50 protein-coding genes and 3 pseudogenes (2 of these 53 only partly in view) are annotated in these 57,022 nt (G+C 72.3%); 17 read left to right on the plus strand and 36 right to left on the minus strand.

The window, feature by feature from the left end; all coding sequences use genetic code 11:
- The 3 genes from pepN to ABD374_RS26335 all read right to left on the minus strand — a co-directional run.
- Nucleotides 1-782, minus strand: the 5' portion of a protein-coding gene (gene pepN, locus ABD374_RS26325; RefSeq protein ID WP_344498122.1) for an aminopeptidase N. The gene continues 1,771 nt to the left of window position 1, outside the view; the window shows 782 of its 2,553 coding nt (coding positions 1-782); it begins with the start codon at nucleotides 780-782; its stop codon lies beyond the left edge, outside the window.
- Between the two features lie 171 nt (nucleotides 783-953).
- On the minus strand, nucleotides 954-1,259 hold the full coding sequence (locus ABD374_RS26330) for a chorismate mutase (protein ID WP_344498124.1): 306 nt from the start codon (nucleotides 1,257-1,259) through the stop codon (nucleotides 954-956).
- Between the two features lie 11 nt (nucleotides 1,260-1,270).
- Nucleotides 1,271-2,158, minus strand: a complete 888-nt coding sequence (locus ABD374_RS26335; protein WP_344498126.1) for a helix-turn-helix domain-containing protein — start codon at nucleotides 2,156-2,158, stop codon at nucleotides 1,271-1,273.
- A gap of 145 nt (nucleotides 2,159-2,303) precedes the next feature.
- Between ABD374_RS26335 and ABD374_RS26340 the strand changes: the two genes are divergently transcribed.
- The gene (locus tag ABD374_RS26340; RefSeq protein ID WP_344498128.1) at nucleotides 2,304-4,070 is read left to right on the plus strand and encodes a glycoside hydrolase family 35 protein; all 1,767 of its coding nucleotides are present in this window, start codon (nucleotides 2,304-2,306) and stop codon (nucleotides 4,068-4,070) included.
- Between the two features lie 185 nt (nucleotides 4,071-4,255).
- Here the strand turns inward: ABD374_RS26340 and ABD374_RS26345 are convergent.
- Nucleotides 4,256-4,915: pseudogene (locus ABD374_RS26345) on the minus strand (hypothetical protein); the annotation flags it as partial.
- Nucleotides 4,916-5,004: 89 nt separating this feature from the next.
- Between ABD374_RS26345 and ABD374_RS26350 the strand changes: the two are divergent.
- Nucleotides 5,005-5,898: a hypothetical protein gene (locus tag ABD374_RS26350; RefSeq protein ID WP_344498432.1), complete on the plus strand. Its 894-nt coding sequence runs from the start codon at nucleotides 5,005-5,007 to the stop codon at nucleotides 5,896-5,898.
- Nucleotides 5,899-6,522: 624 nt separating this feature from the next.
- Here the strand turns inward: ABD374_RS26350 and ABD374_RS26355 are convergent.
- Both ABD374_RS26355 and ABD374_RS26360 read right to left on the minus strand, forming a co-directional pair.
- Entirely contained in the window at nucleotides 6,523-8,289 is a 1,767-nt protein-coding gene (locus ABD374_RS26355; RefSeq protein ID WP_425577354.1) for a DEAD/DEAH box helicase, read from the minus strand.
- Nucleotides 8,290-8,378: 89 nt separating this feature from the next.
- Nucleotides 8,379-8,582 (minus strand): cold-shock protein, encoded by a 204-nt coding sequence (locus ABD374_RS26360; protein ID WP_015607926.1) that lies wholly within the window; start codon nucleotides 8,580-8,582, stop codon nucleotides 8,379-8,381.
- A 65-nt stretch (nucleotides 8,583-8,647) separates the two neighbouring features.
- On the opposite strand from ABD374_RS26360, the gene ABD374_RS34735 reads away from it, so the two are divergent.
- Entirely contained in the window at nucleotides 8,648-9,319 is a 672-nt protein-coding gene (locus ABD374_RS34735; protein WP_425577355.1) for an aromatic-ring hydroxylase C-terminal domain-containing protein, read from the plus strand.
- On the opposite strand, the gene ABD374_RS26370 is transcribed toward ABD374_RS34735, so the two are convergent.
- Both ABD374_RS26370 and ABD374_RS26375 read right to left on the minus strand, forming a co-directional pair.
- A complete protein-coding gene (locus tag ABD374_RS26370; protein ID WP_344498130.1) occupies nucleotides 9,300-9,851 on the minus strand; it encodes a HutD/Ves family protein in 552 nt (183 codons plus the stop codon). The two genes, ABD374_RS34735 and ABD374_RS26370, sit on opposite strands and share 20 nt — an antisense overlap.
- Nucleotides 9,848-10,564 (minus strand): VWA domain-containing protein, encoded by a 717-nt coding sequence (locus ABD374_RS26375; RefSeq protein WP_344498132.1) that lies wholly within the window; start codon nucleotides 10,562-10,564, stop codon nucleotides 9,848-9,850. The genes ABD374_RS26370 and ABD374_RS26375 overlap by 4 nt, the downstream gene beginning before the upstream one ends.
- Nucleotides 10,565-10,728: 164 nt before the next feature.
- Here ABD374_RS26375 and ABD374_RS26380 point away from each other — a divergent pair, with 164 nt between their 5' ends.
- Nucleotides 10,729-11,646, plus strand: coding sequence for a rhomboid family intramembrane serine protease (locus ABD374_RS26380; RefSeq protein ID WP_344498134.1), 918 nt, complete (start codon nucleotides 10,729-10,731; stop codon nucleotides 11,644-11,646).
- Nucleotides 11,647-12,183: 537 nt separating this feature from the next.
- Here ABD374_RS26380 and ABD374_RS26385 read toward each other — a convergent pair.
- From ABD374_RS26385 to ABD374_RS26395, 3 genes are all read right to left on the minus strand, one after another.
- Nucleotides 12,184-13,644, minus strand: coding sequence for a glutamate synthase subunit beta (locus ABD374_RS26385; RefSeq protein ID WP_344498136.1), 1,461 nt, complete (start codon nucleotides 13,642-13,644; stop codon nucleotides 12,184-12,186).
- Nucleotides 13,637-18,196 carry a glutamate synthase large subunit gene (gene gltB / locus ABD374_RS26390; protein ID WP_344498138.1) on the minus strand — a complete coding sequence of 1,520 codons (4,560 nt, stop codon included), beginning with the start codon at nucleotides 18,194-18,196 and terminating at the stop codon, nucleotides 13,637-13,639. The genes ABD374_RS26385 and gltB overlap by 8 nt, the downstream gene beginning before the upstream one ends.
- 291 nt (nucleotides 18,197-18,487) lie before the next feature.
- Nucleotides 18,488-19,219, minus strand: coding sequence for a VIT1/CCC1 transporter family protein (locus ABD374_RS26395; RefSeq protein WP_344498140.1), 732 nt, complete (start codon nucleotides 19,217-19,219; stop codon nucleotides 18,488-18,490).
- A gap of 219 nt (nucleotides 19,220-19,438) precedes the next feature.
- Here ABD374_RS26395 and ABD374_RS26400 point away from each other — a divergent pair, with 219 nt between their 5' ends.
- The 6 genes and pseudogenes from ABD374_RS26400 (at nucleotide 19,439) to ABD374_RS26425 (ending at nucleotide 26,363) form a co-directional block, all read left to right on the plus strand.
- Nucleotides 19,439-20,467: an ADP-ribosylglycohydrolase family protein gene (locus ABD374_RS26400; RefSeq protein ID WP_344498141.1), complete on the plus strand. Its 1,029-nt coding sequence runs from the start codon at nucleotides 19,439-19,441 to the stop codon at nucleotides 20,465-20,467.
- Nucleotides 20,464-21,615: an ADP-ribosylglycohydrolase family protein gene (locus ABD374_RS26405; RefSeq protein ID WP_344498143.1), complete on the plus strand. Its 1,152-nt coding sequence runs from the start codon at nucleotides 20,464-20,466 to the stop codon at nucleotides 21,613-21,615. Before ABD374_RS26400 ends, ABD374_RS26405 begins: the two co-directional genes overlap by 4 nt.
- Entirely contained in the window at nucleotides 21,612-22,760 is a 1,149-nt protein-coding gene (locus ABD374_RS26410; RefSeq protein ID WP_344498145.1) for an ADP-ribosylglycohydrolase family protein, read from the plus strand. Before ABD374_RS26405 ends, ABD374_RS26410 begins: the two co-directional genes overlap by 4 nt.
- Nucleotides 22,757-24,237 (plus strand): annotated as a pseudogene (locus ABD374_RS26415) (ADP-ribosylglycohydrolase family protein). Before ABD374_RS26410 ends, ABD374_RS26415 begins: the two are co-directional and overlap by 4 nt.
- A 33-nt stretch (nucleotides 24,238-24,270) precedes the next feature.
- A complete protein-coding gene (locus ABD374_RS26420) occupies nucleotides 24,271-25,530 on the plus strand; it encodes a CaiB/BaiF CoA transferase family protein (protein WP_344498147.1) in 1,260 nt (419 codons plus the stop codon).
- Nucleotides 25,527-26,363: an HpcH/HpaI aldolase/citrate lyase family protein gene (locus tag ABD374_RS26425; RefSeq protein ID WP_344498149.1), complete on the plus strand. Its 837-nt coding sequence runs from the start codon at nucleotides 25,527-25,529 to the stop codon at nucleotides 26,361-26,363. Before ABD374_RS26420 ends, ABD374_RS26425 begins: the two co-directional genes overlap by 4 nt.
- A 26-nt stretch (nucleotides 26,364-26,389) precedes the next feature.
- On the opposite strand, the gene lgt is transcribed toward ABD374_RS26425, so the two are convergent.
- The 11 genes from lgt to hisI all read right to left on the minus strand — a co-directional run bounded on the left by lgt (nucleotide 26,390) and on the right by hisI (nucleotide 35,215).
- A complete protein-coding gene (lgt, locus tag ABD374_RS26430) occupies nucleotides 26,390-27,313 on the minus strand; it encodes a prolipoprotein diacylglyceryl transferase (protein ID WP_344498151.1) in 924 nt (307 codons plus the stop codon).
- 81 nt (nucleotides 27,314-27,394) lie between these two features.
- Complete coding sequence (locus ABD374_RS26435) at nucleotides 27,395-28,225, minus strand: DsbA family protein (protein ID WP_344498153.1); 831 nt, start codon at nucleotides 28,223-28,225, stop codon at nucleotides 27,395-27,397.
- An 85-nt stretch (nucleotides 28,226-28,310) separates the two neighbouring features.
- Entirely contained in the window at nucleotides 28,311-29,132 is an 822-nt protein-coding gene (gene trpA / locus ABD374_RS26440; RefSeq protein ID WP_344498155.1) for a tryptophan synthase subunit alpha, read from the minus strand.
- Entirely contained in the window at nucleotides 29,129-30,421 is a 1,293-nt protein-coding gene (gene trpB / locus ABD374_RS26445; RefSeq protein WP_344498157.1) for a tryptophan synthase subunit beta, read from the minus strand. Before trpB ends, trpA begins: the two co-directional genes overlap by 4 nt.
- A 95-nt stretch (nucleotides 30,422-30,516) precedes the next feature.
- Nucleotides 30,517-30,768: a tryptophan biosynthesis modulator TrpM gene (trpM, locus tag ABD374_RS26450; RefSeq protein WP_344498159.1), complete on the minus strand. Its 252-nt coding sequence runs from the start codon at nucleotides 30,766-30,768 to the stop codon at nucleotides 30,517-30,519.
- A gap of 12 nt (nucleotides 30,769-30,780) precedes the next feature.
- Nucleotides 30,781-31,590, minus strand: a complete 810-nt coding sequence (gene trpC / locus ABD374_RS26455; protein WP_344498161.1) for an indole-3-glycerol phosphate synthase TrpC — start codon at nucleotides 31,588-31,590, stop codon at nucleotides 30,781-30,783.
- A 122-nt stretch (nucleotides 31,591-31,712) separates the two neighbouring features.
- On the minus strand, nucleotides 31,713-32,168 hold the full coding sequence (locus ABD374_RS26460; RefSeq protein WP_344498436.1) for a DUF2752 domain-containing protein: 456 nt from the start codon (nucleotides 32,166-32,168) through the stop codon (nucleotides 31,713-31,715).
- Between the two features lie 101 nt (nucleotides 32,169-32,269).
- A complete protein-coding gene (locus ABD374_RS26465; protein WP_344498438.1) occupies nucleotides 32,270-32,536 on the minus strand; it encodes an HGxxPAAW family protein in 267 nt (88 codons plus the stop codon).
- Between the two features lie 96 nt (nucleotides 32,537-32,632).
- Entirely contained in the window at nucleotides 32,633-33,292 is a 660-nt protein-coding gene (locus tag ABD374_RS26470) for a TIGR02234 family membrane protein (RefSeq protein ID WP_344498162.1), read from the minus strand.
- 35 nt (nucleotides 33,293-33,327) lie between these two features.
- Nucleotides 33,328-34,806: an anthranilate synthase component I gene (locus ABD374_RS26475; protein ID WP_425577357.1), complete on the minus strand. Its 1,479-nt coding sequence runs from the start codon at nucleotides 34,804-34,806 to the stop codon at nucleotides 33,328-33,330.
- Between the two features lie 13 nt (nucleotides 34,807-34,819).
- Nucleotides 34,820-35,215: a phosphoribosyl-AMP cyclohydrolase gene (gene hisI, locus ABD374_RS26480; protein ID WP_344498164.1), complete on the minus strand. Its 396-nt coding sequence runs from the start codon at nucleotides 35,213-35,215 to the stop codon at nucleotides 34,820-34,822.
- Between the two features lie 105 nt (nucleotides 35,216-35,320).
- Between hisI and ABD374_RS26485 the strand changes: the two genes are divergently transcribed.
- Nucleotides 35,321-35,959, plus strand: coding sequence for a TIGR03085 family metal-binding protein (locus ABD374_RS26485; RefSeq protein WP_344498166.1), 639 nt, complete (start codon nucleotides 35,321-35,323; stop codon nucleotides 35,957-35,959).
- 34 nt (nucleotides 35,960-35,993) lie between these two features.
- Here ABD374_RS26485 and ABD374_RS26490 read toward each other — a convergent pair.
- From ABD374_RS26490 to hisD, 9 genes and pseudogenes are all read right to left on the minus strand, one after another.
- Nucleotides 35,994-36,770, minus strand: a pseudogene (locus ABD374_RS26490) (MFS transporter); the annotation flags it as partial.
- Nucleotides 36,771-36,981: 211 nt separating this feature from the next.
- Nucleotides 36,982-37,737, minus strand: a complete 756-nt coding sequence (gene hisF, locus ABD374_RS26495; protein ID WP_344498168.1) for an imidazole glycerol phosphate synthase subunit HisF — start codon at nucleotides 37,735-37,737, stop codon at nucleotides 36,982-36,984.
- Nucleotides 37,734-38,168 (minus strand): RidA family protein, encoded by a 435-nt coding sequence (locus tag ABD374_RS26500; RefSeq protein WP_344498170.1) that lies wholly within the window; start codon nucleotides 38,166-38,168, stop codon nucleotides 37,734-37,736. The genes hisF and ABD374_RS26500 overlap by 4 nt, the downstream gene beginning before the upstream one ends.
- On the minus strand, nucleotides 38,165-38,893 hold the full coding sequence (priA, locus tag ABD374_RS26505; RefSeq protein ID WP_344498171.1) for a bifunctional 1-(5-phosphoribosyl)-5-((5-phosphoribosylamino)methylideneamino)imidazole-4-carboxamide isomerase/phosphoribosylanthranilate isomerase PriA: 729 nt from the start codon (nucleotides 38,891-38,893) through the stop codon (nucleotides 38,165-38,167). Before priA ends, ABD374_RS26500 begins: the two co-directional genes overlap by 4 nt.
- Complete coding sequence (hisH, locus tag ABD374_RS26510) at nucleotides 38,893-39,537, minus strand: imidazole glycerol phosphate synthase subunit HisH (protein ID WP_425577358.1); 645 nt, start codon at nucleotides 39,535-39,537, stop codon at nucleotides 38,893-38,895. Before hisH ends, priA begins: the two co-directional genes overlap by 1 nt.
- Complete coding sequence (locus tag ABD374_RS26515) at nucleotides 39,534-39,701, minus strand: hypothetical protein (protein WP_176710115.1); 168 nt, start codon at nucleotides 39,699-39,701, stop codon at nucleotides 39,534-39,536. Before ABD374_RS26515 ends, hisH begins: the two co-directional genes overlap by 4 nt.
- Nucleotides 39,698-40,300: an imidazoleglycerol-phosphate dehydratase HisB gene (gene hisB / locus ABD374_RS26520; RefSeq protein WP_344498173.1), complete on the minus strand. Its 603-nt coding sequence runs from the start codon at nucleotides 40,298-40,300 to the stop codon at nucleotides 39,698-39,700. The genes ABD374_RS26515 and hisB overlap by 4 nt, the downstream gene beginning before the upstream one ends.
- A complete protein-coding gene (locus tag ABD374_RS26525) occupies nucleotides 40,297-41,430 on the minus strand; it encodes a histidinol-phosphate transaminase (protein ID WP_344498175.1) in 1,134 nt (377 codons plus the stop codon). The genes hisB and ABD374_RS26525 overlap by 4 nt, the downstream gene beginning before the upstream one ends.
- Complete coding sequence (gene hisD / locus ABD374_RS26530) at nucleotides 41,427-42,749, minus strand: histidinol dehydrogenase (protein WP_344498177.1); 1,323 nt, start codon at nucleotides 42,747-42,749, stop codon at nucleotides 41,427-41,429. The genes ABD374_RS26525 and hisD overlap by 4 nt, the downstream gene beginning before the upstream one ends.
- A 145-nt stretch (nucleotides 42,750-42,894) precedes the next feature.
- Here hisD and ABD374_RS26535 point away from each other — a divergent pair, with 145 nt between their 5' ends.
- The 4 genes from ABD374_RS26535 to ybaK all read left to right on the plus strand — a co-directional run bounded on the left by ABD374_RS26535 (nucleotide 42,895) and on the right by ybaK (nucleotide 47,157).
- Nucleotides 42,895-44,502 (plus strand): oxidoreductase, encoded by a 1,608-nt coding sequence (locus tag ABD374_RS26535; protein WP_344498179.1) that lies wholly within the window; start codon nucleotides 42,895-42,897, stop codon nucleotides 44,500-44,502.
- Nucleotides 44,503-44,758: 256 nt separating this feature from the next.
- Entirely contained in the window at nucleotides 44,759-45,811 is a 1,053-nt protein-coding gene (locus tag ABD374_RS26540) for a hypothetical protein (protein ID WP_344498181.1), read from the plus strand.
- A 5-nt stretch (nucleotides 45,812-45,816) separates the two neighbouring features.
- Nucleotides 45,817-46,644 carry an LON peptidase substrate-binding domain-containing protein gene (locus tag ABD374_RS26545; RefSeq protein ID WP_344498183.1) on the plus strand — a complete coding sequence of 276 codons (828 nt, stop codon included), beginning with the start codon at nucleotides 45,817-45,819 and terminating at the stop codon, nucleotides 46,642-46,644.
- Between the two features lie 18 nt (nucleotides 46,645-46,662).
- Nucleotides 46,663-47,157, plus strand: a complete 495-nt coding sequence (ybaK, locus tag ABD374_RS26550; protein ID WP_344498185.1) for a Cys-tRNA(Pro) deacylase — start codon at nucleotides 46,663-46,665, stop codon at nucleotides 47,155-47,157.
- Between the two features lie 89 nt (nucleotides 47,158-47,246).
- Here the strand turns inward: ybaK and ABD374_RS26555 are convergent, their stop codons facing one another.
- From ABD374_RS26555 to ABD374_RS26570, 4 genes are all read right to left on the minus strand, one after another.
- Nucleotides 47,247-48,041 carry an ABC transporter permease gene (locus ABD374_RS26555; RefSeq protein ID WP_344498187.1) on the minus strand — a complete coding sequence of 265 codons (795 nt, stop codon included), beginning with the start codon at nucleotides 48,039-48,041 and terminating at the stop codon, nucleotides 47,247-47,249.
- Between the two features lie 56 nt (nucleotides 48,042-48,097).
- Nucleotides 48,098-48,868: an ABC transporter permease gene (locus ABD374_RS26560; protein ID WP_344498189.1), complete on the minus strand. Its 771-nt coding sequence runs from the start codon at nucleotides 48,866-48,868 to the stop codon at nucleotides 48,098-48,100.
- A gap of 104 nt (nucleotides 48,869-48,972) precedes the next feature.
- Nucleotides 48,973-49,944: an ABC transporter ATP-binding protein gene (locus ABD374_RS26565; protein ID WP_344498442.1), complete on the minus strand. Its 972-nt coding sequence runs from the start codon at nucleotides 49,942-49,944 to the stop codon at nucleotides 48,973-48,975.
- A 182-nt stretch (nucleotides 49,945-50,126) separates the two neighbouring features.
- Nucleotides 50,127-51,494 (minus strand): NYN domain-containing protein, encoded by a 1,368-nt coding sequence (locus ABD374_RS26570; protein WP_344498191.1) that lies wholly within the window; start codon nucleotides 51,492-51,494, stop codon nucleotides 50,127-50,129.
- A 236-nt stretch (nucleotides 51,495-51,730) separates the two neighbouring features.
- Between ABD374_RS26570 and ABD374_RS26575 the strand changes: the two genes are divergently transcribed.
- Nucleotides 51,731-51,910: a hypothetical protein gene (locus ABD374_RS26575; RefSeq protein WP_344498193.1), complete on the plus strand. Its 180-nt coding sequence runs from the start codon at nucleotides 51,731-51,733 to the stop codon at nucleotides 51,908-51,910.
- A 138-nt stretch (nucleotides 51,911-52,048) separates the two neighbouring features.
- On the opposite strand, the gene dnaE is transcribed toward ABD374_RS26575, so the two are convergent.
- Entirely contained in the window at nucleotides 52,049-55,588 is a 3,540-nt protein-coding gene (gene dnaE / locus ABD374_RS26580; RefSeq protein ID WP_344498195.1) for a DNA polymerase III subunit alpha, read from the minus strand.
- A 168-nt stretch (nucleotides 55,589-55,756) separates the two neighbouring features.
- Between dnaE and ABD374_RS26585 the strand changes: the two genes are divergently transcribed.
- Nucleotides 55,757-57,022: the 5' portion of a DUF2252 domain-containing protein gene (locus ABD374_RS26585; protein ID WP_344498197.1), read on the plus strand. The gene runs 60 nt beyond the window's last position; 1,266 of the gene's 1,326 nt are visible here — the first part of the coding sequence; its start codon is at nucleotides 55,757-55,759; the stop codon falls past the right edge of the window.

Raw genomic sequence — 57,022 nt, forward strand, 5'->3', positions numbered from 1 at the left:
GGGTTCTCCATGGCGCCGGCGTTGAATTCGGGGACGAACGCCTGGTCGTAGGAGTCGAAGGGGTAGGGCTCTTCGAACTTCTCGTGGTAGCGGTCGTAGCAGGCGCGGGTGATGTCGAGGATCTCCTCGGCGTCGGCGCTCAGGTACGGCGCGAGGGAGCGGCGGCAGTGGAGGCCGAAGGGCAGGCCGGCGTGGTGGGTGCGCACGGAGTGCCAGGGGCCCGCGGCGACGGCGACCAGGTAGGTGGAGATGGGCGGGGTGGGGGCGACGGTCCAGCGGCCCGCGCCCTGGTGTTCGGCGATGCCGTTGCCGAGGACGGTCCAGTTGCCGGGGGCTGTGACGGTGAGGGCGAAGACGGCTTTGAGGTCGGGCTGGTCGAAGGCGGCGAAGACGCGCTGGACGTCGTCCATGAAGAGCTGGGTGTAGACGTACGTCTCGCCGTCGGTGGGGTCGGTGAAGCGGTGCATGCCTTCGCCGGTGCGGGAGTAGCGCATGGCGGCGTCGACGCGCAGTTCGTGGTCTCCGGGGGTGAGGCCGGTGAGGGGGACGCGGTTTCCGTCGAGCGTTCCGGGGGCGAGGGGCTGTCCGTCGAGGGTGACGGTGCGCAGGGTGGCGGGCTTGATCTCGACGAAGGTGTCCCCGGCGGTGTGCGCGGTGAAGTGGATCACGGTGCGGGAGTCGAAGGTCTCTTCGCCGCGGGTCAGATCGAGGTCGATCGTGTACCGGTGGACGTCGATGAGCTGGGCTCGGGTCTGCGCTTCGTCGCGCGTCAGTACGGACATGGGGACATGCTGCCCGATGGCGCGGGGGCGGCACAGCGGGCAGTGCTGCGCCGGGCCCTGCTCCGGTCCTGCTCCGGCGGTGCGGTGCCGGACGCGGACCACGGGGTGTGTCCGTGCCGCGTGCTCGTGTCTGGCACCTCGCCCCTTGCGCCCTGTGCCCTGTGCTCGCGGTCAGGACTTCGCGATTGTTTCGTGGTGGCGGATGACCTCCGCGATGATGAAGTTCAGCAGCTTCTCGGCGAAGGCCGGGTCCAGTTTGGCTTTCTCCGCGAGTTCGCGCAGGCGGGCAATCTGGCGGGCCTCGCGGGCCGGGTCGGCGGGCGGGAGCTGGTGCTGTGCCTTGAGGTGGCCGACCTGCTGGGTGCATTTGAAGCGCTCGGCGAGCATGTGGACGACGGCGGCGTCGATGTTGTCGATGCTGTCGCGCAGGCGGCTCAGTTCGGCGACGACGGACTCGTCGATTTCGCTGGAGGTCATGGTCAGGGAGCTTACGTCGGCCGGGTCGCGATGGTCGGCGGGTGTTCGGGATCTGGGATCTGGTGGCTCCAGCCGCCGTGGACGGCGCCTCCCTGCTGGGCGCGGAAGCGCACGGGGGCCATGCCGACGCGGCGGGAGAAGAGGCGGGAGAAGTAGGCGGGGTCGTCGTAGCCGACGCGGCGGGCGACGGCGGCCACGGGGAGTTCGGTGGCGGCGAGGAGTTCCTTGGCGCGGCCGAGGCGGATGCCGAGGAGGTAGTCCTTGGGGCTGCATCCGGCGCCGCGGCGTACGGCGGTGCGCAGTTCGGCGGGGGTCATGCCGTGGCGGGAGGCGTGTTCGGCGACGGTCAGGGGCTGGAAGGCGTCGCGGGCGAGGGACCGGAGCACGGGGTCTCCGTCGGTTCCGACGTCGGCGCGGGCGCGGCGCAGGGCGACGAGGAGTTCGTGGACGGCGGCGCCGGTCTCGACTTCCAGGAGGGGGTTTCCGCGGCGTGCGGCGCGCGTGATGCGGCCGACGGCGGCGCGGGCGGCCGCGGTGTCGGCGAGGGGGACGACGGGGCGGTCGGGCTCGATGTAACCGAGTTCGGTGTACGTCGTGGTGGCGGGCCCGGTGAAGTCGACGAAGCTTTCGTCCCAGCCGGTGGCCGGGTCGGGCCCGTAGTGGTGCGGAATGCCGGGCATGAGCCAGATCAGGGCGGGGGCGATGACGGTGACGCGCCGTCCGTCGGGGCCGCGGTACCAGCCTCTGCCCGCGCTGACGACGACGGCGACGTGGTGGTCGAGGGTGCGGGGGCCGACGGTGGGCAGGGTGCCGTGTTGCAGGCCGACTCCGAGGCAGACCAGTCCGAGTTTGTGGTGGGTGGGGCTGGGGGTGAAGTAGCGCATCCAGGTGTGGTACATCCGCTCCGCTTCCTCCCGCCTGCTCAGGTGGCGTTCCGTCGTGTCCGGTCAACTGTGTCCAATCAGCGCTGATCTTTGTCCATGGACCGTTCCGCCGCCAGGGGGTGAGGCTGGGGCGCGGGCAGTGGAGCGAGAGGCGGGGACCGTGGCTGACTTCACGGTGGGTGAGACGGATTTCGAGCTGGACGGGGAGCCGGTGCGGCTGCTGTCGGGGGCTCTGCACTACTTCCGGGTGCACGAAGGGCAGTGGGGGCACCGGCTGGCGATGCTGCGCGCCATGGGGCTCAACTGTGTCGAGACGTACGTTCCGTGGAACCTGCACGAGCCGGAGCCCGGGCGGCTGCGGGACGCGGGGGCGCTGGGCCGGTTCCTGGACGCGGCGCGGGGGGCGGGGCTGTGGGCGGTCGTGCGTCCGGGGCCGTACATCTGCGCCGAGTGGGAGAACGGCGGGCTGCCGCACTGGCTGACGGGTGCGCTGGGGGCGCGGGTGCGCACGCGCGACGCGGAGTACCTGGGGCACGTGGAGCGGTGGTTCGGGCAGCTGCTGCCGCAGGTGGTGGAGCGGCAGGCCGACCGGGGCGGCCCGGTGGTCATGGTGCAGGTCGAGAACGAGTACGGCAGTTACGGCTCGGACCAGGTGTACCTGCGGCATCTGGCGGAGTTCCTGCGGGGACGCGGTGTGACGGTGCCGCTGTTCACTTCGGACGGGCCCGAGGACCACATGCTGACGGGCGGCTCCGTGCCCGGGGTGCTGGCGACGGCGAACTTCGGGTCGGGGGCGCGCGAGGGTTTCGAGGTCCTGCGGCGGTACCAGCCCTCGGGGCCCTTGATGTGCATGGAGTTCTGGTGCGGCTGGTTCGACCACTGGGGTGCGGAGCGTGTCGTACGGGATCCCGCCGACGCGGCGGCGGCGCTGAAGGAGATCCTGGAGTGCGGCGCCTCGGTCAATGTCTACATGGCGCACGGGGGCACGAACTTCGCGGGCTGGTCGGGGGCGAACCGTTCCGGGCGGTTGCACGACGGGGAGCTCCAGCCGACGGTGACGTCGTACGACTACGACGCCCCCATTGACGAGTACGGCCGCCCGACGGAGAAGTTCTGGCTGTTCCGGGACGTCCTGGCGCCGTACCGGGGCGGCGGGGCGCCCGTGCCGGACGTGCCGGACGCGCCTGCCGCGCTGGGTGCGCCGGTCCGGGCGGAGCTCACGGGGTGGGCGCCGCTCGGCGACGTACTGGAGGTGCTCGGGGGCGCGGAGACGGAGCGCGCGATGCCGCCGACGTTCGAGGAGCTTGGGGTGGACCGGGGGCTGGTCCGCTACCGGGTGGACGTGCCGGGGCCCCGGCGGGCGTATCCGCTGGGCGTGACGGGGCTGCGGGACCGGGCCGTGGTGTACGTCGACGGGGTGCGGGCCGGTGTGCTGAGCGGCGGGGCGGGCGGTTACGCGGTGCTGGACGGGCCCGTGGCCGGGCCGGCCGCCGTGGAGCTGTGGGTGGAGTCGCTGGGGCGGATCAACTACGGGCCGCGTGTCGCCGAGCCGAAGGGCATCACGGGCGGCGTGCTGCACGAACGGCAGTATCTGCACGGTGTACGGGCGCGGGGGCTTTCCCTGGACGCGTTCGAGGACGCGGACGCGCTCGGGAAGGTCCCGTACCGTTCCCCGGAAGCGGGGGCAGGCGCTTCGGGGCTGTTCCGGGGAACGTTCGAAGTCCGGGGTGCGGGTGACGCGTCGCTGCGGCTGCCGGGCTGGGAGCGGGGCTTCGTGTGGGTGAACGGCTTCTGTCTGGGCCGGTACTGGGCGGTGGGGCCCCAGGACGCGCTGTACGTTCCCGGACCCGTGCTGCGGGAGGGCGCGAACGAGGTGTGGGTGCTGGAGCTGGAGAGCGCCGGCGAGCACGCTCCGGAGTTCGCCTGATACGGGCGGAACGCCCTGGAGGGCCGGTCTCCCGGTAAGGACCGGCCCTCAGGGCGCTGCCCCTTTTGCACCGCCCGCACCTCGCGCGCTTCGAAGGCGTCAAGGACGAACTCCGCCGTCCCGTCGTCGCCGGTCTTGCGCAGGCCGACCCATGTCTCGCCCCTGGCGGGCGCCGTGAGCTCGTAGCTCAGCGCGGTCGGTCCGGTGGCGACGGGCAGCGCCTTGCGGTCGAGTTCGCGGGCGGCCGGCTCGTCGACACCGGTGATCCACGCGTACTGGCCGGCCCTCTCGTCCTCGTAGCGGAAGGAGACCCGGTAGCGCCTGCCCGCCTCGAAGCGGACGGTGTCCTGCACGGTCCGGTAGACCAGACCGGTGTTCTCGCCGCGCGACTTGAGGGATTCCGAGCCGTCGACGACGTCGTCGATCGCCTTGCCGTTCCAGCCGCGCTGCGTGAAGGGGGCGTGCCGCTGCGCGATGTGGGTGCGCGGGTCGGTGGAGCCGCCCGCGTCGCCCTTGACGAAGACACCCCGCCCCTGCGGCACGTTCTGGAAGTCCTCGAAGGCGAGCGTTCCGGGCTGGGTGCTGCGCTTCGCGGGAACGATCCGTACGTTGTCGAAGCGCACCCGTGCGTCGCCCGCGTCGGCCCGCAGGGCGAGGTCGAGGTCCGCCCGGCCCCCGCGAAGTTGCCGGTGCGCGGGATGCCGAGGAGCGTCGGCCACTTGTCGGCGAAGACGTCCTTCTGGTGGTTGCCGCGGATGCGCCGGCGGGCCGGCTGCCGGCCGCGGCGAGGACCACTGCGTCTGCGGCGGCACCTCCCCCGAGGGCACGAGGCGATCCAGGCGCATCCCGCCGGAGCCCGCCGGGCCCGCCGAATCGGCTTACAGTGGAGACCTGTTCACCGTCGTGCCGCAGGCCTGTGGGGGTGAGTGCCGACGTGACCAGCGGGAGCGAGGTCGTACACGGCTATCCGCATCTGACCACCGTGCGGTCCGCCATCACCGCGCTCCACAAACGGCTCTCGTACGACGGCGTGCGCTCCTACGCCACGAGTGTCCTCCCCGTCGACGTGGCCTTCTCCGACCAGGACGACCTGCACCTCGGCGCCCAGCGCGTGGCCCGCGCCCTCGTCCACCACCTGCGCCTGCCGGACGCCCGCGTGATCGTGAGTTTCCGCGAGATGGAGCACGCCGCGAGCGTGGAGCTGACGGCGGGCCCGGAGTACTTCATCGAGCTCAACGACCGCTTCAGGACGCACCGGGGCGACATCGGCGCCGCCCTCGCCCACGAGATCACGCACGTGCTGCTGCACCGGCTCGGCCTGGCCTTCGCCGGCACCCGCGACAACGAGATCCTCACCGACACCGTGACGACGTATCTCGGGGCGGGCTGGCTGCTGCTCGACGCGTACCGCGAGGACGGCGTGTCCCGTCAGAAGCTCGGTTATCTCACCCCGGAGGAGTTCGGGTACGTCCTGGCGAAACGGGCGATCGCCTTCGACGAGGACCCCGCGCCCTGGTTCACCAGCGCACAGGCGTACACGGCGTACACCAAGGGCCTCGCACAGGCCCGCCACGACGGGCAGCAGCCGCCGCTGACCGCCGCCGGGTGGGCGGGGCGCCGCAGGTACGCCAGGCAGCGGCGGCACGCGCAGGAGCACGGCGGCCGTGCGGACCCCGGTTCTCCGTACGCCTTCGAGGGCGGCGGGCGCGACACGCTGCGCGTCTCGTTCCCCTGTCCCACCTGCCGGCAGCGCATCCGGATTCCCGTGCGCGGCCGCGTACGGGCGCGCTGCGCGCTCTGCCGCACGGTTTTCGAATGCGACACCTGAACCGGCGCACGCAGGGCCGAAACATGACGAACGATCCGGCAGCGGGCCCCCAGGCCCTGTGCGAAGCCGTGTACGACGGCGGGGGCGACGCCGTCGTACGGCTGCTGCGTTCCGGCGTCCCCGCCGAGGCCACCGACGACGGCACGGCCGCGCTCCACACGGCGTCCGTGCAGGACCGTCCCGGCATGGTGCGGCTGCTGCTCGCGGCGGGCGCCGACCCCGACCGGGCGAGCGGCGCCGGCGCTCGCCGGTTCCGGGGCCGACACCCCGGACATCCGCGACGCGCTGGCGGACCGGCTGGAGGACCACGACGCCGACACGGCGGCGGAGGCGGCGCGCGGCCTGGCGGCGCGCCGGGACCCCCGGGCGGTCGAGGCGCCGGCCCGCCTGCTGGGCGGCGAGGACCCCGAGGGGTACGCGTACGCGACGGCGGTGGAGGCGCTGGAGCACATCGAGGACGCGACGGTACGGCGCCGGCTGGAACGCACGCCGCCGCGCTACCGCTGAGAAGCGCTTTCCGTCTACCGGGGCCCTGCCCCGGCAGCGGTCCAACGGGCCTCGGGCGCCGGACGGGCTGAGGAACCCAGCCCGTCCGGCGCCCGAGGACGACGTCCGGAAGCCGCTCTAGGCGGCAGCGCTGCGGCTGCCCCGGCCCCTGCCACGGCTGCCGCTGCCGCTGCCGGGAGCACGCTCGCCCTGACCGCGGCCGCCGCCGCTCTGGGCACCCTGCCCGCGGCCACCGCCCTGTGCACGAGCGGCGCCGCCACGCTCACCCTGCGCCCGGCCACCCGCCTGGGCACGCTCGCCCTGGCCGCGACCGGCGCCCTGAGTACGACCGGCGCCCTGGGCGCGCTCACCCTGGGTGCGACCGGCGCCCTGGGTGCGCTCGCCCTGCGTGCGGCCGCCACCCTGCGTACGGGTTCCACCGGTGCCGCCGCCACTGCGGCCGGCACCGCCGCCACGACCGGCGCCACCCCCGCGGCCGCCGCTCTGCGGACGCCGCTTCGGCTGCGCGGAAGCCTGCTGCTGCGGAACCTCGATCACGATGGCGACGCCCGAGGGCTCCCGCGCACCGGTGATCCGGGCCAGCTCGTCGTCGCTGGACTTGACCCGCGCCGTCTGCGGAACGATGCCGGCGGCCGACATCAGCTGCGTCATCTCGCGCTTCTCGTCGGGCAGCACCAGCGTCACGACGCTGCCGGACTCGCCGGCGCGGGCGGTACGGCCGCCGCGGTGCAGGTAGTCCTTGTGGTCGGTCGGCGGGTCGACGTTGACCACGAGGTCGAGGTCGTCGACGTGGATGCCGCGCGCCGCCACGTTCGTCGCCACCAGCGCGGTGACCTGGCCGGTCTTGAACTGGTCGAGCGTGCGGTTGCGCTGCGGCTGCGAACGGCCGCCGTGCAGCGCCGCGGCGTGCACACCGCTGGCGAGGAGCCGCTTGGCGAAGCGGTCCGCGGCACGCTTGGTGTCCACGAAGAGGATCACCCGCCCCTCGCGGGCCGCGATGCGCATGGCGACGGCCTTCTTGTCGGTCTCGTCCGCGACGTACAGCACGTGGTGCTCCATCGTGGTCACCGCGCCCGCGGACGGGTCGACGGAGTGGACCACCGGGTCGGTCAGGAACATCCGCACGAGGCGGTCGACGTTGCGGTCCAGGGTCGCCGAGAACAGCATCCGCTGCCCGTCCGGCTCGACCTGCTTGAGCAGCGCCGTGACCTGGGGGAGGAAGCCCATGTCGGCCATCTGGTCGGCCTCGTCCAGGACGGTGATCGACACCTGCCCGAGCTCCGCGTCGCCGCGCTCGATGAGGTCCTTCAGACGGCCCGGGGTGGCGACGAGCACTTCGGCACCGCGCCGCAGCGTGTTCGCCTGCTTGGTGATCGACATGCCGCCGACGACCGTGGCCATCCGCAGGTTCACGGCCGTGGCGTACGGCGTGAGCGCGTCGGTGACCTGCTGCGCGAGCTCCCGGGTGGGCACCAGGACCAGCGCGAGCGGTGCGCGCGGCTCGCAGCGCCGGCCCGCGGTACGGGCCAGCAGCGCGAGGCCGAAGGCGAGGGTCTTGCCGGAACCGGTGCGTCCGCGGCCGAGGATGTCGCGGCCCGCGAGCGAGTTCGGCAGGGTCGCGCCCTGAATGGGGAAGGGCTCGGTCACACCCTGGGCCGCCAGGGTCTTGAGCAGGGCCGCGGGCATGTCGAGGTCGGCGAAGGCCTCGACGGCCGGCAGCGCCGGGGTGACGGTCTCCGGCATCGCGAATTCACCCTGCACGGGCACGGCCCTGCGGGCGGGACCCTTTGCGGGGGCCTTGCCGCGAGCGGCCTGCGAGGAGCGATTGCGGACGGGACGGGCGGAGCGTGCGCTGGCGGCGGCGGGGCGTTCGGAGCGGGTCATTCAGGTTTTGCCTTCCTGGAAACAAGCACAAGCCGGGGCCCGCACCTTCACGGTGCGGGCCCCGGCTGGCGAGGTATCGCGTCGGCTGATTAGGCCGGGACGATGTTCTCCGCCTGCGGGCCCTTCTGGCCCTGCGTGACGTCGAAGGAGACCTTCTGGCCCTCCTGGAGCTCACGGAAGCCCTGGGTGGCGATGTTGGAGTAGTGGGCGAAGACGTCAGCGCCGCCGCCGTCCTGCTCGATGAAGCCGAAGCCCTTTTCCGAGTTGAACCACTTCACGGTTCCAGTAGCCATGTCATTCTCCTAAAAAACTGGGGCAGATCCGGAAATCCGCACTGCACGGATTCCACGTCGCCGCAATGAGCCCCATCCGGAGAACCGGAAAACAAAATGCGCCTGAGGAAGCATTCCCGTCAGGCGCACATAATGTTTATGGGTACCAAAACTGCAACTCGTCCACCTTAACACGATGCCGCCGGAGCACCACCCCCTCACCCCAAGAAGATCGCGCCGCCGCCGGCGACGCGCCTCGCGGTCGGTCCTCGCGGACCTCTCCGTCGCCGTTGCCCCGGCGGCTCGTCCGTACCGGGCCGCCCGGCCGCCAGGCCCGTACGACCAGGGCGTCACCCTCGGCGGAGGCCCCGGCCACGGGTGGGCAGGGTCCTGCTCGCGGGCGCCGCGGCACACCCGCACTCCCCGGCCGGCGCGTGCCGGACGTCCGGCTCCGGGAGGGCCGGCTGTACGAGGCGCTGCGCGCGGGCCGGTTCGTGCTGATCACCCCGCGGGACACGGAGGCCGGCCACGACGAGCGGTTCACCGTGGCGCACTGGGCGAGTGAGCGCCGCCTGACCCTGCTCGTCCGCCCCGGCGGTTACGCGGCCTGGGCATCGGAAGAGGAAGAGAGAAGAAGAGAAGAAGGAGGAAGAAGAGGAGGAAGTGGCGTCGTGAACACACTCCTTCGGCCTCCAGGCCGCCGAGGAGACGCGAGGCCGCCGCGCCGCCGGTCCCCGCTCAGCCGGCCGGGAGGGTGACGACCGCCGCGTGGCCCCCGGTGGAGAGGGTGCCCGGTGATCCGGTCACCACGGCGTCGTACCGGCCGAGGGTGACGCCCCCGAACGACGCGGCCCCCTCCAGCGCGACGATCACCACCGTCCCGCCGGGCGCAACCGTGACGTCCATACCGGCGCGCGCCACCACGACCCGCGCGGCCGTGCGGCCCCTGCGGTACATGACGTTGAAGTTCACCACCCGGCCGCCGAGCAGCCGGCAGTCGGTGGCGACGTCCCCGGGGAAGTCCTGCGGGACGTAACGCGCGTCGACGAGCCGCCGCTCCCCGCCCACCGTGAGGTCCATCCCCGCGCCCTCGGTCATCGTCAGGATGCGGTCCACCCCGGGGAACGCCGAGAACGGGCCGTCCCCCTCGACCTCCGCGAGGCTGATCCGCCAGTCGAAGCCTGTCGTCCCGGCGCCCTCGGGCCACGCCGCGATCTCCCGGGTGACCCCGCCGCCGTTCTTCCACGCCACGGCCGTACGGCCGGCCGCCTCCAGCACCCGGACCGTCATCGCACGACGCCCTGCGCCCGCGCCGCCGCCAGCCAGACCGGGAACTCCCGCACCAACCGGTCGTACAGCTCCGCGTCCGAGACCTGACGCGGGTCCGGCCCGGCGTGGAAGTAACCCGCGTTGTCGACCGGGCGCCTCGCCGGGACGGCCAGCTCGTCCAGCTTGCGCAGGAAGTCGAACTGCGTGCTGCGCGTGTTGCCGAAGCCCACGAACTGCCAGAACAGCGGCAGCTTCGCGGCCTTGCAGACGTACCGCTCCGCCGCGAGCTTGTTGATCGGGCCGCCGTCGGTCTGGAAGACCACCAGGGCGGGCGCCGTCGACCCGCTGTCGAGGTAGTGGTCGATCACCGCGTCCATGGCCAGGTGGTAACTGGTCTTCCCCATGTGGCCGAGCCCGGCGACGATCGTGTCGATCCGCCCCCGGTGGTTGTCGAGGGCGATGTCCGTGACCGCGTCGACGTCCGTCGAGAAGAAGACGAGGGGCACGCTGCCGTCGTCGTCGAGGTTGGCCGAGAGGCCGAGCACCCGGTCGGCGAGCGCCTGCACACTGCCGTCCTGGTAGTACGGCTTCATGGAACCCGAGTAGTCGAGGACCAGGTAGACGGCCGCGCGCTGCCCGCTCAGCCCGTGCTCGCGCAGCGAGACCCCGGCGCTCTCGTAGAAGCTGACGAGTGCGGGCGCGGTCTCCTCGACCTTGTGGAGGCTTATCGCCACGTCGGGTCTCCGTTTCGTATTCGTACGGGGCCGGCGGGAGGGGCGGGTCCGGCGGGCCGGTGGCACCGGCCGGGTCGGCGGAACTGCCGGACCCGTACGCTATCTTGATCGCCGCCGACCCCACCGGCTCTCCCCCGTTTACTCAGAAGGCCAAGGAGCCGGCTGTGGAAGCCGCTGTCACGACGTGTTACCGCCACCCCGGGTACGAGACGTACGTGAGCTGCACGCGCTGCGAGCGGTTCATCTGCCCCGACTGCATGCGTGACGCGGCGGTCGGGCACCAGTGCCCCGAGTGCGTGAAGGAGGGCCACAGGTCCGTCCGGCAGGCGCGCACGGTCTTCGGCGGCGCGGTGACCGGGGCGGCGGCTCCCGTGGTGACGTACGCGCTGATCGCGCTGAACGTCCTCGCCTACCTCGGCGAACTGGCCCGCCCCGGCCTCCTCGACCGGTTCGGCATGCTCGGCCTGGGCCTGCTGGGCCCCGACGGCACGCTCTTCCTCCACGAGGGCGTGGTCCACCCCGGCCTGACCGCCGTCGGGGTGGCCGACGGCGAGTGGTACCGGATGCTCACCGGCGCCTTCCTCCACCTGCCCCCGACCGGGGGCAGCTTCGGCATCATGCACATCGTCATGAACATGCTGTGCCTGTGGAACGTGGGCAGGACCGTCGAGGACCAGCTCGGCCGGGCGCGCTACGCCGGTCTCTACCTGCTGTCCGCGCTCGGCGGTTCGGTGGTGGTCTATCTGATCGCGCCGCAGGACACCGTCGTGGGCGCCTCGGGCGCGGTCTTCGGCATCTCCGCCTCGTACTACGTGATCTGCCGCCGCCTGGGCCGTGACATGCGGGCCGTCAACCGCTTCCTCACGGGGCTCCTCGTCTGGATGGCGGTCTCCGCGCTGTTCGCCTCCTGGGAAGCCCACCTGGGCGGCCTGCTCACCGGCGCGCTGGTCGGCCTGGCCTTCGCGTACGCGCCCCGCAAGAACCGCACCGCGATCCAGGTGGCGGTGTGCGCCGGGGTGCTGGTGCTGCTGGTCGCGCTCGTGATGATGAAGACCTCGGCGCTGACGGCGGGCGCGGTCTGACGCCGCAGCCGCCGGCCGAGGGCGGCGGGCGGAGCTTGCCCCCGGCTTTCCCTCTCCCCGGTGCTCGGCGTCTCCGGCGCCGCCCTGATCACCCTGGTCCAGTCCCGCGTGGGCGACGCCTCCCCGGCGGCGGACATGGCGTCGGGCAGGCTCGCGGGCCCCCGCCACGCCGTACCGGCCGGGCAGTCCACCCACGCCTGGCAGTACGCGCTGACGGCGGTGACGGCGGACCGATCGTCAGGGCGACGCCCGCCGCGACGGCCACGTCGACGTTCCTCAGAACCCGGGCAATGGACCGTTCGGGCCGGCCCACGCGCGCTGCCCTGTGCGCAACTCCTCCCCCGTGGTGGTCCGACGGTGGGAGACGCGCGTACGGACCCGCCGGACCATTCGTGGCCGGGAGAAATCAGGCCCGCCCGGGCGGTCCGGTCCCGGAACGCGCCGCGGCGCCCACCCAGTGTCCGGTCGGGGACGGGGCAGGCGCCGCGTTCAGTTCCGCACGCCGTTGTGCGGGACGTCTGTGGGAGGGAGCGTACGTCAGACGGTCAGCGCACGGTCCGTCGGCTTCACCGGGGCAGGCAGTTCGCTTTCCCCCGTCAGGTAACGGTCCACGCCGCGCGCCGCCGAGCGGCCCTCGGCGATCGCCCACACGATGAGCGACTGGCCGCGGCCGGCGTCACCGGCGACGAAGACGCCGTCGACGTTCGTCGCGTACTGCCCGTCGCGCGCGATGTTGCCGCGGGCGTCGAGCTCCAGGCCGAACTGCTGGACCAGGCCGTTCTCCTGGTCCGTGCCGGTGAAGCCCATGGCGAGGGTGACCAGCTGGGCGGGGATCCTCCGCTCGGTGCCGGGCTTCTGCTCCAGCTTGCCGTCCTTGAACTCCACCTCGACGAGGTGAAGGAACTGGACGTTGCCGTCCTCGTCGCCCTCGAAGTGGGTGGTGGAGACGGAGTAGACCCGCTCGCCGCCCTCCTCGTGCGCGGAGGTGACCTTGTAGAGCATCGGGAACGTCGGCCACGGCTGGTTGGCGCCGCGCTCCTCGCCCGGCTTCGGCATGATCTCCAGCTGGGTGACGGAGGCCGCGCCCTGGCGGTGGGCGGTGCCCACGCAGTCCGCGCCGGTGTCGCCGCCGCCGATGACCACGACGTGCTTGCCCTCGGCGGTGATCGGGGAGACCGTCAGGTCGCCCTCCTGCACCTTGTTGGCGAGCGGCAGGTACTCCATCGCGAAGTGGATGCCGTTCAGCCGGCGCCCCGGGACGGGCAGGTCGCGGGAGACCGTCGCGCCGGCGGCGATGACCACCGCGTCGTACCGGCGCCGCAGCTTCGCGGCGTCGACGTCGCGGCCGATCTCCACCTCGGTGCGGAACTTGGTGCCTTCCGCCCGCATCTGCTGGATGCGCCGGTTGATGTGCGACTTCTCCATCTTGAACTCGGGGATGCCGTAGCGCAGCAGGCCGCCGATGCGGTCGGCGCGCTCGTACACCGCGACCGTGTGACCCGCCCGGGTCAGCTGCTGGGCGGCGGCGAGACCCGCCGGGCCCGAGCCGATGACGGCGACGGTCTTGCCGGAGAGGCGCTCGGGCGGCTGCGGGGTGACGTCGCCGTTGCCCCACGCCTTGTCGATGATGGTGACTTCGACGTTCTTGATGGTGACGGCCGGCTGGTTGATGCCGAGCACGCACGCCGACTCGCAGGGAGCCGGGCACAGCCGCCCGGTGAACTCCGGGAAGTTGTTCGTGGCGTGCAGCCGCTCGGACGCCGCCGACCAGTCCTCGCGGTAGGCGTAGTCGTTCCACTCGGGGATGAGGTTCCCGAGCGGGCAGCCGTTGTGGCAGAACGGGATGCCGCAGTCCATGCAGCGGCCGGCCTGCTTGCTGATGATCGGCAGCAGGGAGCCGGGAACGTAGACCTCGTTCCAGTCCTTGACGCGCTCACCGGCGGGACGGGTCCTGGCGACCTCGCGTCCGGTGGTCAGGAAGCCCTTGGGATCAGCCATGGGTCGCCGCCTCCATCATCTTCTCGGTGGTCTCCTGCTCGGAGAGACCGGCGAGCTCAGCGGCGTCCTTGGCGGCGAGCACTGCCTTGTACGTGGACGGGATGATCTTGCTGAAGCGGGTCACCGCGGTGTCCCACTCGGCCAGCAGCTTCGAGGCGACCGTGGACCCGGTCTCCTCCTCGTGGCGGCGCACCACATCGTGCAGCCACAGCTGGTCGGCGTCGTCGAGGGTCTCGACCGCTCCGGCGTTGCCGGAGTTGACGTTGTCCGGGTCGAGGTCGATGACGTACGCGACGCCGCCGGACATGCCGGCCGCGAAGTTGCGGCCGGTCTCGCCCAGCACCACCGCGCGGCCGCCGGTCATGTACTCGCAGCCGTGGTCGCCCACGCCCTCCGAGACGACCGTGGCGCCGGAGTTGCGGACGCAGAAGCGCTCGCCCGTCCTGCCCCGCAGGAAGAGCTCGCCGCCGGTCGCGCCGTACGCGATGGTGTTGCCCGCGATCGTCGAGTACTCGGCGAGGTGGTCGGCGCCCCGGTCCGGACGGACGATGATCCGGCCGCCCGAGAGGCCCTTGCCGACGTAGTCGTTGGCGTCGCCTTCGAGCCGCAGCGTCACACCGCGCGGCACGAACGCGCCGAACGACTGGCCCGCGGACCCGGTGAAGGTGATGTCGATGGTGTCGTCGGGCAGACCCGCACCGCCGAACTTCTTCGTCACCTCGTGGCCCAGCATGGTGCCGACGGTCCGGTTGATGTTGCGGATCGCGACCTGCGCGCGGACCGGTCCGGCGGCCTCGGCGCTGCCCACGGCCAGGGCGTCGGCGGCGAGCCTGATCAGCTCGTTGTCGAGCGCCTTCTCCAGCGCGTGGTCCTGGGTGGTGATCTGGTGGCGGACCGCGCCTTCCGGCAGCTCGGGAACGTAGAACAGCGGCTCCAGGTCGAGACCCTGCGCCTTCCAGTGGGTCACGGCCGCGTCGGTGTCGAGCAGCTCGGCGTGGCCGACGGCCTCCTCGAGCGTACGGAAACCCAGCTCGGCCAGCAGCTCGCGCACTTCCTCGGCGATGAACTGGAAGAAGTTGACGATGTACTCGGCCTTGCCGGAGAAGCGCTCGCGCAGGACCGGGTTCTGGGTGGCGATGCCGACCGGGCACGTGTCGAGGTGGCAGACGCGCATCATGACGCAGCCGGAGACGACGAGCGGCGCGGTCGCGAAACCGAACTCCTCGGCGCCGAGCAGCGCGGCGATGACGACGTCGCGGCCGGTCTTGAGCTGGCCGTCGGCCTGGACGACGATACGGTCGCGCAAGCCGTTGAGCAGCAGCGTCTGCTGGGTCTCGGCGAGGCCGAGCTCCCAGGGACCGCCCGCGTGCTTCAGCGAGGTGAGCGGCGAAGCGCCCGTACCGCCGTCGTGTCCGGAGATCAGCACCACATCGGCGTGCGCCTTGGACACACCCGCGGCGACGGTGCCGACACCGACCTCCGACACCAGCTTCACGTGGATACGCGCCGCCGGGTTGGCGTTCTTGAGGTCGTGGATCAGCTGGGCCAGGTCCTCGATGGAGTAGATGTCGTGGTGCGGAGGCGGCGAGATGAGCCCCACGCCCGGCGTCGAGTGCCGGGTCTTGGCCACCCACGGGTACACCTTGTGACCGGGCAGCTGACCGCCCTCGCCGGGCTTCGCGCCCTGCGCCATCTTGATCTGGATGTCGTCGGCGTTGACGAGGTACTCACTCGTCACACCGAAACGTCCCGAGGCGACCTGCTTGATGCTGGAGCGCCGCGCCGGGTCGTACAGCCGCTCGGCGTCCTCGCCGCCCTCACCGGTGTTGGACTTGCCGCCCAGCTGGTTCATGGCGATGGCGAGGGTCTCGTGCGCCTCCTGGGAGATGGAGCCGTACGACATGGCGCCGGTGGAGAAGCGCTTGACGATCTCGGAGACCGGCTCGACCTCGTCGATCGGGATGGCCTCGCGGCCGCTCTTGAAGCCGAAGAGCCCGCGCAGCGTCATCAGCCGCTCGGACTGCTCGTTCACGCGGTCCGTGTACTGCTTGAAGATGTCGTACCGGCGGCCCCGCGTCGCGTGCTGGAGGCGGAAGACCGTCTCCGGGTCGAACAGGTGCGGCTCGCCCTCGCGGCGCCACTGGTACTCGCCGCCGATCTCCAGCGCGCGGTGCGTGGCGGCGATGCCGGAGACGGGGTACGCCTTGGCGTGCCGGGCGGCGACCTCCTTGGCGATGACGTCGAGACCGGCGCCGCCGATCTTGGTCGGCGTACCGTGGAAGTACTTCTCGACGAAGGCCTCGTCCAGGCCGACGGCCTCGAAGACCTGCGCGCCCCGGTAGGAGGCGACCGTGGAGATGCCCATCTTGGACATGACCTTCAGGACGCCCTTGCCGAGCGCGTAGATCAGGTTCCGGATGGCCTGCTCGGGCTCGGCGCCCTCGATGAACGTCCCCGCGCGGACCAGGTCCTCGACGGACTCCATGGCCAGGTACGGGTTGACGGCGGCGGCGCCGAAACCGATGAGCAGCGCGACGTGGTGCACCTCGCGCACGTCGCCGGCCTCGACGAGCAGCCCCACCTGGGTGCGCTGCTTCGTACGGATGAGGTGGTGGTGCACGGCGGAGGTGAGCAGCAGCGACGGGATCGGCGCGTGCTCGGCGTCCGAGTGCCGGTCGGAGAGCACGATCAGGCGGGCGCCGGCCTCGATGGCGGCGTCGGCCTCGGTGCAGATCTCCTCGATACGGGCGGCCAGCGCTTCGGCGCCGCCGCCGACGCGGTAGAGGCCGGACAGCGTGGCGGCCGTCAGGCCCGGCATGTCGCCGTCGGCGTTGATGTGTATGAGCTTGGCCAGCTCGTCGTTGTCGATCACCGGGAACGGCAGGGCGACGTTGCGGCAGGTCGCGGCGGTCGGCTCCAGGATGTTGCCCTGCGGGCCGAGCGAGGAGCGCAGCGAGGTGACGAGCTCCTCGCGGATGGCGTCCAGCGGCGGGTTGGTGACCTGCGCGAAGAGCTGGGTGAAGTAGTCGAAGAGCAGCCGGGGCCGCTCGGACAGCGCCGCGATCGGCGAGTCCGTGCCCATGGAACCGAGCGGCTCGCCGCCGGTGCGGGCCATCGGCGCGAGGATGACGCGCAGCTCCTCCTCGGTGTACCCGAAGGTCTGCTGGCGGCGCGTGACCGAGGCGTGCGTGTGCACGATGTGCTCACGCTCGGGCAGGTCCTCCAGCTCGATCTCGCCGGCTTCCAGCCACTCCTGGTACGGCGCCTCGGCGGCGAGGCCGGCCTTGATCTCGTCGTCCTCGACGATCCGGTGCTCGGCGGTGTCGACCAGGAACATCTTGCCGGGCTGGAGCCGGCCCTTGCGGACGACCTTGGCGGGGTCGATGTCGAGCACGCCCACCTCGGACGACAGCACGACGAGCCCGTCGTCCGTCACCCAGTAGCGGCCGGGACGCAGACCGTTGCGGTCCAGTACGGCGCCGACCTGGGTGCCGTCGGTGAAGGTGACGCAGGCCGGGCCGTCCCAGGGCTCCATCATCGTCGCGTGGTACTGGTAGAACGCGCGGCGGGCCGGGTCCATGGAGTCGTGGTTCTCCCACGCCTCGGGGACCATCATCAGCACGGAGTGCGGCAGCGAGCGCCCGCCGAGGTGCAGCAGCTCCAGCACCTCGTCGAAGGACGCGGAGTCGGAGGCGTCCGGCGTGCAGACGGGGAAGATCCGCTCCAGCTTGTCCGCACCGAACAGATCCGACGCGAGCTGGGACTCGCGGGCCTTCATCCAGTTGCGGTTGCCCTTGACCGTGTTGATCTCGCCGTTGTGCGCGACGAAGCGGTACGGGTGTGCGAGCGGCCAGCTCGGGAAGGTGTTCGTCGAGAAACGCGAGTGGACGAGGGCGACGGCCGTGGCGCAGCGCCGGTCGGACAGGTCCGGGAAGAACGGTTCGAGCTGCCCGGTGGTGAGCATGCCCTTGTAGACGATGGTCCGCGCCGACAGCGACGGGAAGTAGACCCCGGCCTCGCGCTCGGCGCGCTTGCGCAGGACGAAGGCCTTGCGGTCCAGGACCAGCCCGGTCGACGTGCCGTCCGCCACGAAGACCTGGGCGAAGGCCGGCATGGTGGCGCGGGCCCCGTTGCCGAGCAGCGAGGGGGTGACGGGAACCTCACGCCACCCCAGGACCTCGAGTCCCTCTTCGGCGGCGATCGCCTCGATCTGCGAGACGGCCTGTGCGGAGCCGTCGGCGGGGAGGAAGGCGATGCCGACGGCGTACGCGCCGGCCTCGGGGAGGTCGAACGCGGTGACCTCGCGGAGGAAGGCGTCGGGGACCTGGAGCAGGATTCCGGCGCCGTCGCCGGAGTCGGGCTCGGATCCCGTGGCACCGCGGTGTTCGAGGTTGCGCAGTACGGTCAGCGCCTGCTCGACCAACTCATGGCTGGCCACACCGGTGAGGGTGGCCACAAAGCCGACGCCACAGGCGTCGTGCTCGTTACGGGGGTCGTACATCCCCTGCTGGGCGGGGCGACCGTCCATGGGCGACCAGGCGTCGGAACGCATCGGCACTCCCGTCGTCGTCGTGGCATATGCAGCTACCGAGGGACGACGTTGGCCCTCCGCGAAATTTCGTGCAGGTTACATGATGGCTGGCTTCTCGCGAAGTGGATAGCTCATTCCAGCATGCGGACACCGCCCATAGCGGTGGAGGTGGGGCGGAGAAGGACAGAACGAATCAGTCCGGCCGTCACGGAGCAGGCTTCATTGCCTGCGGTGTCGTGGGCTCATGCCCGATGGTTGCGGAATCGAAACCACCGGGTAACAGACTACTTATGTGGAGCCCTGCATAGTGTCTCACCCTATGGCTGTTCCGAACAGAGCGCCGAGGGCGTACGTCACACCGGCCGCGGCCCCGCCGAGCGCCAGCTGCCGCAGCCCGCTGAACCACCAGGACCGCGCCGTCACCTTCGCCACCAGCGCCCCGCAGGCGAAGAGGCCGACGAGCGCGAGCAGCACCGCGGGCCACATCGTCGAGGCCCCGAGCAGATAGGGCAGCACGGGCAGCAAAGCACCCAGCGCGAACGCCCCGAACGACGATACGGCGGCGACCAGGGGTGAGGGAAGGTCCCCGGGGTCGATACCCAGCTCCTCGCGGGCGTGGATCTCCAGCGCCTGCTCGGGGTCCCTGGACAGCTGGGTGGCGACCTCGCGCGCCAGCCCGGCCTCCACCCCCCGCGACACGTAGAGCGCGGCGAGCTCCTCCAGCTCGTCCTTGGGGTGCTTGCGCAACTCGCGCCGCTCGACGTCGAGTTCGGCCTCCACCAGCTCCCGCTGCGAGGCCACGGAGGTGTATTCGCCCGCCGCCATGGAGAAGGCGCCGGCGGCGAGCCCGGCGAGCCCCGTGATGACGATCGTCTGCTGCCCCACGGAACCACCGGCCACACCGGTCATCAGCGCCAGGTTGGACACCAGACCGTCCATCGCGCCGAAGACCGCCGGACGCAGCCAACCCCCGTTCACATCGCGGTGCGTGTGGTTGTCGCGGTGCGCCTCGTGCAGCGTCGCCTCGGTCTCGATGATGGTCATTCCGCCCGTTCCCCTCTCGCCGGAGGCGGGGCCGTGTGCGGCCCGCTCCACCTCTCAACACCATCGAAAGTACGCACGATTCACACCCCCCGCCAGCAAGGCAGGCCGTACTTACCCGCAGCTCAGACCCCACGCCGACCGGGTGACGCTGACGTTTCGGAGCCTTCGCCGGGCCCTGGCGTGGCACAGATCCAGGAACGAGCCCAGGGAGTCGCCCCCATGCAGTCCCGCACCGATCACGGCCGCGCGCTTCAGGCCCTGCGCGAACTCCGCTCCGTACGCGCGCTCCGCGACCGGGGGCGGGGCGCCCTGCTGGGCCTGGCGGTGGGCGACGCGCTCGGGGCCCCCGCGGAGAACATGAAGCCTTCCGAGATCCGCCGCCGTTGGGGCCGCATCGAAGGCTTCGTGTCCGCCGATCCCGCCGGCACGGACGACACGGAGTACGCCATCTTCTCCGGCCTCCTCCTCGCCCGCCACGGCTCGGCGCTCACCGTGGCCCACGTCGAGAACGCATGGCACCTGTGGATCGCCGACCTGGACGAGGGCCCCTTCCGCGGCGCGGGCTTCAGCGAACGCGGCACGCTGGAGAACCTCCGCCGCGGTCTGGCCGCGCCCATCTCCGCCCAGCACCGCCACGCGTGGAGCGACGGCCTCGCGATGCGCGCCGCGCCGTTCGGCGTCTTCGCGGCGGGCCGCCCGGCGGAGGCGGCCCGCCTGGTCGCGATCGACGGCTGCGTGAGCCACGAGGGCGAGGGCATCTACGGCGGCCAGGCGGTGGCGGCGGGCGTGGCGGCGGCCATGACGGGCGCCGCCCCCTGCGCGATCACCGCCGCGGCCCTCTCGGTCATCCCGTCCGACTCCTGGACGGCCCGTTCCCTGCGCCGCGCGGTGGCCGCCGCCCCGCAGGGCGAACGCGCGGTGCGCTCGGCGGTGGTGATCGGCGGCTACCCCTGGACGGACCTGGCCCCCGAAGCGGTCGGCCTGGCCTTCGGAGCGTTCGCGGCGTCCCGGGGCGACTTCACCGCCTCGGTCCTCACGGCGGTCAACATGGGCCGCGACGCGGACACCACGGCGGCGGTGGCGGGCGCCCTGGCCGGCGCCCTGTGCGGCGCGGGCGCGATCCCCCCGGCCTGGTCGTCGGCGATCGCCCCGGCACGGGGCAGCTGTCTCCCCTCCATGCGGGGCCACCACGTCCTGGACGTGGCGGACCTCCTGACCCCGGACGACGACCCCCAGGCAGCCTCATGACCCCCTACCACCCCCCGCAGGCCGCGTCCCGGGCCGCACCGGACCTCCCGGCCGGCCACGCCGCACCGGACCTCCGCCGCGTCGAGGGTCTCCTCCTCGGCCTGGCGGCGGGCGACGCCGCCGGCTGGCCCGCCGCCCGCCACCGCGCCGCCCGCATGCCCGACTGGACCCGCCGCCTCACCCGCGAACTCGACACCTTCGCCGAGCAGAACGCCACCACCACCCTCCCGGTCCCCATCGCCCTCAACCAGCCGCCCGAGCCCCTGCGCCTGGGCCCCTCCGACGACGCGGAGTGGGCCGCCTTCACCGCCGTCACGATCCTGGACGCCGCCCCCGGCAGGATCCGCGCCGCGGTCGACCGCGCCTGGACCGCCCTCGCCGCCGAGGTCGCCGCCGCCGCCGAGCGCGCCCCCGAGGTCGAGTCCGCCGTACTCCCCCTGCGCGCCCGCATCTCCGTACGCGCCGGTCTCGGCAACCTCGCCACCGGCCTGCGCCCGCCCGCGACCGGCCACGACAATCCGCACTACTTCGACGACGCCGCCTGCGTCCGCGCCTGCGTCCTCGCCACCGCCCACCCCGGCGACCCGGCCGCCGCCGCCGAGCTCGCCGAGTTCGACGCCCGCTACACCCAGGACGGCGACGGCGTCCACGGCGCCCGCGCCATGGCCGCGGCGATCGCGGCGGCCCTCGGCGGCGCCGGGGTCGACGAAGCCGTGGACGCCGCCCTCACCCAGCTCCCCGCGGCCACCGAGATCGGCCGCAACGCGGCCCATGCCGTGCACCTCGCCCGGACCACGGCCGGCGGCGCCTTCGCCCTGGTCCCCACCCTCGAACACCAGATCGTCGACCACGTCTACAGCTACGGCGTCGCCGCCGCCGAAACCGTCCCCGTGGCCCTCGCCCTCGCCACCGCCGCCCGCGGCCGCGTCACCGAAGCCGTGCCCGCCGCCGCATGCCTGTCCCGTGTCGCCGACTCCGCCCCCGCCCTCTGCGGCGCGCTGACCGGCGCCCTCTGCGGCGGCGACGCGCTCCCGCCCGGCTGGCGCGACACCTGCCGCACGCTGGTCGGCTGCGCCCTCCCCCGCCTGGCCGGCGCAGATCTCATCGAACTGGCCGCACGACTTGACCACGAACGGATCCGGACATGACGACCTCCACACTCGAAGACCGAATCACCGGCAGCCTGATCGGCGCGGCGGTCGGCGACGCGCTCGGCGGCCCGGTCGAGGGCTGGACCCCCGAGCAGATCACCGAACGGCACGGCGGCCGCGTCCACGGCATCGTCGGCCCCTTCCACGAGGACTGGCGTACGGCGCGCCCCATCGCCCCGTACCACAAGGGCGACGGCCACATCACCGACGACACCCTCATGACGCACGCCCTGATCCGTGTGTACGACGCCGTACGCGACCACCTGGACGCCTACGCCGTCGCCGACCACCTCGTCCCCCAGCTCATCGGGAAACCCGTCTACATCCCCGAGCTGGAGACAGAGGCCCTCCCCCTCCAGCGCGTCTTCCTCGCCGAGAAGTGGATCGTCGCCCGCCTCCACTACGGCCACGTGGATCCCCGGGAAGCCGGCACCGGCAACATCGTCAACTGCGGCGCCGCGATGTACATGGCCCCGGTCGGCCTGGTCAACGCGGGCAACCCGCCGGCCGCCTACGCAGAGGCGATCGACGTCGCAGGCGCCCACCAGTCCTCGTACGGGCGCGAGGCGGCCGGCGTCTTCGCCGCAGCCGTAGCCGCCGCCTGCGCGCCCGGCGCGACACCGGCCACGGTCGTCGACACCTGCCTCTCCCTCGCCAAGGACGGCACCCGCGCAGCGATCGAGGCCGTAGCCGAAGCCGCCGTCCGCCACCACGACTTCGAGTCCGCGCTCGCCCCCCTCCGCGAAGCCGTCGCCCCCTTCGACACCGTCGGCCCGGACTACCGCAGACCCACCCTCGCCGCCCGCCGCCCCTCCCGCCTTCACTCCATCGAGGAACTCCCCGTCGCCCTGGGCATGCTGCTGGTGGCCGGAGGCGACTACCGCCAGACCGTCCTGGGCTCGGTCAACTACGGCCGCGACTGCGACTCGATCGCCACGATGAGCGGCGCCGTCTCCGGGGCGCTGTACGGCGAAGCGGCCGTTCCCTCCGACTGGGCGAAAACAGTCGCCGAAGCGAGCCGCACCGACCTGCACGCTCCCGCCCGCACCCTGATCGACGTGACCCGCGAGGTGTACGCCCGGGACACCCGGCGCCGCATCGCCCACACCACAGCGTTCGAGGCCCTGACGGGCGCGTCATGAGTCTGCGGCTGACCTGGGTCCAGCCGGAGGACCTGGTCGCCCACGAACTCCGCCAGGCCCGCGAGGACGGCCGCGACGCGGCAGCCATCCGCGCCCGGTGGCACACGGCGGGCGGCCCGCCCGCCCCACCCACCGCGGGCGCGTCCGCCACCCCCGCGCCCCCCCACCTGCGCGCCCTGGCCGAGGACCTCCTCGACGCACTGCACCACCTTCCCTCCCCCTTGGCCCAAGCCGAACCGACCTCCCTGCCCGCCATCAGATCCGCCTGCCCGGCGTGGCCCCGGCCGTCGGACCCGGCGCCGGGAGGGGACGCGTCGGGGCGCTCCCCGCAGGGCGCCGAACGCCACCACCCCGAAGAAACACCCGTACCCGGACGTTCGGCGCCNCCCCCCTCCTCGACCGCCTGCACGCCGCCTGGCTGGGCCGCGCCGCCGGCTGCCTCCTCGGCAAACCCGTCGAGAAGCTCCCCCTCCCCGCCATCCGCCAACTCGCCACCGCCGCCGGCAACTGGCCCCTGCGCACCTGGTTCACCGCCCACGGCGTCCCCGCCGCCCTCCTGGCCCGTCACCCCTGGAACCGCCGCTCCGCCCCCACCTCCCTCGCCGAGAACATCGACGGCATGCCCGAGGACGACGACCTGAACTACCCCCTCCTGGGCCTGCTCCTCCTCCAGCGCCACACCAAGGCATTCACCACCACCCACCTCGCCCGCCTCTGGCTGGACGAACTCCCGGCCGGCCGTACGTTCACCGCCGAACGCATCGCCTACCGCAACCTCCTCCACGGCCTGACGCCCCCTCACACCGCGACCCACCGCAACCCGTTCCGCGAGTGGATCGGCGCTCTGATCCGCGCCGACATCCACGGCTGGACGCACCCCGGCGACCCGGCCGCCGCCGCCGAACAGGCCCACAGGGACGCGGTCCTCACCCACACCGCCAACGGCGTGTACGGCGCGATGTTCATCGCGGCGACCGTCGCCGAAGCCGCCGCCGGCGCCACCGACGTACACCACTGCCTGCGCACCGGTCTGAGCGTCGTCCCCCCGGAGTCCCGCCTGGCCCGGGCGGTCCGCCACGGCATCCAAGCGGCACGCACCGCGACCGCCTTCGAGACCGTCGTGGACGACCTCCACGCCGCCTACGGCCACTACCACTGGGTGCACGTGGTCCCGAACGCCGCACTCCTCGCCGCCGCCCTCACCCACGCCGACGGCGACTTCACCGCCTCGATCTGCCGGGCCGTGTCCGGCGGCTGGGACACGGACTCCAACGGCGCCACGGCCGGCAGCATCGCCGGCCTCCTCGCAGGCTCCCCGGACGCCCTCCCCGCCCACTGGACCGCCCCCCTCCGCAACCGCCTGGCCACGTCCGTCGCCGGCCTCGACGGCATCGGCTTCGACACCCTCGCCCGCCTCACCCTCGTGGAGGCACACCGCACCGCGCCCGCCGCCTCCGCCGACGCCCCGCCCCCGTGAACCCAAGACCGAACCCCAGGTGAAGAGCTCCCCATGACCAGAACAGCCCCCGCCACCCAAGCCCCCGCCACCGAGGCCACTCCCACCGAGGCCGCTCCCGCCCCGCAGCCACCCCTCACCGGCCTCCGCGTCCTCGACCTGGCCACCCTCTTCGCCGGCCCCCTCGCCGCCACCATGCTCGGTGACTTCGGCGCGGACGTGATCAAGGTCGAGCACCCCACCCGGCCCGACCCGTCCCGAGGCCACGGCCCCGCCAAAGAAGGCATCGGCCTGTGGTGGAAACTCCTGGGACGCAACAAGCGCACCATCACCCTCGACCTCTCCGCCCCGACCGGTCGCGACGCCCTCCTCCGCCTGGCCGCCACCACCGACGTGATCATCGAGAACTTCCGCCCCGGCACCCTGGAGAAATGGGGCCTGGGCCCGGCGGAACTGAGCACGGTCAACCCCCGCCTGGTCCTGGCCCGCGTCACCGGCTTCGGCCAGTTCGGCCCGTACTCCCACCGCCCCGGCTTCGGTACGCTCGCCGAGGCGATGAGCGGCTTCGCGGCGATCACCGGCGAACCGGAGGGCCCGCCCACGCTCCCCCCGTTCGGCCTGGCCGACTCGATCACGGCGCTCGCGACCGCCTACGCCGTGATGACCGCGCTCACGGCCCGCACCACGACCGGCCGGGGCCAGGTGGTCGACATGGCCATCATCGAACCGATCCTCACGGTCCTCGGCCCGCACCCCCTCTGGTACGACCAGCTCGGTTACGTCCAGCCCCGCACCGGCAACCGCTCCCGCAACAACGCCCCCCGCAACACCTACCGCACCGCCGACGGCGCCTGGGTGGCCGTCTCCACCTCGGCCCAGTCCGTCGCGGAACGCGTGATGCGCCTGGTGGGTCGCCCCGACCTCATCGACGAACCGTGGTTCACCACGGGCAGCGGCCGCGCCGAGCACGCCGACGAACTCGACGAGGCCGTCGGCCACTGGATCGCCCGCCGCACCCGGTCCGTCACCCTCGCCGCGTTCGAGAAGGCCGAAGCGGCGATCGCCCCCGTCTACGACATCCACGACGTCATGACCGACCCCCAGTACCGCGCCCTGGACACCATCACCACGGTCCAGGACCCCGAACTCGGCCCGCTGCGCATGCAGAACGTCCTCTTCCGCCTCTCCGAGACGCCCGGCGCGATCCGCTGGGCGGGCCGCCCGCACGGCGCGGACACGGACGCGGTCCTGACCGAGGCCGGCCTGTCCGAGGCCGAGATCGCCGCCCTGCGCGCCACCGGCGGAACGCGATGACCGTGCCCACGCCCACGCCCCTGACCTGGCTGTACGTACCGGGTGACCGCCCCGGGACCGTCGCCAAGGCGCTGCGCGCGGGCGCCGACGCCGTGATCGTCGACCTGGAGGACGCGGTCGCGCCCGACCGCAAGGGGTACGCCCGCTCCGCGACCGCCGAGCTGCTCACCGGGCTGCCCCCCACCCCCGTCCACGTCCGCGTGAACGCCCTGGACAGCCCGTTCGCCGAGGCGGATCTGCACGTCCTGGCGGGGCTGCCCGGCCTGTCGGCCCTCCGCCTCCCCAAGGTCACGGACCCGGCCGAGGTCCGGCACGTCGCGAACGCGATGCCGGACGTGCCGCTGTACGCCCTGCTCGAATCGGCGCTCGGCATCGAGCGCGCCCACGCCATCGCCGGCGCGCACCGCTCGCTGCGCGGTATCGCACTCGGCGAGGCCGACCTCCGCGCGGATCTGGGCGTACGGGACGACACCGGGCTCGCGTGGCCGCGCAGCCGGGTGGTGGTCGCCGCACGGGCGGCGGGTCTGGAGCCGCCGGCCCAGTCGGTGTACCCCGACGTCCGGGACCTGGAAGGGCTGGCGGAATCGTGCGCCCGGGGCCGGGCCCTGGGCTTTCTGGGCCGTACGGCGGTGCACCCCCGCCAGCTGCCGGTGATCGAGCGCGCCTTCCTGCCCACGCCCGGGGAGGTGGAGGAGGCCGAGGAGATCGTCAAGGCGGCCGCGGACGGAGGCGCGCTGGCACTTCCCGACGGCCGCTTCGTGGACGCGGCGGTGGTCGCGACCGCCTGCCGGACCCTGGCCCTGGCGTCCCGTACCCCTGCCGCCGGACCGTGATCCGGCGGCCTCACACGCCGGAGGCGCTAGTCCTTGACCGCGGCCCTGTCGTCGGCACCGGCACCGGCGGCGGCACCGTCGCCACCCTCCGCCTCAGCCACCGCATCCGCATCCGCATCCGCATCGACCTTGTCCGAAGACACCGGCTCGACCGTCTCCTCGCGCCCCGGCCGGACCTTCGCCGAGACCACGAAGTACGCCACCGCGCACACGAACACGACGATCGAGGTCCATACGTTCAGCCGGAGCCCCAGCACGTGGTGCGCCTCGTCGACCCGCATGTACTCGATCCAACCGCGGCCCGTGCAGTACAGCGCGACGTACAGGGCGAAGACCCGGCCGTGCCCGAGCTTGAAGCGGCGGTCGGCCCAGATGACCAGCAGCGCGGCGCCGACGCACCACAGCGACTCGTACAGGAAGGTCGGGTGGTACGTCCCCGCTTCGCGGTTCACGCCCTCGGAGATCCTGAGCGCCCAGGGCAGATCGGTCTCCCGCCCGTACAGCTCCTGGTTGAACCAGTTGCCCCAGCGGCCGATGGCCTGGGCGAAGGCGAGAGCGGGGGCCATGGCGTCGGCCCAGGCCGGCAGCGGGATCCCGCGGCGGCGGCAGCCGATCCAGGCGCCGACCGCGCCGAGCGCGACGGCGCCCCAGATACCGAGGCCGCCCTCCCAGATCTTGAAGGCGTCGACCCAGTTCCGGCCCTCGCGGAAGTACAGCTGGTAGTCGGTGACGACGTGGTAGAGCCGCCCGCCGACGAGGCCGAAGGGAACCGCCCATACGGCGATGTCGGCCACCGTGCCGGCTTTGCCCCCCCGGGCGATCCAGCGCTTGTTGCCGTACCAGACGGCCACAAAGACACCAATGATGATGCAGAACGCGTAGCCGCGGAGCGGGATCGGTCCGAGCTCGATCACACCGGTCGACGGGCTGGGGATATAGGCAAGTTCCATGGCAGGGTCGACGCTACCCTGCCGGGTGGGAGGTACGGCAACCCACCCGGCAACGTCTGGGTAACGGGCCCGGCGCACGTGCTACGGCGTCGCCGCGGGTGTGGCGGTCGCCGTCCCCGCCTTTTTGCCCTTGTTCGCCTCGGCGACCCACTTCTTCAGGTTCTCCTGCGTGATCTGCTCGTTGCCCTTCTTCGGGAAGACGGACTCCCCGTTGAGCATCACGGTCGGTGTGCCCTTGAAGTCGCCCTTCTCGAAGGCCTCGTTCGCCTTCCGCACCCAGCTGTCGTGCGTCCCGTCGTTCACGCACTGCTTGAACGTTTCGGTGGTGAGCCCGTCGACCTTGCCCGCCAGCTCGATCAGGCGGCTGTTCCTGCCGAAGGCGTCGTCGACCTCCGGCGGCTGGTTCTGGTAGAGCACGTCGTGGTACGGCGCGAACTTCCCCACGTCCTGCGCGCACGCGGCGGCATTGGCCGCCCTCAGCGATCCGGCGCCGCCCATGTTCCGGTCGATGAGCGTGGCCAGGTGGTACTCGGTCTTGAGCTGCCCCGACGCCTCCAGCTCGTGGATCGTGTCCCGGAAGGCGTTCTCGAACTGGGCACAGGCCGGGCAGCGGAAGTCCTCCCAGACCGTGAGCGTGGACGGCGCGTCCTGGGCCCCCACGAGGATCTTCGGGTCGCCCTTGGTGTCCGTGCCCTCGGGCGCCACGACGGGGCCCGCGCTGTCGTCGCTGCCCGGGTCCGAGCCCGAGTTCGCGGCGAGGACCCCGATCACGGCGGCCAGGCCCAGCACTCCGACCACGGCGGCGGACACGATCAGTGTCCGCCTGCGCTTGTCGCGCGCCTTCTGCGCCTCGCGCTCCTGCACCAGGCGCTCGCGGGCGGTTCGTTTTCCGTCACGGTTTTTGTCACTCACACCCGCAGCAACGAACCGGGGAGGCGCCCGCGCGCCTCCCCGGCCCAGGTCCACTCGTACGGGTCGTACCGCTCAGTTGTTCGCGTCAGGCCGCGGGGCCCCTGCGGACGCCTTCCGCCAGCTCACCGGCGAGCGCCCGTACGGCGTCCAGGCCCGCGGCCGCGTCCGGAGCGTCCAGCAGCCGCTGGACGAAGGCGGAGCCGACGATCACGCCGTCGGCGAAGGCCGCGACCTCCTTGGCCTGTACGGCGTTGGAGACCCCGAGCCCGACGCACACCGGCAGGCCGGTCGTCGCCCGTGTCCTGCGCACCAGGTCCTGGGCCTGCGCGCCGACGGACTCGCGGGTGCCGGTGACGCCCATCAGGGAAGCCGCGTAGACGAACCCCGAACCGGCCGCGGTGATCGTCGCGAGCCGTTCGTCCTTGCTGCTCGGCGCGACCACGAAGACCGTGGCCAGGCCGTGCTTCTCGGCGTGCTCGCGCCACAGCGCGGACTCCTGCACCGGCAGGTCGGGCAGGATGCAGCCCGCGCCGCCCGCCTCGGCGAGCTCCGCGGTGAAGCGCTCGACGCCGTACCGGTCGATCGGGTTCCAGTACGTCATGACCAGGACCGGGGCCCCGGTCGCCCCGTGTGCCTCGCGGACCGTGCGCATCACGTCGGCGATCTTCACGCCGCCGCGCAGCGCGATGTCGTCGGCGGTCTGGATGACCGGGCCGTCGAGGACCGGGTCGCTGTGCGGCAGACCGACCTCGACGACGTCCGCGCCGCCCGCGATGACCGCCTTGACGGCGTCGATGCCGCCGTCGACGGTCGGGAAGCCGGCCGGGAGGTAGGCGATGAGGGCGGCCCGGTCCTCGGACCTGGCGCGCTCCAGGGTGTCGCTCAGCAGCTGAATGTTCCCGCTCACTTGGTGTCCCTCTGGATCTCGGCGGCGCCGTCGGCGGCGGAGGCGTCGGCCTCGACCGCGGCGTCGGTGTCGTACAGGCCGAAGTAGCGGGCGGCCGTGTCCATGTCCTTGTCGCCGCGCCCGGACAGGTTGACCAGGATCAGCCCGTCCTTGCCGAGCTCCTTGCCGAGCTCCAGCGCGCCGGCGAGCGCGTGGGCGCTCTCGATGGCCGGGATGATCCCCTCGGTGCGGGACAGGAGCAGCAGCGCCTGCATGGCGGCGTCGTCCGTCACCGCCCGGTACTCGCCGCGCCCGCTGTCCTTGAGGTACGCGTGCTCGGGGCCGATGCCGGGGTAGTCCAGGCCCGCCGAGATCGAGTAGGGCTCGGTGATCTGGCCCTCCTCGTCCTGGAGGACGTACGACCGCGAGCCGTGCAGGATGCCGGGCTCGCCCGCCGACAGGGTGGCCGCGTGCTCACCGGTCTCGATGCCGTGCCCGGCGGGCTCGCAGCCGACGAGGCGTACGTCCGTGTCCGGGATGAAGGCGTGGAAGAGGCCGATCGCGTTGGAGCCGCCGCCTACGCAGGCGACGGCGGCGTCGGGGAGGCGTCCCGTGCGCTCCAGGATCTGGCGGCGCGCCTCGACGCCGATGACCCGGTGGAAGTCGCGGACCATGGCGGGGAAGGGGTGCGGTCCGGCGACCGTGCCGAAGAGGTAGTGCGTACGGTCGACGTTGGCGACCCAGTCGCGGAACGCCTCGTTGATGGCGTCCTTCAGGGTCCGGCTGCCGGACTTCACGGCGACGACCTCGGCGCCCAGCATCCGCATCCGGGCGACGTTGAGCGCCTGGCGCTGGGTGTCGATCTCGCCCATGTAGATGGTGCATTCGAGGCCGAAGAGGGCGCACGCGGTGGCGGTGGCGACGCCGTGCTGGCCGGCGCCGGTCTCCGCGATCACACGGGTCTTGCCCATGCGCTTGGTGAGCAGCGCCTGGCCCAGCACGTTGTTGATCTTGTGCGAGCCGGTGTGGTTGAGGTCCTCGCGCTTGAGGAAGATCCGCGCGCCGCCCGCGTGTCCGGCGAACCGCGACACCTCGGTGAGCGAGCTGGGCCGGCCCGTGTAGTCGACCATGAGGTCGTTCAGCTCGGCCGCGAAGGCCGGGTCGGTCTTGGCCTTGTCGTACTCGACGGCGACCTCGTCGACCGCCGCGACGAGCGCCTCGGGGATGAACTTGCCGCCGTACGCGCCGAAGTAGCCGTCAGTGCTGGGGACGGTGCCCTCGGGGTCCGGAATGAAGAAGTCAGAAGACATCCGACGTACTCCTCAGAAGGGGCTCGCGCCCCATGAAAGATCAACGAGTGGACTTCACCGTATGCGCCGCGCGCGCGTCCGCCCCGGTACGCCGCTCAGGGCGTGCGTGCGGGCGGGGCGGATCGCTGCGGCGCGCCTTCGGTGCGCCATCGCATGCCGTTGATCTGACCGGGCTCGGACCCGATGTGGTAGCGCACCCGGCGTCCCCGCACCCGCCGCGCCGGAGCCCGGCACCCGCGCGGACGGCACCCGCGCGCCAGCGGCGCGTGCGGGTCGCGCGCCCGCGCCCCGGCGAGCGGGCGGAGGCCCGGCCGGGTGCGTGCGACGGTGCTGCGGAGAGTGGTCACGGGAGGCTTCGGTCAGCTCCGGCCGTGGCGCAGGGCCGGGTGGGCGCCCGCGGCGACCAGGTCGGCGACGGCGCCCTTCGGGTCGCGACCGGTGACCAGGGACTCGCCCACGAGCACCGCGTCGGCGCCCGCGTTGGCGTACGCGATCAGGTCGTGCGGGCCGCGGACGCCGGACTCGGCGACCGTGACGATGCCCGCGGGGATCTCGGGGGCGACCCGCTCGAACGTACCGCGGTCGACCTTGAGCGTCTTGAGGTCGCGCGCGTTGATGCCGATGATCTTCGCTCCGGCCTCGACCGCGCGCTCGACCTCTTCCTCGTCGTGCGCCTCGACCAGCGGCGTCAGCCCGATGGACTCGGCCCGCTCGATCAGCGAGACCAGGGCCTCCTGCTCCAGGGCGGCCACGATCAGCAGCGCCAGGTCGGCGCCGTACGCCCGCGCCTCCCACAGCTGGTAGGCCGTGACGATGAAGTCCTTGCGCAGCACCGGGATGTCGACCTTGGCGCGTACGGCCTCCAGGTCGGCGAGCGAGCCGCCGAAGCGCCGCTGCTCGGTGAGGACGGAGATGACGGCCGCGCCGCCCGCCTCGTAGTCGGCGGCGAGCCCGGCGGGGTCGGCGATCGCGGCGAGCGCGCCCTTGGAGGGGCTGGAGCGCTTCACCTCGCAGATGACCTTGACGCCGTCACCGCGCAGGGCGGCGACTCCGTCCTTGGCCGGGGACGCCTTGGCCGCGCGGTCCTTGAGCTCGTCGAGACTCACGCTTGCCTGCCGCTCCGCTAGGTCGGCGAGCACGCCTTCGATGATCTCGTCGAGCACACTCACGCGAGCGGCCCCCTTCCGGGACGGTGATGACTGTCGGTGGGCCAGGATCAGCCATACCAATGCTAGCCGCAGGAGGCCTCAGGACTCGCATCGAGTGGGCGCCAGTCCCACTACCTGGAACTTCACGGAGCGAGCGCCGAGCCGAACGGCAGGTTCCGGACGACGCTGAAAACCGCCGCCACCACGCCGATGCCCCACCAATGGACGGCGCTGAGGGTGATCCGCGTCGGGAGCCCCCGGGTCGCGCGTACCACCCATACGGCCCAGAGCACGGCGAAGACCCCGTAGCCGACGACAGCCATGGCGTTGGAGCCGAACGCACCGGCCAGGTCACCGGTGGCGACGGCGTGCGCGCTGCGCAGGCCGCCGCAGCCGGGGCAGTAGATCCCGGTGAGCTGGAGGAGCGGGCAGACCGGGTAGTGGCCCGGCTCGTTGGGGTCGACGGCGCCGACGTACGCGAAGGCCGCGGCGACGCCCGCCAGCGTGACCGCCGGTGCGGCGAGCCGCCGGGCGAGTGACGCGGAAGCGGGGTGGGCGGGAACGGGCGGGGGCGAGGGGGCCGGGGCAGGCGAAGGCATGGCGTCCACGCGCCGATTGTCCCCGCTCATGAGGAAAGGCGCAGCCCTCGGGGGCTGCGCCTCGCATCAGAACCGTTCCGGCACGGGGGCCGGCACGGGGATCAGTGGGCCTGGATCTGGCTCAGGGGCTGCGCCCGGCCGGCCTCTTCACGCGCCCGCCGCGCCTCCTCGGACTCCTTCGGCGCGCCGAGACCCGCGGCCTTCATGGCCAGGCCGACGACACCACCGAGCAGGATCACGACGATTCCGGCCCAGAAGCCGAGCGGATTGGCCAGCACCGTGAAGGCGCCCGAAATGCAGAAACCGATGAAGGTGATGGTGACACCGGTCCAGGCGGCCGGGTTGTGTCCGTGGCTGCTGCCCGCCATGAGTTGCTCCTCGTTGCTGTTGCTCTGGGGTGAGTCCGTGAGTCGTGCGCTCGTCACTCATTGTCCCGTACGAGGACCGGCGGCGTGGTCTCGGGGTCATGCGTCGCGCGTCGGGTCCTCACCGCGGTCGAGGGCCTTCCAGAGGTCCTCGGGCCGGTCCGGGTCCGGGGCGGCGGGGGCCTTGCGGGGCCGTGGGCTGCCGTCGCGCTCGTAACGGCCAGACATGGCGGGCCACTTCCGGCCGCGCCACAGCGCGAGGAGTCCGGCGGCCAGGATCAACAGGCCGCCGGCCGCGGTCACGTACGGCCAGGCGGTGTGGGTCAGCGAGGCGGCCGTCGCGGCGGCGTCGCCGGTCATCTCCGCGGCCTTCCCGTCGAGGGCGGCTCCGCCGGACGCGCCGAGGAAGGCCGTGACGGAGGCGCCCGCGCCGCTCAGCGCGAGCAGTGCGGAGACCAGCAGGCGGCCCGTCCCGCGGACGGCGAAGACCGCGACGAGCGCGGCGAGGCCGACGACGGCCAGCGCGGCCGGGGCGCCGGTGACCTCCTGGCCCTCGACGTCGAGCGGCAGCCTGCCGCCCCCGACGGCCGCCACGCCCTCGGCCCAGGTCCGGCCCGAGGCGAGGAGCACGACGGCGGCGCCGAGGGCGCCGGACAGCAGCGCAGCGGCGAGGCCGCGCCGGCCTGTGGAGGCGGCCGGCGCGGCTTCGCTTCGCGGAGACGGAAGGGGTACGGGGGTTGCGGCACTCACGTACTCCACTATCCCTTACGCCCCTTCCGCGCCCGGAGGGGGACTCAGAGGCGGTTCGCCGTGTGCACCGCGCGCAGCACCGCCGCCGCCTTGTTGCGGCACTCTGTGTCCTCGGCGGCGGGGTCCGAATCCGCCACCACGCCCGCGCCGGCCTGCACGTACGCCGTACCGTCGCGGAGCAGGGCGGTGCGGATGGCGATGGCGGTGTCGGAGTCGCCCGCGAAGTCGAGGTAGCCGACGCAGCCGCCGTACAGACCGCGCCGCGACGGCTCCAGCTCCTCGATGATCTGCATGGCGCGCGGCTTCGGGGCGCCCGACAGCGTCCCGGCCGGGAAGCAGGCGGTCAGGACGTCGAAGGCGCTGCGGCCCGGCGCGATCCGTCCCGTCACGGTCGACACGATGTGCATGACGTGCGAGTACCGCTCGACGGACATGAAGTCGACGACCTCGACGCTGCCGGGTTCGCAGACCCGGCCGAGGTCGTTGCGGCCGAGGTCGACGAGCATCAGGTGCTCGGCGCGCTCCTTGGGATCGGCGAGCAGTTCGTCGGCGAGCGCCTGGTCCTCCTGCGGCGTGGCACCGCGCGGCCGGGTCCCGGCGATCGGGTGCACCATCGCGCGCCCGTCCTCGACCTTGACCAGCGCCTCGGGGCTGGAGCCGACGACGTCGAAGCCGTCGAAGCGGAAGAGGTACATGTACGGCGACGGGTTGGTGGCGCGCAGGACCCGGTAGACGTCCAGCGCGCTCGCCGCGCACGGCGTCTCGAAGCGCTGCGACGGTACGACCTGGAAGGCCTCGCCCGCGCGGATGCGCTCCTTGATGTCGTCGACGGCGGCCCGGTATGCCTCGCCGCCCCACAGGGCGGTGTACGGCGGGAGCTCGGAGGGGGGCAGGGCGGCGGGCGCGGTCGGCACGGCCCGGCTGAGGTCGGCCTCCATCGCGTCGAGCCGGGCGAGCGCGTCGGCGTACGCCTCGTCGACGCCCGTGTCGAGGTCGTTGTGGTTGATCGCGTTGGCGATCAGCAGGACCGAGCCGTCCCAGTGGTCGAGCACGGCGAGGTCCGAGGTGAGCAGCATGGTCAGCTCGGGCAGTTCGAGGTCGTCCCGGCCGTGCTCGCCGATCTTCTCCAGGCGGCGTACGACGTCGTACCCGAGGTAGCCGACCATGCCGCCGGTGAACGGCGGCATGCCGCCCGCGAGGTCGCGCGGGGTGTGCAGGGTCTCGACGGTGGCGCGCAGCGCGTCGAGCGGGTCGCCGTCCACGGGGACGCCGACGGGCGGCGTCCCGAGCCAGTGCGCCCGGCCGTCGCGGGCGGTGAGGGTGGCGGCGCTGCGCACGCCGACGAAGGAGTACCGGGACCAGGAGCGGCCGTTCTCGGCGGACTCCAGGAGGAAGGTGCCGGGGCGCTCGGCGGCGAGCTTGCGGTAGAGGCCGACCGGGGTGTCGCCGTCCGCGAGCAGCCTGCGGCTGACGGGGATGACACGGCGGTCGACGGCCAGCTTGCGGAAGGTCTCGAGGTCCATGGTGTCGGTGGCCTTACTGCGCGAGCGGGAGGACGTCGGAGTCGAAGCAGGTGCGGTCGCCGGTGTGGCACGCGGCGCCGACCTGGTCGACCCGGACCAGGACGGTGTCGGCGTCGCAGTCGAGGGCGACGGACTTGACGTGCTGGAAGTGCCCGGAGGTGTCGCCCTTGACCCAGTACTCCTGGCGGCTGCGCGACCAGTACGTGCAGCGGCCGGTGGTGAGGGTCCGGTGGAGCGCCTCGTCGTCCATCCAGCCGAGCATCAGCACCTCACCGGTGTCGTACTGCTGGGCGATGGCCGGGAGCAGGCCGTCGGCGCTGCGCTTGAGGCGGGCGGCGACGGCGGGGTCGAGGCGGCTGGGGCGGGGGGCGCCCGGCTGGGGGGTGCCTGGCTGGGGCGTGCTGGTCATGTGCGCCATTGTGCCGCGCCCGCGGGCTCCGGCACGGACGTCGTCCGGTCATTGGACGCGCGGCGCCGTGGTCGGGACGGGGGGAACGGCCGTACGCTGGCCACCATGTCGACCCATGCAAAGCGTGAACGACTCCTTTTCGCCGATCTCCTGGAGGCGGCCGGACCCGACGCCCCGACGCTGTGCGACGGCTGGAAGACCCGTGACCTCGCCGCCCACGTGGTGGTGCGCGAGCGCCGGGCGGACGCCGCGGGCGGGATAATGCTGGGGCCGCTGAAGGCCCGCCTGGAGCGGGTGCAGGCCGAGTTCGCCGCCAAGCCCTACGAGGAACTGATCCAGCTCATCCGTACGGGTCCGCCCCGTATGTCCCTGTACGCCCTCAAACAGGTCGACGAGGCCGCCAACACCGTCGAGTTCTACGTCCATGCCGAGGACGTCCGGCGGGCACAGCCCGACTGGACGCCGCGCGAGCTCGACGCGGTCTTCGCCAACGCCCTGTGGTCGCGGATCGAGAAGATGGCCCGCGTCCTCGGCCGGAAGTCGCCGGTGGGGATGGTGCTGCGGCGTCCGGACGGCCAGACGGCGGTGGCGCACCGCGGGACACCGGTGGTGACGGTCACCGGCGAGCCGGGTGAGCTGGTGCTGTTCGCCTTCGGGCGGCAGGACGTGGCGCGGGTGGAACTGGAGGGCGACAAGGACGCGATCGCCCGCCTCCAGGACGCCAGGCTCGGTATCGCCATGTGACCGCCGTGCACTCGCCCTGGGGCGGACGACGTGGTCAGCGCGGGAGTTCGACGCGGCGCAGGTCCGGGCAGCAGAGTCCGACCAGGGCGCCCGCCGCGCACACCCCCGCGCCGACCACGAAGACCGGCCGGGTTCCCCAGGCGCCGATCGCCGTGCCCACGGCCGGGCAGCGGAGCGGGGCGAGGCCCAGGGCGAAGAACGTCTGGACCGAGGTGACGCGGCCCAGGTAGGCGGGGACGGTGTGGCTCTGGACGAGTGCCGCGCCGAGGGTGCCGCCGAGTCCGGCGAGCAGCCCGGCAAGGACCCCGGCGACGGCGGCGAGCGCGACGTCCGGCACGAACGCGAGGGCGCCGGCGGGCACGGCGCCGGCGAGCAGCGCCAGACACTGCACGAGCCCGGCGCGCCCCACCCGCCCCCGTACCGCGATCAGCAGTGAGGCCGCAGCCGCGCCGGCGCCGAAGGCGGCGACGATCCAGCCCATGCCGGCGGCGCCCCAGCCGCGCTGCCGGGCGAGCAGGGTGAGGCCGATGGTGAGCGGCCCGACGAAGCCGAGTTCACCGAGGGCGACGACGAGCGTCAGCGGGGCGAGTACGCGATGGCGGCGGATGTGGCGCAGCCCGTCGGCCAGTTCGCGCCAGGCGGTGCCACGGACGGCTTCGGCGCCGCCGGTGGGCAGCGGGGCGATCCGTACGGCGAACAGCAGCGCGAGCGACACGGCGAACAGCGCTCCGGCGGCGGCGAAGGCGGCGGCCGACCCGCCCAGCGCGACCGCGAGCCCGCCGAGCGGCGCCCCGGTGACGTTGGCGACGCGCCGTGGCGGTACGGGCGACGAAGAGCGCCCGGTAGAGCTTCATGCGCAGGGGTGCCCGAAGGCCTTGAGCGTGCCCAGATCCGTGGTCCGGCGCGACTGATTCTCCGACATGCGAGCACGGTGGTGCCCGCCGAGCGGGAGGGATCCCCGCTCAGCGGGCAGATGCGGCCCGTCCGGCGTCCGAGGACACGCCCCGAGGGGGCAGGGGCGGCTAGCGGACCGGGTGGCCCGTCTCCCGCAGTGCGTCCTTGACCTGGGAGATGCGCAGGTCGCCGAAGTGGAAGACCGAGGCCGCCAGCACCGCGTCCGCCCCCGCCGCGATCGCCGGCGGGAAGTGGGCGAGGCGGCCCGCGCCGCCGGAAGCGATCACCGGCACCGTGACGTGCTTGCGCACCGCCGCGATCATCTCCGTGTCGTAGCCGTCCTTGGTGCCGTCCGCGTCCATCGAGTTGAGCAGGATCTCGCCCGCGCCCAGCTCGGCGGCCCGGTGCGCCCACTCGACCGCGTCGATGCCGGCGGACCTGCGGCCGCCGTGCGTGGTGACCTCGAAGGAGCCGGATTCCGTACGGCGCGCGTCGACCGACAGGACCAGGACCTGGCGGCCGAAGCGCTCCGCGATCTCGCGGATCAGGTCGGGGCGGGCGATCGCGGCGGTGTTGACGCCGACCTTGTCCGCGCCGGCCCGCAGCAGCTTGTCGACGTCCTCGGTGGTGCGTACGCCGCCGCCGACCGTCAGCGGGATGAAGACCTGCTCGGCGGTGCGGCGCACCACGTCGTACGTCGTCTCGCGGTTGCCGGACGACGCCGTGATGTCGAGGAACGTCAGCTCGTCGGCGCCCTCCGCGTCGTACAGCTTGGCCATCTCGACGGGGTCGCCCGCGTCGCGCAGGTTCTGGAAGTTGACGCCCTTGACGACCCGGCCGTTGTCGACGTCCAGGCAGGGGATCACTCGGACCGCGAGGGTCATGACGCGCCACCTCCCCGGTAGGCCTCGATCTCGATCTCGACGACCAGGCTCGGGTCCACGAAGCCCGAGACGATGATCATTGACGCGGCCGGACGGATGTCGTCGAACAGTTCCTTGTGCGCGCGGCCGATGTCGTCCACGTCCCGGGCGTGGGTGAGGTACATCCGGGTGCGTACGACGTCCTCGCGGCCGAGGCCGAGCTGCTCCAGCGCGCCGAAGGCGACGCCGAAGGCGGTGATCGTCTGCTGGTACGGCGTACCGGCGTCGATGACGCCGTCCACGACCGACGTGCAGCCCGACACCAGGACCAGGCCGTTCGGCAGCTCCACGGCGCGGGAGTAGCCGAACTGCTCCTCCCACGGGGCGCCGGTGGAGACCCGGCGTACGGAACCGGAGGAGCCCGAGGAGGGATCCGAAACGGAGCCTGTCATTCCGAGACCGCCTTCAGCGCCTCTTCCAGCGTGAACGCCTTCGCGTACAGGGCCTTGCCGACGATCGCGCCCTCGACGCCCTCGGGGACGAGCGACGCGATCGCGCGCAGGTCGTCGAGGGAGGAGACGCCGCCGGAGGCGACGACGGGCTTGTCGGTCGCGGCGCAGACGTTCTTCAGGAGCTCCAGGTTCGGGCCCTGGAGCGTGCCGTCCTTGGCGATGTCGGTGACGACGTACCGCGCGCAGCCCTCGGAGTCCAGGCGGGCCAGCGTCTCGTAGAGGTCGCCGCCGTCGCGGGTCCAGCCGCGGCCGCGCAGGGTCGTGCCGCGCACGTCCAGGCCGACCGCGATCTTGTCGCCGTGCTCGGCGATGACCTTGGCGACCCACTCGGGGGTCTCCAGCGCGGCCGTACCGAGGTTGACGCGCTTGCAGCCGGTGGCGAGCGCCGCGGCGAGCGAGGCGTCGTCGCGGATGCCGCCGGACAGCTCGACCTTGATGTCCATGGAACGGGCGACCTCGGCGATCTGCGCCCGGTTGTCGCCGGTGCCGAAGGCCGCGTCGAGGTCGACGAGGTGCAGCCACTCGGCGCCCGCCCGCTGCCAGGCGAGAGCGGCCTGGAGCGGGTCGCCGTACGACGTCTCCGAGCCGGACTCGCCATGGACGAGGCGCACGGCCTGGCCGTCGCGGACGTCGACGGCGGGGAGCAGTTCGAGCTTCTGGGACATCAGAGGGTTCCGATCCAGTTGGTCAGCAGCTGGGCACCGGCGTCGCCGGACTTCTCGGGGTGGAACTGGGTCGCCCACAGGGCGCCGTTCTCGACGGCCGCCACGAAGGGCTCGCCGTGCGTGGTCCAGGTGACCCTGGGCGCACGGATCTTGGGGTTGGTGACTTCCAGGCTCCAGTCGTGCACGGCGTACGAGTGCACGAAGTAGTAGCGCGCGTCGGCGTCGAGGCCGGCGAACAGCTCACTGTCCGCGGGGGCTTCGACGGTGTTCCAGCCCATGTGCGGGACGACGGGTGCCTGGAGCGGACCGACCGTGCCGGGCCACTCGTCGAGCCCTTCGGTCTCCACGCCGTGCTCGATGCCGCGCTCGAAGAGGATCTGCATGCCCACGCAGATGCCCATGACCGGACGGCCGCCGGCGAGCCTGCGGCCGACGATCCAGTCGCCGCGCGCCTCGCGCAGCCCCTTCATGCAGGCGGAGAACGCCCCGACGCCGGGGACGAGCAGCCCGTCGGCGTTCATGGCCCTGTCGAAGTCGCGGGTGATCTCGACGTCCGCGCCGACGTGGGCCAGCGCCCGCTCGGCGGACCGGACGTTGCCGAAGCCGTAGTCGAAGACGACGACCTTCTTGCTCGTGTCGCTCATTCCCAGAGTCCTTGGATTCGCATGACACCGGCGACCAGGCACATCACGGCGCCGATGCCCAGAAGCACGACGAGGCCCTTGGGCAGCTCCTGCTTCCAGAAGGAGTACACGCCACCGAGCAGGAAGAGCCCGACGACGATCAGGATGGTGGAGAGGCCGGTCACAGGGCGCCCTTGGTCGAGGGGAGGATGCCGGCGGCGCGCGGGTCGTGCTCCGAGGCGTACCGCAGGGCACGGGCCAGCGCCTTGAACTGGCACTCCACGATGTGGTGCGCGTTGCGCCCGTACGGGACGTGCACGTGCAGGGCGATCTGGGCCTGCGCGACGAAGGACTCCAGGATGTGCCGGGTCATCGTCGTGTCGTACTCGCCGATCATCGGCGCCATCTTCTCCGGCTCGGTGTGCACGAGGTACGGGCGGCCGGAGAGGTCCACGGTGACCTGGGCGAGCGACTCGTCCAGCGGCACCGTGCAGTTGCCGAAGCGGTAGATGCCGACCTTGTCGCCGAGCGCCTGCTTGAAGGCGGCGCCGAGCGCGAGGGCGGTGTCCTCGATGGTGTGGTGCGAGTCGATGTGCAGGTCGCCGTCGGTCTTCACGGTGAGGTCGAAGAGGCCGTGGCGGCCGAGCTGGTCGAGCATGTGGTCGTAGAAACCGACACCCGTCGACACATCGACCTTGCCGGTGCCGTCGAGGTCGATCTCGACGAGGACCGAGGTCTCCTTGGTGGTGCGCTCGATCCTGCCGACGCGGCCAACGCGAGTCATGAGCTCTGCTCCTTCTTGAGTTCGCGTACCGCATCAAGGAACGCGTCGTTCTCTTCGGGGGTGCCGGCGGTGACCCGCAGCCAGCCCGGTACGCCGTTGTCACGGACCAGGACGCCCTGGCCGAGGATCCGCTGCCACGCCTCGTGCGAGCCGGTGGCGCCGTCGAACCGGCCGAACTGGACGAAGTTCGCGTCCGAGTCCGTGACCTCGTATCCGATGGCGCGCAACTCGGTGACCAGGCGGTCCCGCTCGGTCTTGAGCTGCTCGACGTACCCCAGCAGCGTATCGGTGTGTTCGAGGGCGGCGAGCGCGGTGGCCTGGGTGACGGACGACAGGTGGTACGGCAGGCGCACCAGCTGTACGGCGTCGACCACGGCGGGGTCGGCCGCGAGGTAGCCCAGGCGCAGACCGGCGGCGCCGAACGCCTTGGACATGGTGCGGGAGAGCACCATGTTCGGCCGGCCCTCGATCAGCGGCAGCAGGGACGGGTGGTGGCTGAATTCGCCGTACGCCTCGTCGACGACGACCAGGGACGGCCTGGCCGCCTGGGCGGCCTCGTAGAGGGCGAGGACGGTGTCCGCGCCGACCGCGGTGCCCGTGGGGTTGTTGGGTGAGGTGATGAAGACGACATCGGGGCGGTGCTCGGCGACGGCCTTCTCGGCCGCCGCCACGTCGATGGTGAAGTCCTCGTGGCGCGGGCCGGAGATCCAGCCGGTGCCGGTACCGCGCGCGATGAGGCCGTGCATCGAGTACGACGGCTCGAAACCGATCGCGGTGCGGCCGGGGCCGCCGAAGGTCTGGAGCAGCTGCTGGATGACCTCGTTGGAGCCGTTGGCCGCCCACACGTTGGCCATGGCGACCTGGTACCCGGCGGTGCGGGTGAGGTAGCGGGCCAGTTCGGTGCGGAGCTCGACCGCGTCCCGGTCCGGGTAGCGGTTGAGTTCGCGGGCCGCGTCGCGCACGCGCTCGGCGATGCGTTCGACGAGCGCCTCGGGCAGCGGGTACGGGTTCTCGTTGGTGTTGAGGCGTACGGGCACGTCCAGCTGCGGCGCGCCGTACGGGGACTTGCCGCGCAGCTCGTCGCGGATGGGAAGGTCGTCGATACGGGTGTTGCCGGTGGTACGGGTCATTCCGTGGGCACCTTCCATCCGAAGCGCGCCTTGAGGGCAGCTCCGTGCGCCGGGAGGTCCTCCGCCTCCGCCAGTGTCACCACGTGGTGCGCGACCTCGGCGAGCGCCTCGCGCGTGTAGTCCACGATGTGGATGCCGCGCAGGAACGACTGGACCGAGAGGCCCGACGAGTGGCAGGCACAGCCACCGGTCGGCAGGACGTGGTTGGAGCCGGCGCAGTAGTCGCCGAGCGAGACCGGGGCGTACGGGCCGACGAAGATCGCTCCCGCGTTGCGCACGCGCCGGGCGAGCGCGGCGGCGTCGGCGGTCTGGATCTCCAGGTGTTCGGCGCCGTACGCGTCGACGACCTTGAGGCCCTCCTCCATGGAGTCGACCAGGACGATCGAGGACTGCTTGCCGCCCAGCGCCGGGATGATCCGGTCGTCGCTGTGCTTGGTGGCCGCGACCTGCGGCTCCAGCTCCTCGGTGACCGCGTCCGCGAGCTCCTCGGAGTCCGTCACCAGCACGGCGGCGGCCAGCGGGTCGTGCTCGGCCTGGCTGATCAGGTCGGCGGCGACGTGCACCGGGTCGGCGGTGGCGTCGGCGAGGACCGCGATCTCGGTCGGGCCGGCCTCGGTGTCGATGCCGATCAGACCGGTGAAGTAGCGCTTGGCGGCGGCGACCCAGATGTTGCCGGGGCCCGTGACCATGTTGACCGGCGCGCACTCGTCGGTGCCGTACGCGAACATCGCGACGGCCGTGGCGCCGCCCGCGGCGTACACCTCGTCGACGCCGAGCAGCGCGCAGGCCGCCAGGATCGTCGGGTGCGGCAGGCCGCCGAACTCCTTCTGCGCGGGGGAGGCGAGGGCGATGGATTCGACGCCCGCCTCCTGCGCGGGGACCACGTTCATGATCACGGAGGAGGGGTAGACGGAGAGGCCGCCGGGCGCGTAGAGGCCCACCCGCCCGACCGGCACCCACCGCTCGGTGACCGTGCCGCCGGGCACGACCTGGGTGGTGTGCTCGCTGCGGCGCTGCTCGCGGTGGACGATCCTGGCGCGCCGGATCGACTCCTCCAGCGCGGCCCTGACCTTGGGGTCGAGCTGCTCCAGGGCGGCGTTCAGCGCTTCGGCCGGAACCCGTACGCGCTCCAGCTTCACGCCGTCGAACTTCTCCGCGTACTCGATCAGCGCCGCCGTGCCCCGATGATGCACGTCCTCGCAGATGGGCCGCACCTTGTCGAGGGCGGCCTGTACGTCGAAGTCGGCACGGGGCAGCAGGTCGCGCAGGTCGGCGCCCTCGGGGAGGGCGTCACCGCGCAGATCGATTCGAGAGATCACGCTGCCAATTCTCTCAGACCCCGTCCCGCGGCCGAGCCTCCGTATCACTGACTGATACACGCCCCACGCCTCATTCATCACTACTGGCGTTCAGTCCGTCACTCAGAGGGAAGAACGGCTGTACGAGTCGACGAAAGGGGCGGCCTTGACCGAGCCGCAGCAAGACGTCGAAGCGCCCGACTGGCTCAGTGTCTCCGAAATGGGCATGTGGCAGGCGTTCCGCAACGGCAGCACCTACGACCTCCGCACCCGCAATCCCGTCCTCGACGACCCCCTGACCACCAGACCATGGCCCCCCGAGCGCAGTGTCCGCGCCCGCGTCGTCGCGCTGCTGCTGCTCAGCGGGCCGCCCGCGCTGCCCGGGCGGGTCGCCGCGCTCAAGCTCGTCGGCGTACAGATCACGGGCACCCTCACGCTCGCGGGCGGGCGGGTCGAGCCGTACGTCGAGATGCACAGCTGCCGCTTCGAGAAGGAGGTGCTGCTGCCCGAGTGCCACTTCACCACCCTGCGCATGGTGGGGTGCGCCATCCCCCGGCTGGAGGCGGCCCGGCTGCGCACGGAGGGCGATCTGCACCTGCCGCGGTGCAGTGTCCCCGGCGGCATCCGGCTCACCGACGCCCAGATCGGCACGGACCTGCTGATCAACCAGATCGTCGTACGCCAGGACCGCAACGGCCGCTCGATCGCCGCCGACGGCCTGTCCGTCGCCCAGGACCTCCAGGCCGAGATGATCGAGTCGCACGGCGAGTTCAGCCTGCGCGGCGCGAAGGTCGGGGTCTCGCTGAGCCTGCGCGGCAGCCGGCTGCGCAGGCCGTACGGCGTGGAGGGGCGGCGGGCGCTGAACGCCCCTCAGATGACGGTGGAGCGCACGCTCTACATGACGCCGGCGGGGATCGGGCCCCGGGGCGCGGCGCCGGGGACCACTCCGCCGTACGGCATCGGGAACACGCCGGTACACGGCACCCGCGTGCAGCGGTTCGAGTGCGAGGGAGGGCTGCGGCTGGACGACGGGCGGTTCGGGGACGCCGTGGACCTCGACGGCGCGCGGTTCGTCATGTCGCTCGGGCAGGAGCTGTCGATGCGCCGGGTCCAGACGCCCGAACTGCGGTTCCTGTGCGAACGGCCGGAGGAGGGGAAGGTGGTGCTGTCCGGGGCGAAGGTCGGCAACCTGGTGGACAGGGCGGACAGCTGGCCGCGGCCCGGCGGGCTCACCATGGGCGGTTTCACGTACGACTGCCTCGTACCGCGCGGGCTGTTCCCGCTCGCGCAGCGGCTGGAGTGGGTGACGGCGGCGACTCCGGAGTACGCCCCCGAACCGTACGAGCGGCTCGCCGCCGTACTGCGCTGCAGCGGGGAGGACGCCGACGCCCGCGAGGTGCTCCTGGCCAAGCAGCGCCGGCGGCGCGAGACGCTGCCGCTCGCCGGGAAACTCTGGGGCTTCCTCCAGGACTGGACGGTGGCGTACGGCTACCGTCCGGGCCGGGCGGCCGTGTGGATGGCCGTGCTGTGGGCGGCGGGCACGGTGGCGTTCGCCCAGCTCGGTCCGGGTCCGGTCAAGCCCGGGGAACATCCGCAGTGGAACGCCCCCCTCTTCGCGCTCGACCTGCTGCTGCCGGTGATCGATCTGGGGCAGGACGGGCACTGGCTGCTGCGGGGCGGCTGGCAGTGGGCGGCGGCCGGGCTGATCCTGCTCGGCTGGATCCTGGCGACGACGGTCGCGGCGGGGGCGTCACGGCTGCTGCGGCGCAGCTGACCGGACGGGGACCCGTCCGGGGAGCGGGGGCAGAGGGCCGGGGGCGGGAGCCGGCCCTCCGGGACCCGGGGGCGGGAGCCGGCCCTCCGGGACCCGGGGGCGGGAGCCGGAACCCGGAGGGCCGGGAGCCGGGGGCTCGGGGAAGCTCCCCGCCTCCGGCTTCTTCGCCGTCCCTTGACCTGCCGCCGCACAACCTTTCCGGCCGATGCGAAAGCTTGACTGAACCCTCTGGCGCGGCTCCGACCTGCGGTTTTCAATGGTTCACACCATGTCATTCCTTCGCGCTCCGACCAGCACCGCGCGCGTGATCCGCCACGCCCCGGAGCTCGGCACCGGCCTGCCCGGCGACGACCAGGTGCTGCTCGACGTTCCCGACGAGCGACTGGGCCCGGCCCTGGTCGCCGCGGCCCTCGGCGACCACGGCCCCGCAGCCGGCCTCCTCGCCGCCACCCGCGAGGGCGCCGAGTGGGAGAACCGCGACCGGTACACCGTCCGCCTCGCCACTTTCGCGCTCAGCCGACAGGACTGGCTGGACAGCTGGCTGGCCGCCGCCCCGCACCACCCCGACGCCCTGCTCGTCCAGGCCGAGCTGTCGGTGCGCAGGCTCTGGGGTTCGCCGGCCCGCGCCGAGCGGCTGCGCGACGCGGGCCCGCTGATCGAGGCGGCGGCCGACGCCGCTCCGCGCGATCCGGTGCCGTGGCGCATCGCCCTCGACCACGCGCGCGGCACCCGTGCCGCGCACACCGCCTTCGAGGAACTGTGGGCCCGGGCGATGAGCCGCTCCCCGCACCACTACGGGTGCCACGTCTCCGCGCTCCAGTACCTCTCCGCGCAGTGGTACGGCTCGCACCGCGAGTGCTTCGACTTCGCCGAACAGGCCGCCGAAGACGCCCTGCCGGGATCCCTGGTGCAGGCGCTGCCCGTACGCGCGGCCTTCGCGCACCTGCTGAGCGGCGCCGACCCGGCCCGTCCGGGCGCGGTCGTTCCGTACCAGCGCGTCGACGCGGCGGCCGACCTGGCGATCGCCCTGTCCGCCGCGTACGCGGCGGGCGACCCGTGGCCGGCCGAGGTCCGCAACCTGCTGGTGTACGTCCTGGCCGCCCGGGGGCGGTGGGCCGAGGCCCTCGAACAGTTCCGGCTGATCGGGCCGTACGCGACCTCGTTCCCCTGGGCGCGTCTGAGCGACGACGCGCTGGGCGGGTTCCTGGAACTGCGCGGCGCCGCGAGGATCCGGGTGGCCGCGACGATGCCTTTGCGCCCTTCGCGCGGGACGGCCCGCCGGATCAGGCCCGACGGCCATTACGCTTAGCCGCTGTGACCACCGCTCGCCTGCCCCTCTTCCCGCTGAACTCGGTCCTGTTCCCCGGCCTCGTACTGCCGCTGAACGTCTTCGAGGAGCGTTATCGCGCCATGATGCGCGACCTGTCGAAGGGCGCGGACTCCGGCGGCCCGGCAGACTCCTCCGGCGCGTCCGCCCCGCCCCGTTCCTCACCCTCGGAGCCCTCCGGTCCCTCCGGTACCTCCGAGGAAGAGCCGCGCCGTTTCGTGGTCGTGGCCATCCGCGACGGCCGCGAGGTCGCCGCCACCGCCCCCGGCATGCCGGACGCCACGTCCCCGGCCGGGCGGGGTCCCGCCGCGGGCTTCGGCGCGGACCCGATCCAGGCGTTCCACCAGGTGGGCTGCATCGCGGACGCGGCGACGATCCGCGAGCTCGAAGACGGCGGTTACGAGGTGCTGGCCACCGGGACGACCCGCGTCAGGCTCCTCTCCGTCGACGCGAGCGGCCCGTACCTCACCGCCGAGGTGGAGGAACTGCCCGAGGAGCAGGGCGAGGACGCGGGCGCGCTGGCCGAGGGTGTGCTGCGGGCGTTCCGCAGCTACCAGAAGCGGCTGGCGGGCGCGCGCGAGCGCTCACTGGCCACCGGCGCGGAGCTGCCGGACGAGCCGTCCGTCGTCTCGTACCTGGTCGCCGCCGCGACGGTGCTGGACGTCCCGGCGAGGCAGCGCCTGCTGCAGGCTCCCGACACCGCGACCCGGCTGCGTGAAGAACTGAAGCTCCTGCGCACCGAGACCGCGGTGATCCGGCACCTGCCCTCGCTGCCGGCCACCGAACTGACCAGGAAACCCACCAGCCCCAACTGATCCGGAGACAGAGCCGCAGTGGCCAAGAAGAAGCAGCAGTCCGCAGGCACGCCCGCGACAGTCGCCCTGACGGCTGCGGGAACGGCGTACACCCTTCACGCGTACGCGCACGACCCCGCGGCCCCCTCGTACGGCGAGGAGGCGGCGCAGGCGATGGGTGTCTCTGCGGACCGCGTCTTCAAGACCCTGGTGGCCGACATCGACGGCACCCTGACGGTGGCGGTCGTCCCGGTGGCGGGCTCTCTCGACCTCAAGGCACTGGCGGCGGCGGTCGGCGGGAAACGCGCGGCGATGGCGGACCCTGCGGCCGCGGAACGCACCACGGGGTACGTCCGCGGCGGCATCTCCCCGCTGGGGCAGCGCAAGAGGCTCCGCACGGTCCTGGACGCCTCGGCCTCGTCGTACGAGACGGTGTGCGTCTCGGCGGGCCGCCGCGGTCTGGAGGTCGAACTGTCCCCGGCGGACCTGGCGGCGCTGACGGACGCGGTGATCGCCCCGATCGGCCGCGCGTAACCGCGTAACCCGGTCGGCACCCGGTCGACTCGACGGGCTCATGGCGAGCCCGTCGGTCCGTCGGTTCCGTACCGGCGCCGGCGGCGGCTTCAGGGGCGTGTGCCGTCCCCGGCGCCCGGGTGCGGACCCGGTGCGCCCGGGTGCGGACCCGGTGCGTCCGGGTCCGGTACGGCCGGGCCCTGATCCGGTGCGGGCCCCGGATCCCCGTACGCCGTACCCCACTCCGGTTCCGGGTCCCGCGGCCCGAAGAGCGCCGTCAGTGCCAGGTGGACGAGCATCGCGGCCATGGGCCACGCCAGCAGCGCCCCCTTCGCCCCGAGCTTGAGCGGCGCGTCGAACGTGACGCCCTGCCCGACCTCCCGCGCCCGTGCGACCACGTCGTCCGTCGGCCCGAACCAGACGCCGACGCCCCACGCCAGCAGCGAACCGAGCAGCCCGCCCAGCGCCAGCCCCACCACCAGCGGAATGCCGCCGCGCCGGTTGAACCAGAAGGCCAGGGCCGCGCCGACCGCGCCGAACGTGAGCGCCAGCAGCACGAACGTGCCGTCCGCGCCCACCGCTTCCTCGCCCTCGGTGTCCTTGAGGAAGACGGCCTTGTCGGTGGAGACGAGCGGCACGCGCGGCGCCAGCCACAGCCACAGCAGCCCCAGCGCGACACCCAGGACCGTCAGCGCCAGGACCACCACAAAGGCCCTGACCACCTCCGTGGACAGACTGATGTCCTGCTCGCCGCCCCCGACCCCGTCCGCCTCCGTGGCGGTCACGGCGTCGGGGCCGTGGCCGTGGTGGGGCCAGGACGGAAGTGGAGCGGCGGCCTCGGCGTCGGCCTTCTGCCAGGGGTCGTTCGGCGGCTGCCGGTGAGGCGGCGTCAGAGGAGCGGTCACCCTGCCATCGTGCCAGGCGCCCCGGGGCCACGCCTCATCGGACCGCTGCCGGCCGTCTAACGGACCGCTGCCCGCCGGTACGCCCAGGTGGCGACCGCAAGCGAGACGACCCCGACGGCCGCGCACACCGCCAGATCGAGCGCCACGGCGGGCCAGTCGGGATGCGCGTCGAAGGTCCGCGCGAAGGCCTCGACGCCGTACGTCGAGGGCAGCAGGTCCCGGGCGTACGAAATCGGCGCGGGCAGCCGGTCCGCGGGCAGCACGCCCAGCAGCAGGGCCGCGGACATCCCCAGCTGTCCGAGCAGCGTCGCGAGTTCCTGCCGCGGCGCGAGCAGCCCCAGCGCCGCCCCCAGCCCGGCGAGCGCGGCCCCCGCCAGCGGAATCACCGCGGCCAGGACCCACAGATGCGTGAGCGGCAGCTGGAAGAGCGTGCAGCCGACGACGGCCGTGACGAACGTGCCGGGCACGGTGAAGGAGGCGTACGCGGCAGCCGTACCCAGCACCACCGCGGCGGGCGGCACCGGCAGCGTCGCGTAGTGGTCGAGGCCACCGCTCGCCCGCAGCTGCCCGAAGTACTGGGCGAGCAGGTTCAGTGCGACGAAGGCGACCACGAGCACGCTCGACCCGGCGACGACCGCCCGTGCCTCGCCGCCCCCGTCGACGACCCCGCGCATCAGCACCATGATCCCGACGGACTGGAACGTCGCCACGAACAGCAGCGGGATGCGCGCCACCCGGGCCCGGGACAGCTGCGCCCGGTAGACGGCGGCGAGCGACGGCAGCAGCCGGGCGCGGGGCGCGAGCGGCGCGGGTTCCCGGCCGGTCATGCCGGCGGCTGTTTCTCCCGCCCCGGCCGCTTCCCCGGCTTCCTCCGCTTCTTTCGCCCCTTTGCTCCGCGTCTGCGCGGAACGGATTTCCGCGGGCACGACACTCACGCCTTGACCAGCCCTTTCGTACGTCCGCCGAGTGCCAGGTACACGTCTTCGAGGCTCGGCGTCGCCAGCGTGAAGTCGTCGAGCGCGGCAAACGCCTCGCCACCGGTCACGGCGGCCACGGCCGCCCGCGCCTCGTCGGGAGCCAGCCGCAGCACCCAGCGCCGCCCGGACTCCTGCGCGGACGCGCGCAGCGCCGCGACCTCGGGCACGTCCAGCGGCGCCCGCTCCCGCCACACGAGGTCGAGCCGCACCTCACCGGCGACGCGCGCCTTGAGCCCGGCGGGGGTGTCGCACGCGATCACCCGGCCGCTCTCCAGCACCGCGACACGGTCCAGGACGGTCTCGGCCTCGATGACGTTGTGGGTGACGAGCAGGACGGTCGCGCCGTTTCGCGCCCGCCGCCGGTCGACCGCCGCCCACACCGCGCGCCGCGCGACGGGGTCCATGCCGGTGGTCGGCTCGTCCAGTACGAGGACGGGCCGCTCGCCCACCAGCGCGGCGGCGAAACAGGCGAGCCGCCGCTGTCCGCCGGACAGCTTCCGGAGCGGCCGCCCGGCGATCCCGCCCAGTTCGAGTTCTTCGAGTACGTCGTCCCGCTCGGCCCGCGCGGCCTTCGCCGTGAGCCCGCGCAGGCGTCCGGTCGTCTCGGCGGCGAGGGACACGGTCAGTTCGTCCAGCGCGGTGGATTCCTGGCCGAGGTACCCGACGAGCCGCGAGGCCCGCTCGGGGTGGCGCACGAGATCGTGCCCCAGCAGCTCGACGCTTCCGGAGTCCGGCCGCATGAGGCCGGTCAGCTGGCGTACGAGAGTGGACTTGCCGGCGCCGTTGGGCCCGAGCAGCCCGAAGATCTCGCCGCGCCGCACGTCGAGGGAGATGCCGTCCGTGGCCCGTACGGCCGCTGTCGCGGGGACCCCGCGCCGGCCCCGGGCGGCGGGATACGTCTTGACCAGATCCCGCACGGCACACACGACTCCTGTGCCGCGTCCCGCCTGCGCTGTGCCCGTACTCACGAGGGACGAGCCTACGGGGTTCCCGGCCCGGCCCCGGCGCCGGGGCGGCGCAGGCGCGGCGGAGCGGGCGCGGGGCCCGCTTCCTCTCCCCGTTCCTTTGCCTGCCCGTCCCTTCCCCCCTTCCCGTACCCCTCGCCGTGCTACTCCCCCGCCGTCGCGTGCTCGGCCGCGGCCCGTACGTCGATCTCGCGCCAGAAGCCCGCCCTGATCGCGTACCGGTCGTGCTCGTCGATCTGGTCGTCCTTGTGCGCCAGCAGTCCGAACCGCGCCGCGTACCGCAACAGCTCGCCGTCGATGCGGTGCGGAATCCTCGGGTACATCGTCGAGAGGTTCTGGGTGTGGCCCGGATCCGGCAGCCGCCCCATCCACCGCCGGGCGAAGACCTGCCCGACCTCGAAGGGATCGCCGCCGACCGTGGTGATGTCCTCCTCGCGGTCCGCCCAGCGCTGCTCCGCGCTGGTCAGCTGGGCCAGCGTCGGCAGTGAGGCGGTCTCGGCCGGCTCCCCGAGAGGGCTGCCGCCGGGGCGCTCCGCCCAGCCCTTGTCGGACGACCAGCGCAGGGTCGCCCCGGTGGTGCCGGCCGGCGTCCCGTTCGCCGCCCCGGCCGCGTGCTGCGCCGCCTGCGCGCCGGGACCGCGCAGGCTCGCGAGGTCCTTGGGGGTCGGCACGACCCTGGCGCCGTGCGGCGGATGCGCCTCACCGGACCCGTTCGCGGCGGACGCGCACGCGGGGACCGGCGGGGCGGCCGGACCCGCCGCCGAAGACCCGTTGCGTACGGCCGCGCCCGTACCCGGCCCCGCTTCTCCGTCCGGGGCTCCGGCCCGTGCCTGCGCCTGGGCCTGTGCCGCCCGCTCCGCCGAAGCGGCGAGCGCCGACTCCGGCAGCGGGGCCGACAGGATCGCGGCGATTTCCGGCCGCGGCACCGGCGGCGGCGCGCAGATCCCGGTGAGGTCCTTGGGCCGTACCGCCTTGGTGATCCACACCCGGTCCAGCACGCGCCGCTCGTCGGCCTCGGCGACCAGGTCCTCGGACTGGTTGTAGTCCCCGTCGGCGGCCTGCACCGCCCAGAGGTGGACCGCTACGCCGTGTTCCTTGGCGGACATCAGCCCCGGTAGCAGATCGCCGTCCCCGGTCACCAGCACGATGTCCGAGCAGGCGCGATTTCTGGCCAGCTCGGTCAGTTCCGCGTGCATCGCCGCGTCGACGCCCTTCTGCGCCCAGCGCCCGTCGCTGCGGGTCAGCGCCCCGAGCCTGACCGTCACGCGCGACATGACCCGCAGCCGCCGGTGCTCGGGCTGCGGTACGCGGTCGGGGGCGCCGTCGAACCAGTAGATGCGGAGCAACGGTTGCTGAGTGTCCGCTTCGGCCCGTTCTCGCAGGCCCTGGATGAGGGCCGCGTGATCCACCGTGATGCGGGATCGGGCCGGTTCTCCGGCGAGCAGGCTCGCGGCGGCGCCCAGCAGGTAGCCGGCGTCCACCAGGACGACGCAGCGGTCCACGCGTTCCACCCTCTTTCGGGAACCTCGGGATCGGAAGGTGTTTCGGGAGTGCTTCGGGCTTCCTTGGAGTCTGCCCGACTGCGTGAGGGTTAACGGCGGGAACTCGATCATCGGCGTGGCGGATACCGAAGTTGTTCCGCACCGATTCCAATTACGCACAGTAATGATCCAAAATGCGCGCTTTGTCGGCCTGTGTGAATCTGGTCCCGGCCCTGGCCCCCAGAACCCCCACAGGAGGCAGCACCATGGCCAAGAACAAGAACCGCAAGCAGGGCGCCCCGCAGGACCGTGCGTCCGCTGTGGTGCGTGGAACCGAGCAGACGAAGGACAGCGCCTTCGAGTCCCATGCCCAGCAGCATTCGCACGCACAGGGCAGCCCCGCTGACATTGCCCGTAAGCACCAGCGGCGTTTCGGCCACAACTGACGCGCGCCCGGCGCACACAGAAGGGGCGCACCCGTGACGACGGGTGCGCCCCTTCTGTGTGCGCTGTTGTCTGCGTGCGCCCTGGTCTGGGGGCGCTCCGTTCTGCGTGCGCTCCCGCTCCTCAGCCGCTCCGGCCGGTCATCCCGCCAGGCAGGACGGGCCGAGCAGCACCTTCAGATCGCCGAAGAGCGCCGGGTCCGGCTGGACCCGGTGCCGGTCGAGTCGCAGCACCGTCGTCTTGCGGGCCCCCTGGAGCTTGATCCGGACCTCCGTGTTGCCCCGGTGGTGCTTGAGGATCTCGCCGAGCTTGGTCACCATCGGCGGCGTCACCTTCACCGTCGGGATGGTGAGGACCACGGGAGCGTTCGTCCCCGCCGAGGACACGTCCGGAACCATCAGCTCCATGGCGACGAGCCGGGGGACGTCCTCGCGCTTGTCGAGGCGTCCCTTGACGAAGACCACGGTGTCCTCGACGAGCTGGGTCGAGACGAGCTGGTACGTCGCCGGGAAGAACATGCACTCGATGGAGCCGGCCAGGTCCTCGACGGTCGCGATGGCCCAGGCGTTGCCCTGCTTGGTCATCTTGCGCTGGAGGCCGGAGATGATGCCGCCGACGGTGACGATCGCACCGTCGGAGTGCTCGCCGCCGGTGAGCTGGGAGATCGAGGCGTCGGCCTTGTCCGACAGGACGTGCTCCAGCCCGAAGAGGGGGTGGTCGGAGACGTACAGTCCGAGCATCTCGCGCTCCTGCGCCAGCAGGTACGACTTCTCCCACTCGACGTCGGAGAACTCCACGTCGAGCCCGAAGCCCGGCTCGTCGCTGTCCTCCTCGCCCATGCCGCCGAAGAGGTCGAACTGGCCCTCGGCCTCCTTGCGCTTGACCTGCACCACGTTGTCGATCATCGGCTCGTGGTGTGCGACGAGGCCCTTGCGGGTGTGGCCCATCTCGTCGAAGGCACCGGCCTTGATCAGCGATTCGACGGTCCGCTTGTTGCAGACGACCGCCTCGACCTTGTCGAGGAAGTCCGGGAAGGAGGAGTACTTCCCCTTCGCCTTGCGGCACCTGATGATCGAGTCCACGACGTTCTGGCCGACGTTGCGGATCGCGGTCAGGCCGAAGAGGATCACGTCGTCGCCCTGCGCGGCGAAGTTCGACTGGGACTCGTTCACATTGGGCGGCAGGACCTTGATGCCCATGCGCCGGCACTCGTTCAGATAGACGGCCGACTTGTCCTTGTCGTCCTTGACCGAGGTCAGCAGTGCCGCCATGTACTCGGCGGGGTGGTTCGCCTTGAGGTACGCCGTCCAGTAGGTGACCAGGCCGTACGCCGAGGAGTGCGCCTTGTTGAACGCGTACCCGGCGAAGGGGACCAGCACGTCCCAGAGCGCCTGGATCGCCGCGTCGGAGTACCCCTTCTTCTTCGCGCCCGCCTGGAAGAGCACGAAGTTCTTCTGGAGCTCGTCGGGCTTCTTCTTGCCCATCACGCGGCGCAGGATGTCGGCCTCGCCGAGCGAGTAGCCGGCGATGATCTGCGCGGCCTTCTGCACCTGCTCCTGGTAGACGATCAGGCCGTAGGTGACGCCGAGGACCTCCTTGAGGGGCTCCTCCAGCTCCGGGTGGATCGGCGTGATCTCCTGCTGGCCGTTCTTGCGCAGCGCGTAGTTCGTGTGCGAGTTCATGCCCATCGGGCCCGGCCGGTACAGGGCCGAGACGGCGGAAATGTCCTCGAAGTTGTCGGGCTTCATCAGCCGCAGCAGGGATCGCATGGGGCCGCCGTCGAACTGGAAGACGCCGAGCGTGTCACCGCGGCAGAGCAGTTCGTACGTCGTGGGGTCGTCCAGCGGGAGGGAGAGCAACTCCAGGTCGATGCCCTTGTTGGACTTCACCATCTTGACGGCGTCGTCCATGATCGTGAGGTTGCGCAGGCCGAGGAAGTCCATCTTCAGCAGGCCGAGCGACTCACAGCTCGGGTAGTCCCACTGCGTGATGGTCACACCGTCGGTGTGGCGCACCCAGACGGGCACGTGGTCGGTGATCGTCTCGCTGGACATGATCACGCCGGCCGCGTGCACGCCCATCTGCCGGACCAGGCCCTCGACGCCCTTCGCGGTGTCGATGACCTTCTTGACGTCCGGCTCGTTCTCGTACATCGACCGGATCTCGCCCGCCTCGCTGTAGCGCGGGTGCTTGGGGTCGGTGATGCCGTTGAGGTCGATGCCCTTGCCGAGGACGTCGGCGGGCATGGCCTTGGTGAGCCGGTCGCCCATCGCGTACGGGTAGCCGAGGACGCGCGCGGAGTCCTTGATCGCGTTCTTGGCCTTGATCTTTCCGTACGTGCCGATCATGGCGACCTTGTCGGCGCCGTACTTCTCGGTGACGTACCTGATCACCTCACCGCGCCTGCGCTCGTCGAAGTCGATGTCGACGTCGGGCATGGAGATGCGCTCGGGGTTGAGGAACCGCTCGAAGATCAGGCCGTGCTCGATCGGGTCGAGGTCGGTGATGCCCATGGCGTACGCGACGATCGATCCGGCCGCGGAGCCCCGCCCGGGGCCGACCGCGATGCCGTTGTTCTTGGCCCACATGATGAAGTCGGCGACCACGAGGAAGTACGCCGGGAAGCCCATGTCGATGATGATCTTCATCTCGTACTCGACCTGCTTGAGCCGGTCGTCCGGGATGCCGTCCGGATAGCGCCGGGCCATGCCGCGCATGGTCTCCTCGCGGAACCACGTCACCTCGGTGTAGCCCTCGGGCACGTCGAACTTGGGCATCAGGTTCCGCTCCTGGAACCAGCCCTCGGTGTCGATCTGCTGGGCGACCAGGAGGGTGTTGGCGCAGCCCTCCTGCCAGGCGTCGGAGGAGTCGACGGCGTACATCTCGTCGGTCGACTTCAGGTAGTAGCCGGTGCCGTCGAAGCGGAAGCGGTCCGGGTCGGAGAGGTTCTTGCCGGTCTGGATGCACAGCAGCGCGTCGTGCGCGGTCGCCTCGTGGGCGTAGGTGTAGTGGGAGTCGTTGGTGACCAGCGGCGGGATGTTCAGCTTCTTGCCGATCTCCAGCAGCCCGTCACGGACCCGGCGCTCGATCTCGATGCCGTGGTCCATCAGCTCCAGGAAGTACTTGCCCTCGCCGAAGATGTCCTTGTAGTCGGACGCGGCCTGGACCGCCTCGTCGAACTGGCCGAGCCGCAGCCGCGTCTGCACCTCGCCCGAGGGACACCCGGTGGAGGCGATGAGGCCCTCCGACCACTGGGAGATGGTCTCCTTGTCCATGCGGGGCCACTTCGTCAGCCAGCCCTCGGCGTACGCGTCGGAGGACAGCCGGAAGAGGTTGTGCAGGCCGGTCTTGTTCGCCGCCCAGATCGTCTTGTGCGTGTAGCCACCGGAACCGGACACGTCGTCGCGCTTCTGGTGCGGCTGGCCCCACTGGATGCGCCGCTTGTTGCGCCGCGACTCGGGCGCGACGTACGCCTCGATGCCGATGATCGGCGTCACCCCCGCCTTCTTCGCCGAATGGAAGAAGTCGTACGCCCCGTGCAGGTTGCCGTGGTCGGTCATCGCGATGTGCGACATGCCCATCTCGTTGCACGCCTCGAACATGTCCTTGAGCCGCGCGGCACCGTCCAGCAGCGAGTACTGGGTGTGGACGTGGAGGTGCGTAAAGGGCGGCTTGGTCACGGCGGAGGCCTCCGGCAGAACGGTCGGTGACAGGGCGGGGGGACAGCTTGGAAGTCTACGTCGGCCCACTGACAACGGGCGGGCACTCACGGGTACGGTCGGGCGTTGGACACAGGGAAAAGCCTGTCCTTTTTGTCAAGAACGTCATGCACCAGGAGGCAACCGGCGATGTCGGTCCAGCAGACAGACGCCGCTCAGCGCGGCGAGCAGATCCTCGCCGTCTTCGACACCGCGTTCGGCACGCTCCTGGCCGCCGACCCGGCCGCCTTCCGGGTCAAGTTCCGCAAGATGGCCGCCTCCGCCTTCGCCTTCTACCGGGGCGCGGCGTCCCTGTTCTACGCCGACCTGGAGCGCGAGCAGCACGGCGGGCCGTACCTGGACGAGCGCACCGGACGGGTGTGGATCCACGGCGACCTGCACGCCGAGAACTTCGGCACGTACATGGACTCCCAGGGCCGCCTGATCTTCAACGTCAACGACTTCGACGAGGCGTACGTCGGCCCCTTCACCTGGGACCTCAAGCGCTTCGTCGCCTCCGTCGCGCTCATCGGCTACACCAAGGCCCTCGGCGACGAGCAGATCACCGGGCTGGTACGGACGTACGCCGCCGCCTACCGCGAGCGCATCCACGCCCTGGCCACCGGCGCCAAGAATGACGAGGTGCCGCCCTTCACGCTGGACACGGCCGAGGGCCCGCTGCTCGGCGCGCTGCGCTCCGCCCGCTCGCTGACCCGCTTCGGGCTGCTCGACTCGATGACCGAGATCCGTGACTTCGAACGCCGCTTCGCGTCCGGCGGCGGCTCCATCGACCTCGACGCCGCCACCCGCTACAAGGTCTTGGCGGCCTTCGACGGCTACCTGGAGACGCTGCCCGAGTCCAGCCTGACCCGCCCCGACTCCTACCGCGTGAAGGACGTCGTCGGGCGGCGCGGCATCGGCATCGGGTCGGCGGGCCTGCCCTCGTACAACATCCTGCTCGAAGGCAACAGCGACGCGCTGGAGAACGACGTCGTGATCTACATGAAGCAGGCGCAGACCCCGGCGGTCTCCCGGCACATCACCGACGGTGCCGTCCGCGACTACTTCCAGCACGAGGGCCACCGCACGGTGATCTCGCAGCGCGCCCTCCAGGCGCACGCGGACCCGTGGCTGGGCTGGACGGAGCTGGACGGGGCGGGGCAGCTGGTCGCGGAGGTGTCGCCGTACGCCGTGGATCTCGACTGGTCGGACATCGACGACCTGGACGAGATCGCGGCGGTCGTCGCCGACCTCGGCAGGGCCACCGCCACGATGCACGCGGCGGCCGACGACGAGAGCGGCCACTCGCTGGTGCCCTTCTCCACGGAGCGGGCGATCGACGCGGCGATCGCGGGCGACGAGGAGAACTTCGCAGACCTGCTGGTGGACTTCGCGCACTCCTACGGGGCGCGGGCG

The organism is Streptomyces enissocaesilis, from assembly GCF_039533765.1.
GTDB classification, from domain to species: Bacteria; Actinomycetota; Actinomycetes; order Streptomycetales; family Streptomycetaceae; genus Streptomyces; species Streptomyces enissocaesilis.

Coding starts and splice junctions, on each gene's coding strand:
- gltB (WP_344498138.1), bottom strand. CDS start 18,196: ATGCGTTCCGACGCCTGGTCGCCCATGGACGGTCGCCCCGCCCAGCAG.
- ABD374_RS26475 (WP_425577357.1), bottom strand. CDS start 34,806: ATGGACCTCGAGACCTTCCGCAAGCTGGCCGTCGACCGCCGTGTCATC.
- ABD374_RS26420 (WP_344498147.1), top strand. CDS start 24,271: ATGACCAGAACAGCCCCCGCCACCCAAGCCCCCGCCACCGAGGCCACT.
- ABD374_RS26405 (WP_344498143.1), top strand. CDS start 20,464: ATGACCCCCTACCACCCCCCGCAGGCCGCGTCCCGGGCCGCACCGGAC.
- lgt (WP_344498151.1), bottom strand. CDS start 27,313: ATGGAACTTGCCTATATCCCCAGCCCGTCGACCGGTGTGATCGAGCTC.
- ABD374_RS26575 (WP_344498193.1), top strand. CDS start 51,731: ATGGCCAAGAACAAGAACCGCAAGCAGGGCGCCCCGCAGGACCGTGCG.
- ABD374_RS26425 (WP_344498149.1), top strand. CDS start 25,527: ATGACCGTGCCCACGCCCACGCCCCTGACCTGGCTGTACGTACCGGGT.
- ABD374_RS26355 (WP_425577354.1), bottom strand. CDS start 8,289: ATGACCCGCTCCGAACGCCCCGCCGCCGCCAGCGCACGCTCCGCCCGT.
- ABD374_RS26540 (WP_344498181.1), top strand. CDS start 44,759: ATGGTTCACACCATGTCATTCCTTCGCGCTCCGACCAGCACCGCGCGC.
- ABD374_RS26395 (WP_344498140.1), bottom strand. CDS start 19,219: ATGACCATCATCGAGACCGAGGCGACGCTGCACGAGGCGCACCGCGAC.
- ABD374_RS26360 (WP_015607926.1), bottom strand. CDS start 8,582: ATGGCTACTGGAACCGTGAAGTGGTTCAACTCGGAAAAGGGCTTCGGC.
- hisF (WP_344498168.1), bottom strand. CDS start 37,737: ATGACCCTCGCGGTCCGAGTGATCCCCTGCCTGGACGTCGACAACGGC.
- ABD374_RS26560 (WP_344498189.1), bottom strand. CDS start 48,868: ATGACCGGCCGGGAACCCGCGCCGCTCGCGCCCCGCGCCCGGCTGCTG.
- trpB (WP_344498157.1), bottom strand. CDS start 30,421: ATGTCTTCTGACTTCTTCATTCCGGACCCCGAGGGCACCGTCCCCAGC.
- ABD374_RS26460 (WP_344498436.1), bottom strand. CDS start 32,168: ATGCCTTCGCCTGCCCCGGCCCCCTCGCCCCCGCCCGTTCCCGCCCAC.
- ABD374_RS26385 (WP_344498136.1), bottom strand. CDS start 13,644: ATGGCTGATCCCAAGGGCTTCCTGACCACCGGACGCGAGGTCGCCAGG.
- priA (WP_344498171.1), bottom strand. CDS start 38,893: ATGTCCCAGAAGCTCGAACTGCTCCCCGCCGTCGACGTCCGCGACGGC.
- ABD374_RS34735 (WP_425577355.1), top strand. CDS start 8,648: ATGAGCCCCATCCGGAGAACCGGAAAACAAAATGCGCCTGAGGAAGCA.
- ABD374_RS26400 (WP_344498141.1), top strand. CDS start 19,439: ATGCAGTCCCGCACCGATCACGGCCGCGCGCTTCAGGCCCTGCGCGAA.
- ABD374_RS26410 (WP_344498145.1), top strand. CDS start 21,612: ATGACGACCTCCACACTCGAAGACCGAATCACCGGCAGCCTGATCGGC.
- hisH (WP_425577358.1), bottom strand. CDS start 39,537: ATGAGCGACACGAGCAAGAAGGTCGTCGTCTTCGACTACGGCTTCGGC.
- ABD374_RS26485 (WP_344498166.1), top strand. CDS start 35,321: ATGTCGACCCATGCAAAGCGTGAACGACTCCTTTTCGCCGATCTCCTG.
- ABD374_RS26330 (WP_344498124.1), bottom strand. CDS start 1,259: ATGACCTCCAGCGAAATCGACGAGTCCGTCGTCGCCGAACTGAGCCGC.
- ABD374_RS26335 (WP_344498126.1), bottom strand. CDS start 2,158: ATGTACCACACCTGGATGCGCTACTTCACCCCCAGCCCCACCCACCAC.
- ABD374_RS26370 (WP_344498130.1), bottom strand. CDS start 9,851: ATGACGGTCCGGGTGCTGGAGGCGGCCGGCCGTACGGCCGTGGCGTGG.
- hisI (WP_344498164.1), bottom strand. CDS start 35,215: ATGACCAGCACGCCCCAGCCAGGCACCCCCCAGCCGGGCGCCCCCCGC.
- hisB (WP_344498173.1), bottom strand. CDS start 40,300: ATGACTCGCGTTGGCCGCGTCGGCAGGATCGAGCGCACCACCAAGGAG.
- ABD374_RS26525 (WP_344498175.1), bottom strand. CDS start 41,430: ATGACCCGTACCACCGGCAACACCCGTATCGACGACCTTCCCATCCGC.
- ABD374_RS26500 (WP_344498170.1), bottom strand. CDS start 38,168: ATGACAGGCTCCGTTTCGGATCCCTCCTCGGGCTCCTCCGGTTCCGTA.
- ABD374_RS26465 (WP_344498438.1), bottom strand. CDS start 32,536: ATGGCGGGCAGCAGCCACGGACACAACCCGGCCGCCTGGACCGGTGTC.